Genomic DNA, 56,141 nt, shown 5'->3' with positions numbered 1-56,141 from the left:
CGCGCCGCCGGGCTGGAAGCGAACCAGCATGGTGACCCCGCCCTGCCGTGGTGTGTGGTCGAGCAGCGTGTAGACGCCGCCGATGACCTCGGCCGCGGCCCACTGCCGGATGGCGTCCCGCCCGCGGATCTCGCGGCCGACGTCGACGACCAGGCCGTCGGGGGCGAAGGCGGCGGCGAGAGCGGCGGCGTCCTTGGCCGCCACCGCGTCCAGGTAGCGCTGCGCCGCCGTGTCCAGTGGCCCCCGCGAGGCGGCCGGCGAGGGCAGGGGCTGGACGGCGTCAGTGGCGACGGCGCGCAGGTGGTCGCTGCTGAGCACGGCCACCACCCCGCCGATGACCAGGACGGCGGCTGCCACTCCGACGATGGTGGGTGTTCTCATTGGGTGCCGTCGCTCCAGACCGTGGTCATCACGACGCCGGTGATGCGCCAGCCGTCACCGGTGCGGATCAGGTCGAAGCGGTAGGTGCCGCCGAGCGTCCACAGGGAGTCGTCGCTCTTGCGATGGGTGGCCTGGAAGGAGGCGGTGCAGACCGCGGTGTCGCCGTCGCAGGTGACCAGGTGGTTGCCGAGCAGGTGCTGGGTGGCCGCGTAGGCGCCGAGCGCGCCCTGCCAGCCGTCGATGATCTGGGTGGGGGTCAGGGTGACAGGCTCGCCGCCGTTGAGGCTCGTGTAGTCCAGGGTCACCGTGCCGGCGAACACCTCGGCCAGCTTGCTCCACTCGCGCTGGTCGGCGTGCCAGGCCATGCGGGTGCAGGTGTCGATGACGTCGAATCGATCCATGCGGCCCAGCATGTCCGCACCGGACGCGGGCGTGGGAGACGGAGAAGTTGCACGCCGGGCTGCAGAAACCTGCAGGAGACCTCACAACCAGCCGCGCTCCTTGGCCAGGAGCGCCGCCTGGAAGCGGGTGGCGGCGCCGAGGCGGGCCATCAGGTCGGCGATGTGGGCGCGGAACTTGCGGACCGAGATGTTGAGCGCGCGGGCTGCGGCCTCGTCGGTGTCGTGGTGGGTCAGTGCGTGCAGGACCTGCTGCTCGATCGGGGACAGGGGCAGATCATCCAGGTCTCGGGCGCGGGTCCACATGCCGTCGAAGAAGTCGGCGAGCATGGCCACCAGGCCGGGCTGGCGGATCTGCAGCGCACCGGCCGTCGGGCTGGCGGGGTCGGCCTGGACGAAGACGACCTGCCGGTTGACGACGGCCAGGTGGCGGATCGGCTCGGTGGTGACCCGGTGCAGGTCGCCCAGTACGTGCTGGTTGCGGGCGTGGGGCTCTTGGTCGGGGTCTTGCAGGGCGTGAGCGGAGAAAAGGGTACGGCTGCGCAATCCACGGGCCAGCAGCCGGATGAACGGCGTGTTGTCGTACTCGGTGGTGCTGTCGCGCGCGCGGATCTTCAGGTTGGCGAACTCTTCTGGATGGTCGGCCAGGAGAGCGCGGATGCGACGGGTGACGGTTGACCCGTCCGGCAGGTGCTCGACCAACTGGACGGGCCGGCCGCTGCGGTGTTCCTCGGTCAGTTCGGTGAGCACGTCCCAGGCCAGGCTGAGCTCGGACAGGTGACGCTGGGTCTGTTCGATGCGCCGCCGTACCAGCAGGTCGATCGCGACGGTGGGGGCGGCGGCGTTCAGCGTCTCGTCCACCAGGCCCAGGGCTCGCAATTCCGCGAGGGTCGGCAGCAGGGCGGGGTCGAGGGGCGCGCGCGGGTTGCGCAGCAGGTGGCGGTAGAGGCGTTCCTGCTCGGCAGCCAGCCCCAGGCTTGCCAGGCTTGTCATCGCTTCCTCTCTGTACTAGGTACACTGTATCTCGTACGGCATTGAGAGCCTGAAGGGTGTGTGATGCAGAATCTCCCGACGGTCGTCGCCCGGATGTGGGGACGGGAGCCCGTGTCGCGCCGCGGCCCTCGCCGCGGTCTGACCCTCCAGCGGATCGCCGACGCCGCGATCACGATCGCGGACGCGGAAGGTCTGGCCGGCGTGCGGATGAGCAGCGTGGCCGCCGGTCTCGGCGTCTCCACGATGGCGCTGTACGGCTACGTCACCAGCAAGGACGACCTGCTCACCGCGATGGTGGACGCGGCGGCACCGGAACCGCCGGAGCCGGGCGACCTCTCCTGGCGCGCGTACCTGTCCGCCTGGACCCGTGCCAACCGCGACTTCCTGGCGAGCCGCCCGTGGCTGCTGGAGGTCGCGCCGCTCACCCCGCCCGTCGGCCCGCGCACCTTGCGCTGGCTGGATCGGTCGCTGACCGTGCTGACCGGCGCCGGGCTGGCGGCGGCGGAGGCCGTCAACATCACCACCACCCTGTCCGCCTACGCCGTCAGTGCCGCCACCCTCGTCACCGCCATGAGTGGGACGGTCGACGAGGCGGGACCCGAGGGACTGGCCGGCTACACCGCGATGCTCACCCAGCTGGTCGACCCGAACGGCTACCCGGGGCTGGCGGCGGCGCTCGAGTCCGGCGCGTTCGGCGTGGCGCCGGAGTGGGTGGAGGACGCCGACTTCACCTTCGGCCTCACCCTGCTCCTCGACGGCATCGAGGCACTCGTCGCTCGACGGAAGGAAGCATGATCGAGATCAGGGGTGCCGGTGACCTGGGCGAGAGCTGCCGCAGGGCGATCACCAAGATCTGCCTCCACGGCTCCGGGCCGACCGCCCGCGTGCCGCTGGTGGCCGGATTCGGATATCGGCCGCCAACAAGATCGCCGATGACGACCCTCGGCTCAGCCGGCGGGCCATCCTTACGCGGAGGCGGCACGTCCGCGCGGACGCTTACGGGACTTGGGCTTGCCGGTGTGGTCCGTGCGTTCCAGCCACCATTCCGCGATCAGCAGGTTGACGACCCAGCTGAGCCATACGCCTGCGGAACCGATCGCCTCGATCATCGCCTGCTGGTCGCCACCGTAGGCGCTGTCGAGCCGCGGAAGCTGGACGGCGAGCAGCACCCCGGCCCACAGCCGGCTGGCCACGATGGACGTGGTCAGCGCGAAGCTGCGGATCATCCACCTGCGGTGCTCGGGGAACCGGCGCTGCCGAGCCATCCGCCACCCCGCGAGCCCGGTGATCAGCCACACCACGCCCAGCATGGTGTTCCCAGTGTTCCCTCCGAAACCCGTGTGGCCGAACGGGGCGACCCCGAGAACGGCGATGCCGGCGGGGAACACACCGAGGAAGAAGTACGCCCGCCCCATCCAGCGGTGCGCCCTGGGGTGAGAGCGGCGGAACCACGGCCACACCTGGAAGCACCCTGTCAGGAGGGCCACCGTGCCGAAGATGATGTGCGCCACGAGCAGGGGGTAGAAAAATGGCGGTGAATCGGACAGCTCAACCCGTGATTGCGCCGGGTCGAAGGTGAGGTACGGCGGCACCGAGTACACCGCGAACGCGAGCATCACAATGAACAGTGGAATGATCCAGCCGAGCTGGCGTCGACGCCGTGACCGCGGCGCCGGGTGCGGCGTCCCCGTCCCGTCCTCGCCGGGCACCGGACCCGATCCCATCAACGTCGTGGCCACAACAGGCCTCCTCACAGAAGTCGCGGCAGGCTCGCACCGCCCGCCCGTTGCGGCCAGCCTCGCGGGGGACACGAATCCGGAGCCAGAGTCGAACCGACTGCAGTCACCCGGGACACCTCCGGCGGAGACGCGGAACCCGCCCGCGATGCACGGCCGGCACCGGGAACGAGAGACCATCGCCCGGCTGCTCGCTGACGCGCGAGGCGGACGCAGCGGGGCGCTGGTCCTGCGCGGCGAAGCGGGTATCGGCAAGAGTGCGCTGCTGCGCCATGCCGCCAAGAGCGCGGAGACCTCCGAGCCCATGCATGTGCTCGCGTGCGCCGGCGTCGAGTCCGAGGTCGAACACGCGTTCAGCGGGCTGCTCGGACTGTTGCGGCCGGTGCTCCATCACCTTGGCGCGCTGCCCGGCGCGCAGGCCGAGGCGCTGCGCGGCGCGCTGGGCCTCACTGACTCCGCGGCCCCGGACTTCTCGGTCCCGGACTTCCTGGTCTCGGCGGCGGTGCTCACGCTGCTCGCGGCGGTGGCGGCGGACCGCGCTCTGTTGGTCATCGTCGACGACGTGCAGTGGCTGGACCACGCCTCCGCGGCCGCCCTGCTGTTCGCCGCTCGCCGGCTGGCAGGCGAGCCTCTCGCGATGCTGCTCGCCGTACGTGAACCCGAGCAGCTGCCGGTCAACACGGCCGGACTGACCGAACTCGTGCTGCACGGGCTGCCCCCGGAAGATGCCGCGCTGCTGCTCGAGGAGCACGGCTGGACGCTGCCTGTCCGCCAGCGCGACGCCCTCTTCACGGCCACCGGCGGCAATCCGCTCGCCCTGATCGAACTGGCCCGGCTCGACGAACCCGATCGCGCCATGCCCGACCTCGCCATGACGGGAACCCTGCCCGTGAGCACCAGAGTGCGCGCGGCGTTCCTGCGCCAGGTTGACGCGCTGTCGGCGGACGGTCGTGCGGCACTGCTGGTGGCCGCCGCCGAGGAGACCGGGGACGCCGGCACCGTTCTCGGGGCCGTCGCCCGGCTGGGCCTGCCGGCCGACGCTTTCGGCCCGGCCGAGCGGGCGGGACTGGTGCAACTCAACGGGATCAAGATACGCTTCCGGCACCCGCTGATCCGCTCCGCCGTTTACGCGGACGCGCCTTTCGACCACCGCCGCGCCGCGCATCTGGCCATCGCCGCCCACCTGACCGCGACCGGACGGGACGACCAGGCGATCTGGCACCGCGCCGTGGCCACGACCGCACCGGACGAGAAGATCGCCGCCGCGCTGGAGCGCAGCGCCGACGCCGCCCGGCGGCGCGGCGGCGCGGCGGCGGCGATCTCCGTCCTGCGGCATGCCGCGCGGCTCAGCGAGTCGCCCGCCGACCGCCGCCAGAGGACGGTGACCGCCGCCTTCGTGGCACTGGACGCGGGCCGGCCAGGCCTGGCCAGGACGCTCGTCGATCAAGTCATGGCCGAGCCCGTGCCCGCCGTGACCCTGGCCCAGCTCAACGGGATCATCGAGTTGTACGGCGGGGACCCCGCGATCGCCTACTCACACCTGATGCGGTGCGCCGAGCTCATGGCGTCCACCGAGCCCGAGGAGGCCGCCTGGACCCTCCTGCTCGCGGCCGGAGCGGCGTTGCACGCCGGCGACATGGAAGCGTCGCTGCTGGCGACCCGGCGCATCACCGATCTCGACTGCTCACCGGCGACGCTCCGCGCCGCCGAAGGCATCCTCGGCGGCTTCGAGGGCGTCATCACCGGGGCCGAGCTGTGGGAACTGCCAGGCACCATGCCTCGGGGCCGAGGCGGGGGTGATGAGCGGCAGTGGATGTGGGCGACCGTGATCGGCTGGATGGGGCCGGACGGCCACCAGGCCCTCCGGCTCGTCGAAGCCACTGGCCGCCGGGTCCGCACCGAGGGCTCTGCCGCGCTGCTGACCGAGGTGCTGTTCTATCATGCCGACATCGAGTTCCGGCTCGGGCGCTGGGCAGAGGGGACCGCGCATGCCGAGGAAGGTCTCCGCTTCAGCTACGAGACCGGCCAGCGGGGCTGGACGGCCAACTTCCTCGCCCAGTCGGCGCGGTTCGCCGCCGTGCGCGGCGAGGCCGCGGCCTGCCGCAGGTATGCCCGGCAGGCACTGGAGATCGCCTTCCCGCTGCGCGAGCGCGTCGCCGCTGCGACGGCGACCGGCGCGCTGGGGCTGCTGGCACTGGGGGAAGGGGCGTCGGCGGAGGCGCTCGCAGAGTTGATGCGCCTGTTCGAACGGGGTTCACCTCAATCCAATGACTTCGTCGCTCTCGCGATGCTCCCCGACCTGGTCGAGGCCGCCGTGCACGCCGGGGACCCGGAGCCGGCCCGGCGGATCGTCGAGGCCGTGGAATCTCAGAGTGCCGGTGTCCGCGGACCGGTGGCCCTGAGCAGGATGCATCTCTCCCACGCGATGCTCTCGGACGACGCCCACGCCGAGTGGCACTACCGGAGCGCGCTGGCGAGCAGTGGCCTCGATCAGCGCCTCTTCGACCGAGCCCGGATCGAACTCCTGTACGGCGAGTGGCTGCACCGCAACCACCGCAGGACCGAGGCCCGGACGACGCTCAGGGCTGCGAGCGAGACCTTCGAGGCGCTCGGGGCGGAGCCTTGGGCACGGCGTGCCCTCGCCCGGTTCCGTGCGGCCGGTGGCGCCCGGCCCCGCGCGGGCCGGGCGGTCGCCGCCCTGCTCAGCCCGCAGGAACTGGAAGTGTCCAGGCTCGCCGCGAAAGGGCTGAGCAACCGCGAGATCGGTGACCGGATGCACCTCAGCCCGCGGACGGTGGGCTCGCACCTGTACCGGGCGTTCCCCAAACTCGGGATCTCCACGCGCGCCGAACTCCGCGACCTCGACCTCGATTGACGAAGGCATGCCCACTCGTACGGGATCTGTGAACGCTCGATGGGCGACCACTCCCAGCGGAGAAGGCGTCGACCACCTCGTGCCGCGCACCCGCAGCGGCGCGTCCATCGCCGCCGCGACGGCCCCGGCTCTTCACGGTGTAGGGGGTATCGCCGCCGATGTCGAAGCGGAGCCGAATCCCCCAGGCCAGGCAGTGTGAGCCGGCAATCCCCGCCTTAAGACAGGGGAGCAGTCAACTGGATCGGTCAGCCCGCGCGAGTGACCTGGCTGGATGTGCGGCAACGACCATGACGATGACGGAGGTCAGGGCGATGCCTGCGCCGACGTAGAGCGGCGCGGCATAGCCGAGGCCCGCGGTGATGGCCAGGCCCCCGAGCCAGGCCCCAAGGGCGTTGCCGATGTTGGACGCGGACACGTTGGCGCTGGCGGCCAGCGCCGCCCCATGGGCGAAGTCGGTGACGCGAGTGATCATGCCCGGCACGCTGGCAAACCCGAACAGCCCCATCAGAAACACCAGTATCACCGACGCGGTGGCGTTGCCGGCCAGCAGGCCGAACAAGGCGAGGGTGATGGTGAGTCCGAGCAGGGCGAAGACCAGGGCGCGGTCACGGTCACGGTCGGCCGCTCGCCCGCCGATCAGGTTCCCGACGACCAGACCGACGCCGTACACCATCAGCAACCAGGCGACATCCGCTGAGGAGAAGCCGCTGACCTCGGTGAAGGTGTAGGCGATGTAGCTGAACGCACCGAACATCCCGCCATAGCCGAGCGCGGTGGCCGTCAGAGTCAGCCAGACCTGCCAAGACCGGAACGCACGGAACTGCTCACGCAAGCCGCTGGGCGGTACCGGATCGGAACGGCCCGTCACTGTCGGCGGCCGCGTCTCTCCCGCCCAGCCGGGGACGAGAGCGACGATTCCCACCAGCGCGAGCACGCCGATTCCGGTGACTGCCCAGAAGGCCGCCCTCCAGCCCCAGTGTTCACCGACCAGCGCGCCGAACGGCACGCCCAGCACGTTGGCAACCGTCAGCCCGGCGAACATGATCGCCACCGCGCGGGACTTCTTCTCCGGCGCGACGAGGCTGCGAGCGACCAGCGAGCCGATGCCGAAGAACGAACCGTGACACAACGCCGCGACGATCCGCCCGAGCAGCATCACCGGATAGTTCGGTGCGAGAGCGGACAACAGGTTGCCGATGACGAACAACGCCACCAGGCCGACCAGGATCCCCTTACGGGGCAGCCGCGCCGTCGCCGCGGTCAGCGCGATCGCGCCGATCGCGACGCTCAACGCGTACCCGGAGATCAGCCAGCCCGCTGCCGCCTCGGACACCGCTAAACTCGACGCCACCTGCGGCAGCAGCCCGGCGATCAAAAACTCGGTCAGACCGATGCCGAAACCGCCGAGTGCCAGCGCGACAAGTCCACTCGGCATCCGTCGCTCTCCAATCGAGTCACGGGGTACGGCACTTCCCGCCGCGGCGTGTGGTCGCCCGGATACCGCACCGCACGCGGTGTGGCCCGATGCCGGACCGCGCGGAACCGAGGCCCCACTATGCCACCAAGAGTGCGAGGAGTTCGTACGGGTGTGCGCCGCCTTGTGCTGCCGGCGCGCACCACGTTTCCCGTGCGACCCCGGTGCAGCGGCCCCTGGTGGCGGGCTCCCTCTCAGCGTCGGCCGGCCCACGCCCTGCGGAACTATCGGCCCCAGCCGGAAAGCCGTAAGACGAGCGGCCCCGACATCACCCACTCAGGTTCAGCAGCGGGAGCCTGGCCTCGGGCCCGCACACCAGGTAGAGGCTTCTGGAAGAGACCGTGTCCGGCGTGACCCCGAGGGTTGTTCAGAGCTGTCCACTGCTGTGACGCTTGGACAGCAGGTCTGGGCTTCCTGGGCGATGTCGGCCGGCTGTACGGGTGCCGCGGCCGACTACATCACCGCCGAACTGCCGCTCTGAGCGAAGCCTCCACCGCCCCTTGATCTCGTCACGACCGGTGCCCGGCCGAGCGTCAGTGTCATCGCCCTGCGGGCGCTGCAGCATGTCGTACGTGTGCAGCCGGGCGAAGACCTGTTCGTCGTCGGGGTCAGCGGCGGGGCCGAGCGGTGGTCACGGCAGCCTGGAATCGTTCGGCGGCAGGCCGCAATGGCCAGCCTTCACCCACGACACAGCGGGGCCAGGCACAGACGCCCGAGTTCGGTCAGCGGCGCGTCACGGTGGGGCCGAGGGCCTTTCTGGTTGGCGTGCAGATATCACAATCCACACCGAACCGAAGGCCCTCACCCATTCACAAGATCATCGAGCTTGTCTCGCCCATACCAACAGCTAGACGGGCATGCTGTACGTGACTCTGAAACGGTCACCCGGGATGACGATGTCGCTCGTTTCGACGGGGCGGTCGCCGGCCCAGTGGGTGCGTTCGACGTGCAGCACGTGGACGCCGGCCGCCAGATCAAGGGCATCACTCTCCGCCGGGCGGGGAACGCGGGTGTGCACGCTCTCGACGACCTCGGTGACCTTTACGCCGTGTGCGTACATCCTCGCCACCAGGCTCCGCCGCTCCTCCTCCGAATGGGGGGCGAACTCCAGTGGCTCGTACGAGGTGGCGAGCTGCAGCGGTCTGCCCTCGCCACGAAAGATGAAGTGCGTCTTGGTCAGCGTGGTCGACTCGCTGAGGCGCAGGCGCCTGGCGATGTCGGGTCCTGCTTCCGTCGGCTCGCTATGCCAGTCCCACGTCACGCGTCTGCCCTGAGACTGCAGATCGGCCGCGAACGGGGCAGGATGATCGAGAAAGCGCCATCGGTAGAGCGATGTCAGGTCGGGGCGTTCTCTGACGTAATGACCCGAGCCCACGCGGCCGATGATGAGGCCTTCGCCCGCGAGCACGCGTAGCGCGTGCCGGGCTGCGGTCTCGCCGACCTGGTACTTACGAGTCAGCTGCGCCCGCGATGGGATCGGCGCGCCGGGGGGAAGGGCGCCGTCGGTGATCTGCCGCCGAATGTCTTCGACGACACGCAGGTAGACCGGATCTGAGGTGGCCACTAGTCCATCCCTGGGGGTTCGTGTGAGGCGTTGCCCCATGTTGCCGTATTCGGCAGGTAACCGACCGTCATCGATGGGCGTTGGAGCCCCAACTTTGCGATGGCGGAAAATTATCGGCGAAACCCTGTAACACCGGTGTAAGGGGTGCCGATTCTCCGATAGAGGTCGTCGATGTGTGTACCCCCGAGCACATATCGGCGACCTCTTCCAATGTGGGCGGTTTGGGGCTGCGGTGGTACGCGCGCTGCCTGTGTGGCCTGGTCGGATGGCGGTTCTTGATCGGGTACGGCGAGCCCTGCGAAGCAATCGCCCGGCCTCGACACCTCTGGCTCGCCGAGATGCCGCCGCCCGCCCGGGCCCGCTGTCGGGCCGCGCCCCTCGTCTGCTCTCTGTCCCACTCGCGGGCGGTGGCGCGTGGCGCGTCGCGCCCGCTGACCGCTCGCGCTCGCTGTCGGTCCTCGCTCCTTGTCCGGCCGGGCCCGCTATCCTCTCTGGCCCGCTGCCCGTTCTGGCCGGCTGCCCGTTCTGGCCCGCTGGTGCGTTGTCCGCTTGGGCTCGCTGTCGGGTCGGGCTGCCATTGCCCGACTACCCGACCCGAGTCTGGTCGGCAGAGGGCCGCGCGCCAGTGGTCCCCCGATACGGCCGCAGAGTGGCCGTACTCCGGAGAGCCACTTTCTCCTAAGTTGTGGCATCGACCACACATCGGGACAGCTACCTGAGTCGCCGAGCCACACCACACCCCACCGGTGCTCATTCAGGCGCAACGAGCAAGAGGAAACTTCATTGATCGACATCGGCAAGCTCCTTCCCTCCGACCGAGACGCTTGGGAGGGCTTGTTCCGCGCGTACATCGACTTCTACCAGCGAGTCGAGCCGGACGAGATGTACCACCGCGCATGGCAGGAGTTCCTAGCGGGCACTCGCGTCCACGCCTTCGGCGCGAAGCTGGACGGCAAACTCGTTGGCATCACCCACTTCTTCGCCCACGCGAACACCTCGGCTCCCGACACCGACGTGTGCTACCTCCAGGACCTGTTCACCGCTCCCGAGGCCCGAGGTAGAGGCGTGGCCCGCGCATTGATCGAGGCCGTGACCGACTGGGCCCGTGAACGCGGCTGCTCCCGCGTGTACTGGAACACGCACGAGTCCAACACCACGGCACGCAGCTTGTACGACAAAGTGGCCGAGAATCGAGGCTTCATCCGATACCAGATCGAACTGCCGCAGTAGGAACTTCTCGCCAACGTCCGCGGGATATGCGGCATCTCGTGTGCGTTGGCAGGTCCGCCCTTCGAAGTCCCGCCGAGCGCAGTGGCTACGGCGCCCACATAGGTGTGGCCGGCAGCCGCAGCGGCTTCGATGCCCGCGTCCGGCGTCCACGGCGGCGAGGTGGGATGCGCCGGTTGTGATGCTTTGCACAGTGTCTGCGACGGCAGGCGGAGGGGGCGACCAGACAAAATGCCCACGTCGGCCTGACAGGTGCAGCACAGTGGAGGGCTGCTTCCGATGCTCGCCGGGGTTCCGGCGGTGGAAGCTGGGCGTTGGCGTCCGCTGTGGCTGGCCGGGTGCTGCGGGACGAGCGGCTCTTTTGGCCGGGAATCCGTTGGGTATGGGCTTGATCTGTACGAAACCCTCCGCGGCGTCGGTAGGTTTGTGGGTGAGAGGGGTGCCGTCTTGAGGGAAGTCTCCGAGACGCCCGTGAAATGGGGCAAAAGGTGCCTCCAGGCAGGCAAAGCGGGGTGGCGGCGTCCAAGGAATTTCTGAATCCAGGTAGCGTTCGCACTATGGCATCGCCAACTGGAACCACAGACGCGCCCTTCGGCCGCATGCTGACCGCGATGGTCACGCCGTTCACCCCCGACGGCGGGGTCGATTATGTGGCTGTGCGACGTCTTGCCACCTATCTGGTGGACGAGCAGCACAACGACGGCTTGATCGTCAATGGGACGACTGGTGAGTCGCCTACCACCACGGATGAGGAGAAGCAGCGTATCGTCAGCACCGTCCTCGATACGGTCGGCGATCGGGCGACCGTGGTGGCAGGGGCGGGCACCAACGACACCCGCCACAGTGTCGAGCTCGCCAAGCAGGCGGCACGTGCCGGCGCGCACGGCCTGCTGGTGGTGACGCCTTATTACAACAAGCCTCCGCAAGAGGGGCTGTACCAGCACTTCACCGCTGTTGCCGATGCGACCGGCCTTCCGGTGATGCTGTACGACATTCCGGGGCGCAGTGGCTTGCCGATCAAGACTGAGACTCTGATCCGGCTGGCGCAGCACGAACGCATCGTGGCCGTAAAGGACGCGAAGGGCGATCTGTTCGCCGCCAGCCAGGTGATGGGTGCGACCGATCTCGCCTTCTACTCCGGCGACGACCTGCTCAATCTCGCCTGGCTCTCCCTCGGTGCAGCCGGGTTCGTCAGCGTCGTCGGACACGTGGTAGGCGCCGAGCTGGCGCGCATGATCCATCTGCACAAGAACGGCGACGTCGCCCAGGCCCTGGCCGTTCACAGCCAGGTGGCCCCCGTGGTAGACGGGATCATGCTGCGCGCGGGTGGCGCGATCATGGCGAAGGCGGCGCTGAGCATGGTGGGCGTCCCGGCAGGGCCGGTACGGCTGCCGCTCGTGGACGCGACAGAGAAGCAAATCGCCGAGCTGCGTGCTTGCCTGGTAGCCGGCGGGGTGAAGTTGACAGACGCATAGGAACGGGGAGGAACCGGGAGTTTTGAGAACACGATCTGACCATGGGGGCCAGGCATGAGTCATCCGCATCCTGAGCTTGGCCCCCCGCCGGCGCTGCCCGAGGGCGGCTTGCGCATCGTCGCGCTCGGCGGGTTGGGGGAGATCGGCAGGAACATGGCCGTCTTCGAATACGACGGTCGCCTGCTGGTGGTCGACTGCGGGGTGTTGTTCCCCGAGCCCGATCAGCCAGGCGTCGACCTCATCCTGCCCGACTTCGAATACATCAGGGACCGGCTCGACGACGTCGAAGCCGTGGTGTTGACGCACGCGCACGAAGACCACATCGGGGCGGTGCCGTACCTGCTGCGCGAGCGGCGCGATATCCCGCTCATCGGGTCCAAGCTCACGCTTGCGCTGATTGAGGCCAAGCTCACCGAGCACAGGATCCAGCCAACCAAAATCGAGGTCGTCGAGGGCGAACGGCACACCTTCGGGCCGTTCGACTGCGAGTTCCTCGCGGTCAACCACTCGATTCCCGACGCGCTGGCCGTCGCCATCAGGACGCCTGCGGGCATAGTCCTGCACACCGGCGACTTCCGCATGGACCAGCTGCCGAGCGACGGCCGTCTCACCGACCTGGGCGGCTTCGCCAGGCTCGGCACCGAGGGTGTCGACCTGCTCATGTCCGACTCGACCAACGCCGAGGTGCCAGGATTCGTCACCAGCGAGCGCGAGATCGGGCCGGTCATCGATGAAGTGATCCGCACCTCCGAGCAGCGGGTCATCGTCGCGAGCTTCGCCTCGCACGTACACCGCATCCAGCAGGTGATGGACGCTGCCGCCAAGCACGGTCGCAAGGTCGCGCTGGTCGGCCGTTCGATGGTGCGCAACATGGGCGTGGCCCGCGACCTGGGGTATCTCAAGGTGCCGCCAGAGCTGATCGTCGACTCGCGCGACATCGAGGCGTGGCCACCGGAGGACGTGGTGCTGATCTGCACCGGCTCCCAGGGCGAGCCCATGGCGGCGCTGTCCAGGATGGCCAACCGCGATCACCCGATCCGCATCGCCGAAGGCGACACCGTGCTCCTGGCCTCGTCGCTGGTGCCAGGGAACGAGACTGCGGTCAACAAGGTGATCAACGGGCTGACCAGGTGGGGCGCCCGCGTCGTACACAAGGGCAACGCCAAGGTGCACGTCTCCGGCCACGCTGCCGCCGGCGAGCTCCTGTACGTGCTGAACCTGACCCGCCCGTCGAACTTCATGCCCGTACACGGCGAATGGCGCCACCTGCGCGCACACGCCAAGCTGGCCGCTCTCACCGGCGTGCCCGAGGACCACATCGTGATCGCCGAGGACGGGGTCGTGGTGGACCTGGTCGACGGCCGGGCGAAGATCGTCGGTGCGGTTCACGCCGGGTACGTCTACGTCGACGGCTCGTCCGTCGGCGAGATCACCGACACCTCGTTGAAGGACCGCAGGATCCTCGGCGACGAGGGGTTCATCTCCGTGGTCGTCGTGGTCGACTCCAACACGGGCAAGCTGACCGCGGGCCCCGAGATCCATGCGCGTGGTTCCGGCATTGATCCCCTCCAGTTCGAGGAGTTCATCCCGCAGATCGAGCGTGCCCTCGAGGAGAAGGCCGCGGAGGGGGTGGTTGACATGCAGGAGATCCGCCGGGTGGTCCGCCGCACGGTGGGGCGCTGGGTCAGCGACACCTACCGTCGCCGACCCATGATCATCCCCGTGGTGCTCGAGGTCTGAGTCTCCGGGTGGTACGGCAGGACGACGTCTCGCCTGCCGTACCCCTGGGGGGCGCAGCCGTGCGCCGCCCACCCGACCGGCCAGCTGTTTCTCCGGTCGGGTGCCGGCGGGGTGAGCGATTTGGTGTTCTCGACCTGTGCGCGGGTGTTGGCCAGTGGCTCACTTGTTGTCCTCGGCCTTGTGAGTGGGGGCTGGCATGGGGGCAGTTGGTGTCGTCGGCCTGTTGGGCGGGCGTCAATGGGTCGGGGTGACATGGATCTCTCAGGCGTCCCTTCGGCGTACCAGCCAGCCTGCGGCCGCCAGGGGAAGTGCCGCGTAGGCGATGAGGACCACGATGGCCACTGCGGGCGGCAAGAGGTAGCCAAATACCGACGTGGTGATGATGTCGCCGGTGATTTCGCGGGGAAGTGCGCCAATCATCAGCGAGCCGAGACGATCACTCCATGGCTCCGGGATGTTGCCGATGATCATGGGGATCACGTACACGAGACCGACCATGATGGCGGTCGCTGCGGCGGTGGAGCGCAAGAGCGCCCCCAGACCCAGGCCGAGTAGTGCGAACGTGGGCACGGTGAAGCTGAGGGTGGTCAGGAGCGGCAGCTTGTCCAGGAAGGCACTGGAGTACGCGCCGGAGAAGCGATCTCCGAGAATCCATCGGGTGACGAAGTAGGTGCCGAAAACCGTCACCGAGCCGACGAACAGGCCCAATGTGCCCACGACCGTGGATTTGGCGGCCAGTATGGGCCACCGGCGGGGGACGATGGCCAAGCTCGTCCTGATCAAGCCGGTCACGTATTCGGAGGTGATGGCGAGCGTGCCCAGAATGCCCATGCACAGCTGAGGCACGATCACGACCACTTCCTCCAGGTCCGCGATCCGGGCGCTTGGCCGTTTGGCAGCTGGAGCGCTGTCGTACATGTGAGCGGCCATTACGGCGAGTGCGAGCCCCAGGAGGACCGCGCCGAGGCTGAGGCCGAGGATCAGATATGTCGAGCGGACAGAGCGGACCTTAAGCCATTCCGAGGAGAGAACGCTCATGGTCGCGTCCGTTCGGAGCAGAGATCGCGAATGTGGGTACTCGTTGCGGGGATGGGGATGTTCATGCGGATGTCCGTTCGTGTAGCGGAACGATGCTCGAGGTTCCGCCCGTTCCCATGGGCTGGGCTGCGCTGGCGTTGGCGCGCCGCCGGGGCCGCGCATTCGTTCCTTCGATGAGGGATGGGGACCCTCGCGTGGATGTCCGTTCCAGTGACGCCAGGGTCACGCCGGGGTCAGTGACGCCGGGGCCACTGATGCCGGGGTCAGTGATGCCGAGGTCAGTGACGCCGGGGCCACTGATGCCGGGGTCAGCGACGCTAGGGCCACAGGTGCCGGGTCAGCGGTGCCAGGGTCAGCAGTGCTGGGTCAGCGGCGCCGGGTTCTGTGGCGTTAGGGTCTGTGGCGCCGTCGAATTTCGGCCATCGGTGGCAGGCGGCGAGGCTTGTGAGCGCTCATGCGTCTCTTCGGCTGAGCTGATAGTGGCCGATGGCGAGGGCGATGAGCGGGTAAGCGCCGAGTATGGCGACTGCGGCCCAGGGAGGCAGGAAGCCGTCACCCAGGCGCGAGGAGAGGCGCTGCCCCGCCATTTGGGGGACGAGGTTCGGCAGAAGTAGCGTGGCCACGCGGGTGTTCCAGGGCGGAGGCAGGTAATTGACCACGCCCGGGAGTACGAACAGCAGCGCCACGACCGAGACGATCGCTCCTGCCGTTGAGCGGAGGGCGGTGCCGAGGCCGAGACCCACCAGTGCCAGTGCGGTCACCGAAAGGCCGGAGGCGAGCAGCGTCACGAGGTCGTCGGTGAACGAAGTGTCGTTGAAGCCCAGCTCGTGACCGTTTGCTATCAGGCGGCTCGTCGAATAGGTGACCAGAAGGATCGTGTTGGCGGCTATGAACGTGGTCAGGCCGACGATCCCGGCCTTCGCCAAGAGTAATGTGCCCCGTTTCGGGATGGCGGTCAGGCTGGTGCGGATCGACCCCGTGGCGTACTCCGAAGTGATCGTGAGCACGCCGAGCACCGCCAGGCTGATCTGGATGAGCGGGAGGAAGCCCTGCTCAGGGGCCGCAGCACGTAGTGACCCCCGCTCGTCGGCCAGGCCGCTCACATAGAAGGTCCACGCCACACCGAGAAGCACCGTCAGGGTCGCCGTTCCCAGCGTGTGATAGGTGGAGGTTACAGACCGTAGCTTCAGCCATTCGGAGGAGATGACTGCCTTCATCGGACGGCTCCGTACTGCACGCTGTCAGCGGTCATGGCCATGTAGGCGTCTTCGAGTGAGGGGTAGCGCGCGGTCAGCTCTCTGACGGTGGCTTCGGCGATCAGCTTGCCGCGGCCGACGATGACGATGCGCTCGGCCGTGAGGGCCATCTCGCTCATCAGGTGGCTGGAGAGCAGGACCGTCCGGCCTTCTGCGGCCAGCGAACGCATGAGGTCGCGGATCCAGCGAACGCCGTCGGGGTCCAGGCCGTTCACCGGCTCGTCGAACATCAGCACGCCTGGATCGCCGAGCAGCGCCGAGGCGATGCCCAGCCGCTGTTTCATGCCGAGCGAGAACCCGCCCACCCGCTTGCGCGCCACCCCTGCCAGCCCGACTTGCTCGAGCACCTCCGCCACCCGCATGGGGCCGATGTCGTTGGTGCGGGCCAGGGAGAGCAGGTGGTTGTAGGCGCTGCGGCCGCCGTGGACGGCGCTTGCGTCGAGGAGCGCGCCCACCTCGTGCATCGGCTTGCTGAGCGAGGTGTAGCGGCGGCCGTTGACCAGCGCTTGGCCCGAGGTCGGGGCATCGAGGCCGAGGATCAGGCGCATGGTGGTGGATTTGCCGGCGCCGTTGGGGCCGAGGAAGCCGGTCACGTGGCCCGGCTCGACCTTGAACGACAGATCGTCCACGGCGAGCGTGTCGCCGTAGCGCTTCGTGAGGTGCTGGAGCTCGATCATGGCGTAAAGGATGCTGGACGGCGGGGTGCCGGCGCGTCGGACCACGGTTCGAATCTCAAGGTCAGACCCTGGGTTGACGTGCGGGTGCCGCTGAAGCGGCTACGGTTCGACGCGTGGACGACACGCATCCCTTCTTCGCCCGGCGGCTGAGCCGTCGTCAGCTCGTCATGCTCGATCTGGCGGCGGGGATGTGCTTCGCGTTCATATCATTCACGGCGTCGGTGAACGCCACCGCTCTGCCGCCCTGGATGAGGATCGCCATCCCTCTCGGGCTGGGGCTGCCACTGGCCCTGCGAAGGCTGTGGCCCCTGCCCGTCTTCTGCTTCACGCTGGTGCTCGGTGTCCTTGCCGCACTGGTCGACGCTGTGGCGTTCGCCTACCTCGCGCCCGCGTACGCGCTCTATATCGTCGCCTTCTCGAACAGGCGCGGCGTCGCGGTCCCGACCTCGGCCATCGGAGCGTTGAGTCTGGTCACGGTCTTCGCCCTCGCTGTAGCAGGGGTGCCGAGGGGCAGCGCGCCGGGATGGATGGTACATCTCGACGTTCCGCTCTTGGGCATCGCGGCGCTGGGCGGCGCATGGACAGTAGGCCGAGCGGTGCACGAGCGGAGGCTCTACGCGGCCCGTGACGCCGAGCGGCTGGCGGCGCAGGCGGTAGCGGAGGAGCGGTTACGGATCGCTCGCGAATTGCACGACGTGGTGACGCACAGCGTCGGCTTGATCGCGGTGAAAGCCGGGGTGGCCAATCACGTGCTGGCGACCAGGCCAGACGAGGCGCATGACGCGCTGCGCGTGATCGAGACAGCGAGCAGGAGCACGCTGGTCGAAATGCGCCATCTGCTCGGTGTGCTGAGGTCCACGTCCGAGCCCGACCTCGTACCCGCACCCGGTCTGGCGGGGATCGACGGGTTGGTTGAGCAGGCTCGGCTGGCGGGCGTCGAGGTCGACCTCGAAGTGCGGATCGAGGCCGGCGGAGAAGGCCGAGAGAGGGACGTCGGGGAGCGAGGACGGCTGCCTGAAGGTGTGGAGTTGTCGGTTTATCGCATCGTGCAGGAAGCGCTCACCAACGTGGCCAAACATGCCGCGCCTGCCCGTTGCCGGGTCTCCGTGGTCGCTGATGGCAAGAATGTACGGATCGAGGTGGTGGATGACGGGCCTGGAAGGCGTACGTTGCCGTCCGTGGGCACCGGGAACGGCCTGATTGGGATGCGCGAGCGGGCAGCGATGTACGGCGGGGTGTTCGAAGCCGGGAGGCTTCCTGGGCGAGGGTTTCGGGTGTTCGTCCGGCTGCCTTATGAGGAGGTCTCGTGATCCGAGTGGTTATTGCCGACGATCAGGCGCTGCTCAGGGGGAGCTTCAGAGTGCTGGTCGACTCGGAGCCTGATCTGACTGTGGTGGGGGAGGCGGCCACCGGTGCGGAGGCCGTTTCGGTGGCATTGGAGGAGCGGGCGGATGTGGTGCTTATGGACGTAAGGATGCCGGAAATGGATGGGATTGAGGCTACGCGGAGGATTAAGGATGTTTCGCGGGTTCTTGTTGTGACAATGTTTGATCTTGATGCTTATGTTTATGATGCGCTTCGGGCTGGGGCTAGCGGGTTCTTGTTGAAGGATACGCCGCCGGCGGATTTGCTTGCCGCTATTCGGGTGGTGGCGGGTGGGGAGGCATTGCTGGCTCCTACGGTTACGCGCAGGCTGATTGAGGAGTTTACGCGCACGCCTGTCCTGCCTCGGGTGAAGGGTTTGGAGGGCGTTACGGAGCGGGAGCGAGAGGTGTTGATGCTGATCGCGCGAGGGTTGTCCAATGGGCAGATCGCAGAGCATCTGCAGGTGAGCTTGGCTACAGTGAAGACTCATATCACGCGGTTGTTGGCCAAGTTGGAGGCTCGGGATCGGGCGCAGCTTGTTATTGCGGCTTATGAGAGTGGATTGGTTTCTGCTGCAGGCTGATTAATGCGGAATTGCCGACACCTGCAGTTTAATGGTGTCGGTGTCGGTGTTATCTGAGTTCTGGCGTGGGGCTGGAATTAGGTTTGGGTGTCTAATTTTGTTGAATGGATTTCCGGATTGTCGGGACCGTTGGCAGGTGGTAGCTGTTGATGTGATTTTGCCGCTGTGGTGCTGTGTTTGTGGGTTGCTGAATTGCCATTAGCCGAGCTGTTCAGCTTGTCATTGCTAGCCACTCGAGGTGTGCGCTGCCGAAGGGTTCCTTCCTGTGGCCTACCGCGTCCATCAGCCAATGGGCGGTGGCTTCCGCTTTGGTGATCAGTTCGGGTGTGTAGCCAAGGAGGGCTTGATGTTCGGCGAACTCGTCTTCGTCGTCGAGGATGAGGCGTCCGTCCCGCATTCTGATGACGTCGAGGTCGAGATCCAGCATCGTCACCTCGCCATCTCTCCACTCCGGGACGGTGGTGACGTCGACATAGATTTCGCTTCGGTGTGGTGGTGAGTTGAAGGAAGCTGTCCACCAGGCGTCGCGGGGGAAGAGCATGATCGCGGTGGCCTCCCATGTGATGGGTGGGCCGTCGCCCTTGCGGGCGACTGTTCCGCCGGGCACGTCCACCCAAACTCCGTGCTCGTCCTCACCCAGCAGCCGGCCGGGGTGGTTCCAGTGCAATGCTCCGCCGTACTTTCGGTACACGATTCGCACATCGGTCACATGTGGAAACTTATCCGTGCTTGAGAGCTCTCACGCGAAGCGGGGGCGATGGCGGCTTGGCCGACGGCAGGGTGCTCAGGTCGGCCGCCGGGGCCCGCCGCCGCATCTGTTCTGGTCACCATGGCCGCCACCTGGCCGATGCCGGAGGTGCCGGGCTGTGGCCGCCCACTTGGTGGATGCCGGAGGTGCCTGGGTGTGGCCGCCCACCTGGTGGATGCCGGAGGTGCTGGGCTGTGGCACGCCACCTGGCCGATGCACAGGTGCCGGGCTGTGGCTTCCCACCTGGCCGATGCGGGAGGTGCCGGGCTGTGGTTGGGCCCGGCACCGGGTGGCGCTGGCGTATTGCGTTGGGTTAGGTGTGGTGGCGGAGGGCCTCGGAGAGGGCTGACAGGCGTTGGGGGGAGGCAAGGCCCGCGTGGTACAGGTGGAACTCGGTTGCCCCTGCCTTGGCGTACGTGCTGAGTTGGTCGGCCAGGACCGTGGCGTCGGCGGGGCGAGGCGGCAGGGCGAGGACGTAGGCGCCTATTCGCTGGCCGGCGGTGGACAGGTTCTTGAGCTGGGCGAGGCGGGTGGCGTCTGTGGCAGGGTCGCCCCAGCAGTTGGCCACCAGGACGTCCGCTTCCGGTTCGCCTGAAGGGAGTGCGGCGAAGGCGCCTGCCGCCCAGGGGTCCGGGTTGGCGTGCAGGGTGATGGGGACGTTTGGGGCGGTTCTTCTGGCCACCGCGATCAGGCGTCGGCGTAGGGAGGCGGACAGTTCCACGCGGATGGCTCGCACTTCGTCGGTCAGCTCGCCGAGGGCCTGATCGATGGTGAGGAGGTGGGTGCCCGGCGTGCCGCCTGCCGTGTTTTCGGCCCAAGTGCCGGGCGTGCCGCTTGCCGTGCTGCCGGCCCAAGTACCGGCCGTGCCGCTGGCCGTGGTGTGCGCTGCTGCGCCGGCAGTGGTGTCCGCTGTGGTGCCGGCAGTGGCGTCTGCTGCTGTGCCGGTCGCGGTGTCTGCGGTGGTGCCGGCCGTGGTGTGGGGGTGCGTGGTGCTGGTGTGTGAAGTGGATGTTGTGGTTTGGCCCGAGGGCAGGGCGCGGTCTATGGCGGCGCGGACTCTGTCTCTGGTGGTCGGCGGGTAGCGGTCGGCGCAGGACGAGCAGAAGCACAGTGAGAGCAGGTCGGCGTCGGCGGGCGTCCAGTCCGCGCCGGAGGTCTTCTCGTGCACGCTCTGGTGGCCGAAGCCCATCGGGCCGCAGGCTTCCAGGATGAGGCCGTCCGGCTCGCCTACCGCGAGGATCTCCTGGACCAGGCGCTCGCAGTAGGCGAGCACGTCCTCGTGAGCCGGGCAGAGCGCGTACGGGTACGGGTCGCCGAAGGCGTTGCGTACGACCAGGTCAGGGTTGGCCGTGCCCAGGTGGGAGTTGTGGGTGAGGACGGTCCAGGCGTGCACCTGGAGGCCTACCGCCTTCAGTGCGTCCCTGGCCTGGAGGTAGGCGTCCTCCGCGGTCCAGGTGGGGGCCGCGGGGACCAGGCGGGACCAGGACGACGGGCGGATCGGGAGGTAGAAGGCCGGGTAGGGAACGTCCAGCACACGATGGGACGGGTGATAGGGCGTGGCGGCTCTCGTGGAGTGGTAGCTCGCTGCCAGCGCCACCGCGTCCACGCCCAGCCCGGCCAGGCGGTCCGGGGCCGAAGGGTCGCCGACGATGTCCCAGGGGTAGACATAGGCCACGTTCACCAGCGCGGTCTCCTCGCGGAAAAGGTGGGCTCGAAACGTTGCATGTAGCTCGTGTCGTCGCGGGCGGAGATCCCGCACTTCTCGTACTGCTCGTTCATGACGGCCAGCGCGTCGCGGTCGAGTTCGACGCCGAGGCCGGGGCCGGTGGGCACGGGGACGGCGCCGTGCTCGAAGCGCAGGGCGCCGGGCGCGACCACGTCCTGACCGTCCTGCCAGGGAGTGTGCGTGTCGCAGGCGAACGTGAGGTTCGGGGTGGCGGCGGCGAGATGGGTCATGGCGGCCAGGCTGATCCCGAGGTGGGAGTTGGAGTGCATGGACAGCGCCAGGCCGAACGTGTCGCACAGGGTGGCGACGTGGGCGGAACGTACGAGTCCGCCCCAGTAGTGGTGGTCCAGGAGGAGCACGCCGATCGCGCGGGATGCGATGGCGGGAGGGAGGTGTTCGTGGGTGACCACGCACATGTTCGTGGCGAGGGGCATGGGGACGGCGGCGGCCACCTCCGCCATGCCGGAAATATCGGGAGTGGGGTCCTCCAGGTACTGGAGGGTTCCTTCGAGTTCCTGGCCCACGCGGATCGAGGTCTCGACCGTCCATGCGGCGTTCGGGTCCAGGCGGAGCGGCACTCCGGGGAACGCCTCGTGGAGGGCACGGATCGCGGCTATTTCCCGGTCCGGGGGGAGGACGCCGCCTTTGAGCTTGATGGACTGGAAGCCGTATTCCTTGATGAGGAGGGCCGCTTGCTCGACAATGCCCGCTTCGTCCAGGGCCGCGCCGAACCGGTCGGGCTCCTCGCCGGGGTGACCCGCCCACTTGTAGAAGAGGTAGGCGCTGTACGGCACCGCGTCCCTGACGCGACCGCCCAGGAGGTCCGATACCGGCACTCCGGCCGCCTTGCCGCGAATGTCGAGGCAAGCCACCTCAAAGGGGGAGAAGACCCTGTCGATACTCTTCTCCTTGGTGGCGGCGCCGGTCAATCCGTGCAGGTCGCCCACCGTCTCGCCGATTATCGCGCTGATCCGGGCGTACATCGTGTTCGTGGCGTGCACGTCGAGACCGATCAGGGCCTGCGCGCACTCGCGTACCTTGCCCAGATGATCGAGGTCTCCGTAGGTCTCGCCCAACCCGGTCAGACCCTCGTCCGTGACGACCTCGACAATGGTGCGGAGGGCCCACGGCTCGTGGACTCCGGCGGCGTTCAGGAGGGGCGGATCCCGGAAGGCGACAGGAGTGACGTGGATCTGCCTGATGATCATTTAGCTCGCCGTCCAGATATGTGAACAATAGCCAGATTTGTGGACAAGTTGCCGCAACTGTAAGAATCAGGCTGAAGAAGTGTCAAGCTCGGAAGGGCCTTTCGATGATCTACGGACACGACCCCAGGACCGGCGAGACCGTTGGCGCCGCGCTGCCCGAAACCGACAGTGCCGGGGTCGACACGATCGTTTCCGCTGCGGCCGCCGCAGGCGCGGCCTGGCGGGCGGCCCCGGCCGCTGAGCGGGCGCTCGCGCTCGAGGCCGTGGCCGACGCGCTCGCCGCGCACGTGGACGAGCTGTGGCAGCTCGCCGACCAGGAGACCGCGCTCGGCGAGGTGCGGCTGCGCGGCGAGGTCGCGCGTACGGCGGGGCAGTTCCGGCTCTTCGCCCAGGTCCTCAGGGACGGCGGTTATGTCGAGGCCATCATCGATCACGCAGACGCCTCGCTCACGCCGCCCCGGCCCGACGTACGACGGATGAAGCACCCGCTGCCGGGCGTGGTCGCCGTCTTCGCGGCCAGCAACTTCCCGTTCGCGTTCTCGGTGGCCGGTGGCGACACGGCGTCCGCGCTGGCGGCGGGGTGTCCGGTGGTGGTCAAGGCGCATCCCGGGCATCCGAACACCTCCGAGCGGGTGGCGGAGGTCGTCCGTGCGGCGCTGCCCAACCCCGACCTGCTGGGTCTGGTGCAGGGCATGCAGGCCGGTGCCGACCTGGTGCAGCACCCCGGGGTGGTCGCGGCCGGGTTCACCGGGTCCGTGGCCGGGGGCAAGGCGATCCAGCGGCTGATCGACGAGCGCGAGGTGCCGATCCCGTTCTACGGTGAGCTGGGCAGCGTCAACCCCGTCGTCGTGCTGCCGTCCGCGCCGGCCAAGGAGGTGGCCGCGGGCTTCGCCGGGTCGCTGACGCTGGGAGTCGGGCAGTTCTGCACGAACCCGGGGCTCATGTTCGTGCCCGAGAGCGACGAGCTGAGGGATGCTCTCGTCGATGCGGTCGAGGGCACCAGCGGCGGCCCCATGCTGGCCGAGCGGATCAGGGACGGCTACCTCGGTGGCGTCGAGCGGCTGGGCGAGCTGCGGCTGCTGGCTGAGGGCAAGCCGGGCGAGGGCAGCTATGCGGTCACGCCCAAGGTGTTCACCGCCGATCTCGACACGTTCGAGGAGAAGCTGCCGCGTATCGCCGAGGAGTGCTTCGGGCCGGCGTCGATCGTGGTGACGTATCGGGAAATTTCCGACCTGGGGCCCGTGCTTGAGCGGCTGGAGGGGTCGCTGACCGCGACCGTCCACGGCGCCGATCCGGGTGAGGCCGGCGAGGTCGTCGAGGTGCTGGGGAGGAAGGCCGGCCGGCTCATCTGGAACGGGTGGCCGACCGGGGTGGCTGTGTGCTGGGCGATGCAGCACGGTGGTCCTTGGCCTGCCGCGACCACGACGTCCACGTCCGTCGGTGCCACGGCGATCGAGCGGTGGCTGGCGCCTACGGCGTACCAGGACTGGCCGGAGGCGCTGCTGCCCGACGAGCTGAAGGACGGCAACCCGCTGTCCATTCCGCGGCGGGTTGACGGTCGTCTGGAGGCGTGACCGGGTCCGCCCTGGGTGCCGTTCGGCTTCCCGGGGCGGAACCCTGGGCGCCGTTCGGCTTCCCAGGGCGGAACCGATGATGGTCTTGAGTGCCGAGAAGTGAGGGTCAGGCGCCGGCGATCTCCAGGCCCGTTGTGATGATCCGTTCCAGGGACTCCAGGTGCTCGGGCGCAGGGTCCACCAGCGGCGCCCGCACACCGCCCACCTCCAACCCCCGCAACCGCACCCCCGCCTTCACCAGCGAGACCGCGTACCCGGGCACCAGGTCCCGCAGGTCCACCAGCGGCAGGTAGAACCCGGTCAGCAGCCGTTGGGTCAGCACCTCGTCCCCGCTCGTGACCGCCTTGTAGAAGGCGAGCGCGATCTCGGGCGCGAATGCGAACACGGCGCTCGAGTACAGGCTCACCCCGAGCCCTCGGTAGGCGGGGACGGTCAGCTCGGCGGTGGGCAGGCCGTTGAAGAACGTGAAGTCCTTCCCGGCCGATCGCCGCACTGTGAGGATGATCCGCTGCAGCAGGTCGAAGTCCCCCAGCCCGTCCTTGAAGCCGACGACGTTGGGCAGCTCGGCCAGCTCGGCGACGGCAGCGGGGGAGAAGCGGGCGGTGCCGCGTTGGTAGATGACGACCGGCAGGTCGACGGTCGCGGCCACCTCGCGTACGTACCGCACCAAGCCGGTGGGAGGGCCGCTGACCAGGTAGGGAGGCATCAGCAACAGCCCGTCGGCGCCCTGTGCGGCGGCGGCGCGCGCGATGGCCTTGGCCGCCGGCAGCGGGCCGCCCGCGCCGGCGAAGACGGGGACGCGGCCCGCGGTGGCCGCGACGGCAATGGACACCACGCGGGTGTATTCGCCGGGATCGAGGGCGTTGAACTCACCGGTGCCGCACGCGGTGAACACTCCTCCCGCCCCCGCCGCGACCCCGTCGGCGACGTGCCGGGCCAGAGCGGGTTCGGCGAGGTCGCCATCGGCGTCGAAGGGAGTCACCGGAAAGAAGAGAACACCATCCAGCCGCATCGACAGTCCTTTCTAGCGGATGCCCTCCCTGCGGAGAGTGGCAGCCAGCTTGCGGGTGTGTTTGATCACTGCCTCGGTGATCTGCTCGACCTCGGCGGACCCGAGGCCCGCGGGCATCGCGCAGCTGATCGCGTCCGTGGCCGGAATGCGGTAGTCGACCGCCACGGCCACGCAGGCCAGACCAGGCGTGCCCTGCTCGCGTTCGTACGCCCAGCCCCGGGTGCGGACCTGGTCGAGCTCGCCGGTCAGCTTGTTGAGGTCGGTGATCGAGTGCTCGGTCAGCCCCTCCAGCGGGTCGGGCAGCAGCGCCACCACCTCGTCGTCCGTGAGCTGGGCGAGCAGCACCTGCCCGAGCGCCGTGACGTGGGCGGGCAGCCGCCGGCCCACCCTCGGGATCACGTGGTCCGCCTCGCGCGACTCGCGGGTGGCCAGGTAGAGCACGTGTGCGCCGTCCCGGCGGGCGAAATGGGCGGTCTGCCCGATCTCTGCCCGCAGGTCCTCAAGGGTCTCCTGCGCGAACGGCAGCGCGGGATCCTTGTCGAGGTACGCGGTGCCGGTCAGCAGGGCGTGCGGCCCGATGCCGAACGCCGACCTCGCCGAGTCGGTCTCCACCCAGTTGAGCTCGACCAGCGTCCGCATCAGGGCGTGCAGGCTGCTCCGCGGGAACCCGGTGCGCTGCTGGAGCTCTGACAGCGTCAGGCTGTTGTGCGACTCGGCCAGGGCCTCCAGGATGCGTACCGTTCGCTCCGCGGACTTGACCAGCTGAGGCTCCATACTCATCCCATCTCGACTGCGGCTTTCAACATCCAGAATATGGGATGGCGTCCAGATACATGGACACCTAACCCTTGATGGCGCCGCTTGTCAGGCCCCGCATGAACTGCCGCTGGAAGGCCAGGAACGCGATGATCGACGGCAACAGCGCCAGCAGCGAGGCCGCCAGCAGGACGCCGATCCCCACCTCCTCGTCGGAGCGGAGCGAACGAAGCGCGATGGGCAGCGTCCACATGCTTGACTCCGGCGCGACGATCAGGGGCAGCAGGTACTGGTCCCAGATCATGGTGAAGCCGAAGACCCCGATCACACCGAGCGCGGGACGGCACAGCGGCACGATGATGGTGGCGAAGATGCGCAGCTCGCCCGCGCCGTCGATGCGCGCGGCCTCCTCCAGCTCGACCGGCACTTCCTTCATGAACTCGGTCATGACCAGGATGGAGAAGCCCCAGGCGCCGACCGGCAGGATCATGCCCGCGTACGTGCCGATGAGGTTGACGTGCAGCAGTGGCATGTCGGACAGGACGAGCGAGAGGGGGATCGCGATGATCTCCTCCGGCAGCATCATCGTGGTGAGCATGAGCAGCAGTACGACCGTCATCCCGCGGAACTTCTTGCGTGCCAGCGAGTACGCGGCGAAGACGCTGACGAGCATCTGCAGCAGCAGGCCGAAGCCCACGACGATGAAGGAGTTCAGCAGGTAGAGGTAGACGTTCTTCTCCTTGGCCTGGACGAAGTTCTCCAGGGTGAAGTCGTCCGGCCACAGGGAGAAGGAGGTGGGGTCCAGAGTCTTGCTGAACGCGCTCACCAGCAGCCCGACCAGCGGCCCGGTGAAAACCACCACCATGAAGCCATAAATCAGGACTTTTCCGGCGACGGCCACGGGGCCCTTGCGCGACTCCAACCCCAGAGCGCTGTCGAACCTCATTTCGCCTGCCTCCTGCGCAGCATCTGCGCGATCAGGGTGAGCGCCAGCGTGGCGAGGAACAGCACGATCCCGCCCGCCGAGGCCACGCCCAGATCGTTCTTCTGGAATCCGAGCTTGTAGATCAGGGTCATCAGCACCTCCGACGACCCGTTCGGACCGCCGTTCGTCAGGACGTACACCTCGACGAAGACCCGCAGCCCGCGGATGGCGGCCAGCGTGAACAGGATCCAGAACACCGGACGCAGGGCGGGCAGCGTGATGTGCCGCAGCCGGTGCCAGGTGGAGGCGCCGTCCACCGCCGCCGCCTCGTAGAGCGTGCGGTCGACGCCGACCAGCCCCGCCAGGAAGATCATCATGTCGTACGGGGTGCCGCGCCAGATGCTCATCAGCATGATCGACCAGAGCGAGGAGTGCTCGCTGGCCAGCCAGGGCTGGGGATCGATGCCGGCCCAGCCGATGATCGTGTTGAGCATCCCGTTGTCGGCCGGGTGGAACATGATCCGCCACACCTCGGCCACGGCCGCCATCGTGGTGACGACCGGCAGGAACGCCGCGGTGCGGACGAACCACAGATACCGGGCGGGCCCCTCGATGAGCAGCGCGAACCCCAGGCCCAGCACGAGCGAGCCGAGCGTGGTGCCCAGCGCCAGCACGATGCTGTGCCAGATGGCCGCGGCGAACTCGGAGTCGCTGATGATCGTCTTGTAGTTCTCCAGGCCGAGCCACTCGTCACCGAGGAACGTCTGGACCTTGAAGAAGCTCTTCCACAGGCCCACGAACATCGGGATGAACTTGAAGTACAGGAACAGCAGCAGGGCGGGCGCCAGAAACAGCCAGGCGACCAGCGACCCCCGCCACCGCACCCGCTTGGTGCGGCGATGAGGGGTCGCCGTGCGGTCGGGCGCCGGGGTGAGTGTGGAGGTCATGACGCTTTCTGGCTCTGGAGTTCCTGTGTGAGCTTGGTGTTCAGCTGGTCCATCGCCGTCTTGACGTTCGCGGAGCAGTCGGCCCAGACCGCGTTGATGGAGTCGGCGGAGTCCTGGCGGACCGGCGCCCAGTTCGGGACCGGCGGGGCGTAGACGGCGTTGGCGTAGGACTCCTGGAACACCTTCCAGCGCGGGTCCTGCCGCTCGGCGGCCATGTCGACCTGGGTGTTGACGGGCAGGCGGACGATGGCGCCGTTGGCGTCCTTGTTCATGCCGATCTTCTGGCCGTCAGGGGAGATCGCGAACTCGGCGAACTTCTTCTGCGCGTCCTGCTGGTCGGAGCCGGCCATCAGGTAGACGTTCTCGCCCTCGCCGAGCGTGCCGGGGCCGCCGGACGGGCCCTTGGGCACGGGCAGGACCTCGATCTTGTCGGTGCCGATGCTCTTGACGAACCGGGCGAGCACGTACGGGCCGACCAGGTAGATGCCGCCCTGGCCCTTCTCGAACACCTCGTGCGTGACGGTCGTGTCGTTGCTGACCGCGCCGGGGTTGACGGTCTTGGTCTTGCAGAACTGGTCCTGGAGGTACTGGACGGCCTCGACCGTCTTCGGGTCGTTGACCGTGGCCTGGAAGCGGCCGCCGCCGGCGCTCTTGATGAAGTCGCCGCCGTTGGCGTAGATGAGGGAGGAGGCGTACCAGGAGGCGTAGCCGCGCTTGGTGCCCGCGGGGATGACGAAGCCCGCCGTGTCCTTCTGGCCGTTGCCGTCGGGGTCCTTCTCGGTGAACGCCTGGGCCAGCTTGGTCAGGTCCTCCCAGGTCTTGGGCGGCTCCATGCCGACCTTCTCGCGCCAGTCCTTACGTACGATCAGGGCGAAGGCCTGGGCGGAGAACGGGGCGGCGTAATACTTGCCGTCGGCGCCCGCGGCGGCCTGCCAGGCGCGGTCGGACAGTTTGTCGCCTCCGGCCAGCGCGGCCTTGTCGACCTCGCGCAGCCAGCCCTGCGAGTGCATGTTGCCGAGCTGGGCGGTGTCGTTGATGACGATGTCGGGAAGCTTCTTCTGGGCGGCCTGCTGGTTCAGCTTGGTCTCGAAGTCGTCGAACAGCGCGACGACTTTCGTTTTCACCCCGCTGGCCTTGGTGAATGCGTCGGCGAGTTTCACCGCCGTCTTGGCGGAGTCGGAGTCGGGCGCCTGCCTGATCCAGATCTCCAGCGCGTTGTCTGAACTTGATCCCCCGGAACCGCAGCCTGTCAGCGTTACGGCCAGGGTCGCCGTGACCGCGACCCCCAGCAGATGGCGTGACATCAGACCGCCTCCCGTTCACATACGTGGACTTGAGTCGTGGACTTGAACTCGTGCCTGTGAACGTAACTATCTGCATGGTTCACGGTCAATATTCAAGTATGTGAATTTCGGTCAGAATCGTGTACACCATGGAGACATGCGCATTCTCATGACCGGAGCCGCTGGAAAAGTCGGCACGCTGCTCCGCCCACGGCTCGCCCGCGAGGGCCGCACGCTGCGGCTTTCCGACATCCACCCGGTCGAGCCCGGCCCCAGTGAGGAGTGGGTGACGGCCGACCTCGCCGACCCTGCCCAGATGGCGGAGGCGTTGAAGGGCGTGGACGCGGTGATCCACCTCGGCGGCGAGAGCCGGGAGGCTCCCTGGGCCGACATAGTGCAGGCCAACATCAATGGGATGCAAGTGCTGATGGAGGCTGCCCGCCAGGAGGGCGTCCGGCATCTGGTGCTCATGGGCAGCCACCACGCGGCCGGCTTCCACACCCGCCCCGCCGACGGCTCCGACTTGCCCGACTACGCCTTTCCCCGGCCCGACACCTTTTATGGAGTGAGCAAGGTCGTCATGGAGGCGCTCGGGAGCCTGTACCACGACCGGTTCGGCATGAACGTCACCGTGGTCCGCCTGGGCACCTGCAACGAGGCCTCCGGTGACACGCGTGGGCTGGCCACCTGGATCTCGCCTGACGACCTGACCCGCCTGATCGAGGCGGCGCTGACCGCGCCCGGCTACCACGTGGTGTGGGGCGTCTCGGACAACGCGCGGCGGTGGTGGTCGCTGGAGGAGGCCAAGGCCATCGGGTACGTCTCCCGCGACTCCTCCGAACCCCAGGCCGCAGCGCTGATCGCCGAGCAGGGGGAGCCGGACCTTTCCGAGGAGCTCCACAATCGCGCCGGAGGCGTGTTCACCCTGAACGAGCTGGGCGAGCGCTGGTAGCGCCGCACCGCCCCTTGGAGGGGGAACGGGCGGGCGGTGCTTCAACCTGGCCGCTGAAGCAACCGGTTGCAGAAACCTTGACGGCCGTAGGTGTAAAGGTCAAGGTTTAGTCTGGCAACCGTTTGCAAGGGAGGACGGCGATGGCGGCGACAATCAAGGACGTGGCGCGTGCCTGCGGCGTGCACGTGTCCACCGTGTCCCGCACCTTCTCCGCGCCGCATCTGGTCAATCCTGCCACCAGGAGCCGCGTGCTGGCCGCCGCCGACGACCTCGGCTACCGTCCCAACCGCGCGGCCAGGGCACTCACCACCGGCCGCACGTTCAACATGGGCCTGATCGTGGCGGACATCTCCAACCCGTTCTTCCCGCCGCTCATCAAGGCGGCCCAGGCGCAGGCCAGGGGCCGCGACTACCACGTGTTCGTGGCCGACACCGACGAGGATCCGCGGGTGGAGGAGGAGCTGATCAGGACGTTCACCAAGCAGGTGGACGGCGTCCTGCTGTGCAGCCCCCGCCTGTCGAACAAGATGATCGAGCGCCTGGCGGAGGACGTACCGTTCGTGGTGATCAACCGGCGGATCAAGGGCATGCCCGCCGTGCTGATGAACGTCGCACAGGGCGCCAAGCTCGCGCTGGAGCACCTGGCCGGGCTCGGCCACCGCAGGATCGCGCTCGTGTCGGGCCCGATCGGCTCGTGGACCAGCAACGAGATGCAGGGCGCCGCCGCCGAGACCCCGGGGCTCGACCTCGTCTTCTTCGGACCCAACCAGCCCACGGAGTCGGGCGGCCTGGCCGTGGCCGCGGACGTGGCGGCCTGCGGGGCGACCGCGGTGCTCGCGTACAACGATCTCGTGGCGCTCGGCCTCATCGAGGGGCTGGCGGCGATGGAAATAGGGGTACCAGAGAAGATAAGCGTGATCGGGTTCGACGACATCCTCCCGGGGCGGCTCAACCGGCCCAAGCTGACCACTGTGGCCATGCCGGCCGTGGCCGCCGGGAGGATGGCCGTCGACCTGCTCCTCCAGTCGGGGGGTGAGGGCGCGACAGTGACCCTCGACACCGCCCTCATAGTCCGCGAGTCCACGGGAAGGGCCCAAACATGATCTTCGGAACGCTGCCGTCGGGGGAGAGCGTCGAGCAGGTGGAGCTGTCGTCGGGACGGCTGCGCGCCGAGGTGCTCACGTACGGCGCCATCGTGCGCTCGCTGGAGGTGTCGGGCCGCAACGTCGTGCTCGGGCTTGACACGCTGGAGGACTACCAGACCCGCAGCCGCTACTTCGGCGCGGTCGTCGGCCGGTACGGCAACCGCATCGCGAACGGCCGCTTCACCCTGGACGGCGTCGAGCATGAGCTCCCGCTCAACAACGGCGCCGCCAGCCTGCACGGCGGCATCGAGGGCTTCGACAAGAAGGTGTGGACCGTCGAGGAGCGCACCGGCGGCTCGCTGACGCTGAAGCTGATCAGCCCCGACGGCGACCAGGGCTACCCGGGCACCCTCACGGCATGGGTCACGTACACGCTCGAGGACGACGCGCTCCGCATCGACTACGCGATGGAGACCGACGCCCCGACCGTGATCAACCTGACCAACCACTCCTACTTCAACCTCAAGGGCGAAGGCGACGTACGGGACCACGTCGTGCAGTTGGACGCCGAGCACTACCTGCCGGTGGACGAGCACAAGATCCCCACGGGGGAGCTCGCGCCGGTCAAGGGCACGCCGTTCGACTTCACCGAGCCGCACGCCGTGGCGGATCGGTACGACGGTCAATATGACCACTGCTTCGTGCTCAACGGCGAACACTGCAAGGTGACGGCAGGCGGTCTGACCATGGAGGTCACCACGACCGAGCCGGGCGTGCAGTTCTACACGGGGAGCATGCTGGACGGGCAGACGACGCCGTACGGACCCTTCGCCGGGCTGTGCCTGGAGACGCAGCACTTCCCCGACTCGCCCAACAAGCCGCACTTCCCCTCCACCGTGCTGCGGCCGGGCGAGCGCCGCACCTCGACGACGACCTACAAGTTCACGTCTTGATTGGTCGTATGGCGGCGGCCTTGATCACCATCAGGGCCACGTCGTCCTGCGACGGCTCCTCGGCGAACGTGTCGACCGCGTGCCGCACGCGTTCCGCCACCGCGTGGGCGCTGAGCCCCACGCAGCCGGACAGCAGCGCCGCCAGCCCGTCGCCGTCGTCGAGCAGCCGGTCGCCGTCGCGCCGCTCGGTCACCCCGTCAGTGACGCACAGCAGCACCTCCTCCGGCGCCAGCTCGAACGTCTCGACGTAGAACCTGGCGCCGGCCTCGATGCCCAGCAGCAGCTGCGGGGTCGCCATCGCCTCGACCCTGCCGTCCGTCCGCAGCAGAAGAGGAGGGGGATGGCCGGCCGAGGCGATCGTGCACAACGCGCCGCCCTGGGGAAGCGGGGTCAGCTCGCCGCACAGCAGGCTGAGAAACCTGCCCTCCTCGCCCTCCTCCAGCAGCGCGTGGTTGAGCCGGTCGAAGATGTCGGCCACCGTGTAGTGCTCCTTGGCCAGCAGGCGTACGGCGTGGCGGGCCAGCCCGGTGACCGCGGCCGCCTCCGGGCCGCAGCCGCACACGTCGCCCAGCGCGAAGCACCAGTGGTCGGCCACCGTGAACAGGTCGTAGAAGTCGCCCCCGACGTCCGCGCCCTCCCCGGCGGGCTCATAGACGACGGCGGACTCAAGGCCCGGCATGGGCGCCACGCGCATGGGCAGCAGGCTGCGCTGCAGGACCCGGGAGGTGGTGGCCTGCCTGGCGTACAGCATGGCGGTGTGCAGGTTGAGCGCCACCAGGCGGCACAGGTCCGCCAGCAGGTCGGCCACCTCCAGCGGCAGCGTCGGCTCGGCGCGGCCGATCACCAGCGCGCCGTACGACCTGCCCTGGGTGAGCAGCGGGAACGACAGCACGGTCTCGGGTCCCACCGGCCAGCTCAACTCGTCCAGCGCGGTGCGCGGAATGGCGGGCAGCGACTTGCGCAGGTCGGAGTTGTGGCGCTCCTCGCTGTGCCAGACGTGTGCGAGCCTGGTCATGCCCGCGAGATCGGTCAGGTAGACGGCCGCCCAGGTGGCGATCTTGGGCACGACGAGCTGCGCGGTCAGCGCCGCGATCAGCTCCTCGTCGTGCACACCCGCCAGCAGCTCGCCCGCCTCGGCCAGGAACGACAGCCGCCCCCGGTGCGCGCGGTCCTGCTCGGCCAGCCGCTCGCGCTGCACCGGGACGGCCACCTGGCCGGCGATGTGCTGGAGGCTGACCGTGAGCTCCTCGTCGAAGCGGTCCGGCTGCACGGCCGTCACCACGATGTAGCCGGCCAGCTCGCCGTTCACGAGCAGTGGCGCGCACGCCAGCGACCGGGCATGCAGCTGCTGGGCCAGCTCGACGTCCACGGCGAGCAGGTCCTCGATCATCATGGGCGTCCTGCGCTCCGCGCCGAAGACGCCGGGGGCCAGCACCCCCACCAGCCCCGCCGTCGCGCCGGCGCCCGCCGCCACCCCGAACCTGTTGCCGCCGTCCGCGGCGAGCAGCACGTACGCCGCGTCACCGCCGCTGGACATCTGCACGATCTGGGCGATCGTGTCGAGCAGCTCCGCGAACGGCATGTCCTGGTCGAGCAGGTCCATGATGCGCCGACCGGCCTCCCGGCGCAGCGGCGGCGTCAGCAGATAGCCGTGCTCGCGCGCCACCACCATCCAGATCGAGCATCGCTGTCCCCTGGTGCGCAGGTGAGAGACGTAGACAGGGAGCAGACCGCCGTCCCTGTGCCGCATGCGCGCCTCGCCCCGCCAGCGGCCCAGGTTGAGCGTGTCGGCCAGCGACAGCGCGTACGGTCCGTGGCCCGGCCAGTCCACCAGCTTCTCCAGCGGCCGGCCGATCGCCTGGTCGGCCCGCCAGCCGAGCAGCTGCTCCGCCTCCGGGTTCCACGACTGCACCAGCCCGTCGCGGTCGGCGACGATGACGCCGACATGCAGCGTCTCGACGGGGGCGGTGCTGGGCAGCGCCGGCGCGGCCTCTCGCACGTCGTGGGGGTCGGCGAGCTCCATGCGCACCCAGACGCGCTTGGCGGTCCTGGTGTAGGTGACGCCCCAGGCGTCGGCCAGCATGCCCGCGAGCGCGAGGCCACGTCCCGAGGTGCGCGTCGCCTCGGGAGCGGGCTCGGCCGCCAGGATCGTCCGCGTCGGGTGGTGGTCGTCGACCTCGATCTCCAGCTTGGCGGGGTCGGCGTCCACGTCCAGGCGGCAGGTCAGCTCGATGCCGGTGCCCGCGTGTACGACGGCGTTCGTGACGAGTTCGCTGGTCAGCAGCACGGCGTCCTCAGCCAGATGGCTCAGGTGCCATTCGCCGAGCACCTGGCGGACGAACCTGCGCGCGTGTGCCGGGGCATGCGGGGTCCCGTCGAAGGCCGTGCTCGACACCCTGGTCGTGTCCACTCTGCGTCCTAGAACATCACTCGTTGTGGCAGTACGGTCACTCTCAGAGTGGCAGACTGGTGCCGTCTTTACCGCCGGTTGGCAAAAGGGCCCCTGGAGGGCATTTCTTCGGGCCGGCCTGGCGGGAGCCTCGGCGAGCCTACGCGCCTTCCGCGGCGTCTCCGACGTACCTTTGGCATCATGGCCACCCGTACGCCGAAAAGCGCATCGAAGGGGCCGGCGAAGCGGTCGACCTCGTCTCGCTCGACCCCCGCAAAGCGCGGGGCCTCGTCGACGGGGCGTGCAAGGGCGGGCTCCGGCCGTAAACCTTCGATGACTCACCAGGACCCGATCAGCTGGGTCTTCACGATGATCGGCAAGCTGATCGTCGGGCTGTGGATGCTGCTCGCCAACGGCATCGGCAGCACGGCTCGCGCGCTGGGCAAGAACGCCCGGGAGCTGGATCCCGCGCACAGGCGCGACGGGGTGGGCCTGACCGTGCTCGCGGGCGCGATCGTGCTGGCGGCCATGACCTGGCGCAACGCCGACGGGGCGGTCTCCGGCGTGGTGAACGCGACCGTGCGCGGCGTGTTCGGCTCGCTGGCGTGGGCGCTGCCGCTGCTGCTGGGCCTGCTGGCCTGGCGCTATCTGCGCCACCCCGACCAGAACGCCGACACCGGGCGCATGGTGATCGGGTGGGCCGCGCTGCTGGTCGGCGTGCTGGGCGTCATCCATGTGGCCAACGGCACTCCCTACCCGGCCGGTGAGGGCCAGGGCATGGACAAGATCTCGGCGGCCGGGGGCATGATCGGGTTCATCGTGTCGGCGCCGCCGATGAGCATCCTGCCGCCGTGGATCACGATCCCGCTGCTGCTGCTCCTGTCGGGGTTCGGCGTGCTGGTGATCACCGCCACCCCCGTGCACCGGATCCCGGAGCGGCTCGCCGAGCTCAAGCACATGCTGTTCGAGCGGCATGCCGAGCCCGAGCAGCGGGAGCCGGGCAAGAAGCGGGTCAGGGCCGCCAAGAAGCCCCCGGAGGAGGGGGGCGACTCGGTCAAGCCGTACGACACGCCGGTTCTGGCGGACAAGGCCGGCAAGCAGTCCGACCACTCGCCCGAGATCGTGCCGGGGCTGACGGACGAGGAGGAGGCGCCCGCCCTCGAGGCTGACAGGAGGCCGGAGCCGCCGCAGCCGACGCCCGCGCCGCGCAAGGTGGAGCAGCTCGTGCTGTCGCCGCAGGCGGGGCCGTACAGCCTGCCCGACCTGCAGTTCCTCAAGCCGGGCACGGCGCCGAAGCCGCAGACCAAGGCCAACACCACCGTGGTCAACGCGCTGACCAGCGTGCTCGAGCAGTTCACCATCGACGCGCAGGTGATCGGGTTCACCCGGGGGCCGACCGTGACCCGGTACGAGATCGAGCTGGGGCCCGCGGTCAAGGTGGAGAAGGTCACGGCGCTCACCAAGAACATCGCGTACGCCGTCAAGTCCGCCGATGTCCGGATTTTGTCGCCCATCCCCGGCAAGTCGGCGATCGGGGTCGAGATCCCGAACGCCGACAAGGACCTGGTGGCCCTGGGCGACGTGCTGCGTGCCCAGGTGGCGCAGGCCGACCACCACCCGATGATCGTCGGCCTGGGCAAAGACGTCGAGGGCCGCACCATCGTCGCGAACCTCGCCAAGATGCCCCACCTGCTCATCGCGGGCGCCACCGGCGCCGGTAAGTCGGTCTGCGTGAACGGGCTGATCACCAGCATCCTGATGCGGGCCACGCCCGACGAGGTGCGGATGGTGCTGGTGGACCCCAAGCGGGTCGAGCTCAGCGTGTACGAGGGCATCCCCCACCTGATCACGCCGATCATCACCAACCCGAAGAAGGCCGCAGAGGCCCTCGAATGGGTCGTGGGCGAGATGGACCGGCGCTACGACGACCTGGCCGCGTCGGGGTTCAGGCACGTCGACGAGTTCAACAAGGCCGTGCGGGCGGGCAAGCTGCAGCCGCCGCCCGGCAGCGAGCGGGTCTACCAGCCGTACCCGTACCTGCTGGTGATCGTGGACGAGCTGGCCGACCTGATGATGGTGGCGCCGCGCGACGTCGAGGACTCGATCGTCCGCATCACGCAGCTCGCCCGGGCGGCGGGCATCCACCTCGTGATCGCCACCCAGCGGCCGTCGGTCGACGTGGTCACGGGCCTGATCAAGGCCAACGTGCCGTCCAGGCTGGCGTTCGCCGTGTCGAGCCTCACCGACTCCCGGGTCATCCTCGACCAGCCGGGCGCCGACAAGCTGGTCGGCCAGGGTGACGCGCTGTTCCTGCCGATGGGCGCGAGCAAGCCCATCCGCATCCAGAACGCGTTCGTCTCCGAGAAGGAGATCGCCGAGATCGTCACGCACTGCAAGGCGCAGATGCAGGTCGAATACCGCGAGGACGTCGCCGCCGCGCCGGTCAAGCGGGAGATCGACGAGGACATCGGCGACGACCTCGACCTGCTCATCCAGGCCGCGGAGCTGATCGTGACCACCCAGTTCGGCTCGACCTCGATGCTGCAGCGCAAGCTGCGGGTCGGGTTCGCCAAGGCGGGGCGGCTGATGGACCTGCTGGAGAGCCGGAACGTGGTCGGCCCGAGCGAGGGTTCGAAGGCGAGGGAGGTGCTGGTCAAACCGGACGATCTGCCTGGTTTGCTGGCCGATCTGCGTGGCGAATGACCCCAATGCATCCCTGCGGGGTAGTAACTGGTTGAATGTAAACCACTACGAAAAGTGGTGGGTGCCGTGGGGGAGGCGTTCGCTGTGCAGGAGCAGAGCATCGGGGCCATGCTGGCGGCGGCCAGGCAGTCGGCAGGGCTGACGGTCGAGGAGGTCAGCGCGGCCACCAGGATTCGTGAGGCGATCATCCATGGCCTGGAGCAGGATGACGACAGCCAGTGCGGCGGCGACTTCTATACCAGGGGGCACGTCAAGGCCGTGGCCAAGGCCGTGGGCCTCGATCCGGAGGCCACGGTCCACCTTTACGACCAGCAGCACGGCGGTGCGCCCAGGCCGGTGGCGGCCTCGGCGGTGTTCCAGGCCGACCGCAAGATCAACCTGCCGGAGCGGCGGGGCCCCAACTGGACGATGGCCCTGGGGGTCGCGCTGGCGATCGTGGTGGTCTTCGGCCTGATGCGGGTGCTGGGCGGCGCGAGTGACCAGGTGCGTACGGCCGACGTGCAGGCGGCCTCGGCCAGGCCGAGCGTCCCGCCGAACATGCCGGTCGTCGAGAAGCCGAAGCCCGCGGCGGGCAAGGCGCACAAGGGCCTTGTGACGATCACGGTCAGGGCGAAGCGGGCGTCGTACGTCCAGGCTCATGACGCCAAGGGGCACAAGCTGTTCGCGGGGACGATGAAGGCCGGCGAGACTTCAACGTGGCAGGCCGAAGATCGGGTCAACCTGCTGCTGGCCGACGCCTCAGCCTTTTCGGTGCAGGTCAACGGCAAGAAGGTGGGCCGGCTGGGCGGCAGGGGAGAGATCGTGCGGCGCTCGTTCGGACCGGCCAAGCCGCCGTCCCGGTAGGCGCATGGTGGGAGCCCGTGCATCGGGTGGTGGCCAACTCCCGATACCGTAGTGTTCACCATGTCATCCCGCCGAACCGCATCGCTGATCACCCTGGGCTGCGCGCGCAACGAGGTCGACTCCGAGGAGTTGGCCGCGCGACTCGAGGCTGCCGGCTGGCAGCTGGGCGACGACGACCCCGACGTCGTCGTCGTCAACACGTGTGGCTTCATCGACTCGGCCAAGAAGGACTCCATCGACACGCTGCTGGCCGCCGCCGACTCCGGCGCGAAGGTGGTCGCCGCGGGCTGCATGGCCGAGCGCTACGGCAACGAGCTGGCCGAGTCGCTGCCCGAAGCCAGCGCCGTCATCTCCTTCGACGACTACGCCGACATCGGTGGCCGCCTCGACGACGTGCTCGCCGGACGGCCGCTCAAGCCCCACACACCACGCGACCGCCGCACCTTGCTGCCCATCTCGCCGGTGGACCGTGCCAGCGCGCCCAAGGCCAACATCCCCGGCCATGGCGACCTGCCCGAGGGCCTCGCGCCCGCGAGCGGCCCCCGCGTGCTGCGCAAACGGCTCGACGAGAGCCCGGTGGCCTCGCTCAAGCTGGCCTCCGGCTGCGACCGGCGCTGCACGTTCTGCGCCATCCCGGCCTTCCGCGGCTCCTACGTCTCCCGCAGGCCCGACGAGCTGCTGGCGGAGGCCGACTGGCTGGCCCACAGAGGCGTGCGCGAGCTCGTCCTGGTCAGCGAAAATTCCACGTCCTACGGCAAGGACCTGGGCGACCTACGGGCGCTGGAGAAGCTGCTGCCCGAGCTCGCCGCCGTCGAGGGAATCGACAGGGTGCGGGTCAGCTACCTGCAGCCCGCCGAGCTGCGCCCGGGGCTGATCGACGTGCTCACCGGCACCAAGGGCGTCGCCCCCTACTTCGACCTGTCCTTCCAGCACGCCAGCGGCACCGTGCTGCGCCGGATGCGCCGCTTCGGCGATCCTGAGCGCTTCCTGGGGCTGCTGGAGACCATCCGCGAGCGCGCCCCAGAGGCCGGCGTGCGCTCCAACTTCATCGTGGGCTTCCCCGGAGAGACCGAGGAGGAGTTCGGCGAGCTGGTCGGCTTCCTGGAGGCGGCCAGGCTCGACGTGATCGGCGTGTTCGGCTATTCCGACGAGGACGGCACGGAGGCGGCCGGGCTGCCGGGCAAGCTGGACCAGGAGGTCATCGACGAGCGCGTGCGCGTGCTCACCGAGCTGGCCGAGGAGCTGACCGCCCAGCGCGCGGAGGAGCGCATAGGCACCGAGGTCGACGTGCTGATCGACGACGACCTGGGCGACGGCGGCTACGAAGGCCGGGCCGCGCATCAGGGCCCGGAGGTCGACGGCTCCGTCACGGTGCAGGGCATCGGCCTGGTCAAGGGGCAGATCGTGCGTGCGGTCGTGGTCGACGCCGAGGGCGTCGATCTGATCGCGCGCATCAAGGCCAGTCCATGAAAAGGGACGAGCGCCGGGTGGTGAGCCCGTGGAACATCGCCAACGTCCTCACGGTCCTCCGGTTGGCGCTCGTCCCCTTCTTCGTCGTCTGTCTTTTCCTGCCGGGCACGGGGTGGCGGGTGACCGCGCTCGGGGTCTTCGCGGTGGCCTCGATCACCGACCACCTCGACGGGGAGCTGGCCAGGCGTTACGGCCTCATCACCGACTTCGGCAAGATCGCCGACCCGATCGCCGACAAGGCGCTCACCGGGGCGGCGCTGGTGTGCCTGTCGATACTCAACGAGCTGCCCTGGTGGGTGACGATCCCGATTCTCGGCAGGGAGCTCGGCATCACCGCCCTCAGGTTCGTGCTGCTGCGGCACGCGGTCATCCCGGCCAGCTACGGCGGCAAGGTCAAGACCGTGCTGCAGATCGCCGCGATCGTGCTCTATCTCCTGCCGGGGGTGCCGGAGTCCGTCCGCTGGGTGGTGATGGGGGCGGCGCTGGTCGTCACCGTGGGCACGGGCGTCGACTATGTCATCAGGGCCGTCAGGCTGCGCAAGGTCGCGAAGCAGGCGCGCGGGGAGTGATCGATGGCGGATGTGGCCGAGGTTCTGAGCATGCTGGTGGGCCGGTCCGCCACGGTGGCCGTGGCCGAGTCGCTGACCGGGGGGCTCATCGGGGCCGCGATCACGTCGGTCTCGGGGTCGTCGAAGGCGTTCAGGGGCGGGGTGATCTCGTACGCCACCGATCTCAAGCACGAGCTGCTGGGCGTGCCGGGCGAGCTGCTGCGGCGTGAGGGTGCCGTGCATCCCGACGTGGCCGCGGCCATGGCGGCAGGGGTCGCGCGGCTGTGCGGGGCCACCTACGGGCTGGCCGTGACGGGGGTGGCCGGTCCTGAGCCGCAGGATGGCAAGCCGGTCGGCACCGTGTACGCGGCCGTCTGCGGGCCCGGCGAGACAATTTGGGGCCGGGAATTGCAACTTTCGGGATCACGCGAACGTATCCGGGTAAGGACGGTGGACGAGGCAGTAGATCTACTGTCAGGTGTGCTTAAGGCGAACATAGGGGAACATTCCGGGTGATTACCGTGTTACGTCCCGAGCGAACATGCGATGCACGGTCTGACGCGGTGTCGGTGGATACGGGTACGGTGGAGCTGTGAGTGAGGTCCGTGAGCCAACTGCAAGCACCGAGCGCCCGGCAGGCGGGCCTGATGAGTCGCGACTGGCGGTTCAGGGTCGGCGACGCCCGATGATGACGGCGAGGAGTATGTACGAAGCTAAGAAGACCAATGTGCGGCACGATCCGATCGCGCGGGGCGTGGTGAAGTCCGCGCCGGGGAGGGAGCGACAGATGATTCTGCTGCGTCAGCTGCTCGGCGACGTGCTGAGGCGGTTGAGGGTGCGGCAGGGACGCACGCTACGCGAGGTGTCCACCCAGGCCCGTGTCTCGCTCGGCTACTTGTCCGAGGTGGAGCGCGGCCAGAAGGAGGCCTCGTCCGAGTTGCTGGCGTCCATTTGCGGCGCACTCGAGGTGCCCCTTTCGCAGGTGTTGCGTGAGGTTTCCGACCAGTTCGCGCTGGCGGAGCTCCAGGCTGCCCCTGTGCTTGCCGACGTGCCCGAGCACGAGCGGCTCGGCCTTACCGAGACGGTTCCCGGGTCGATTTCCGACTCCGTGTTCCCCGAAGCCAAGGCAATGGTGGCTGCCTAGCTCGGCTGGCAGCCCGCACACCACAGGATCAGCCGCTCCTGTGGCTGCGCTCCCATCTCCCCGCGGCTGATGCGGGTGCCGCATCGGCGACAGGGCCTCCCCGCCCTGCCGTAGACCCACGTCTGGTTCGCCGGGCGGCGATCACCTGTGGTCACCGTGCCCGCATAACTCTTGTTGGCGTCCAGCAGCCGCTGGGCCAGTGACACGAGCCCGTTGAGATCCTCGATCTCCCCGACCTTCTTCCACGGCCAGATGCCGCGCAGGAACAGGGTCTCGGCGCGATAGATCGTGCCGATCCCCGCCAGGTTGCGCTGATCGAGCAGCGCCTCCCCGATGGTCCTGCCGGGCGCCCCTCGCAGTCTTCGCACGGCCTCATCCGGGTCCCAGTCCGGGCCGAGCAGATCCGGCCCCAGATGGCCGACCAGACGCTCCTCCTCGCCTGTCCTGACGAGATCCACCATGCCCAGCCTGAGGCCCACTGCCTGCCACTGTTGGTTGGCCAGGATCAGCCTGATCTGATCGCCCGGCGCGGTGCGGCGTCCCGCCTGCATGACCTGCCAGCTCCCGTCCATGCGCAGGTGGGTGTGCACGGTCAGGTCACCTTCGACGCGGGTGAGCAGGTGCTTGCCCCGGGAGAGCGTGGTGATGACCGCGCGGCCCGTGAGGTCGGCGGTGGCGTGCCTGGGCACGCGGAAGTCCGACCTGGTGAGCACGCGCCCGTCCAGCGCGCCTCGCAGGCGGGTGGCCGTGCGGTAGACGGCGTCTCCTTCGGGCATCTCTCCAGTCTAGGAACGCGGTCGCGGGGTTGCCCCATACGCGGCGACCCAGCCGTCCACCAGCGCGCACAGCTGGTCCAGCGCCTCCTCCACCCGCTCGCGCTCGCCGGTCGTGAGGAAGTCGATCTGCAACCCCGTGTACGCCGAGTTGACCAGCGTGGAGATCCGCAGCGCGTCGGCCTCCGGGACGCCCCGTTCGCGCAGCAGGCCTGCCACGAACTCCGACCGGTCCGCCAGCAGCCGGGGCACATGCCCCTGGAGTCTGCCGCCGGCGGCCAGGCCCTCGATCTCGTGGATCAGGCGGGCGACCGGCAGGTTCTCCTCCTGCGCCTGCCAGTCCCAGGTGCGGCGGACGATCGTGCCCACGCTGTCGGAGCCCGGCCAGCCCGGCAGGGCGCGCAGCCACTCGCGGTGCCGCTCGTCCAGGCGCTCCATGGTGGCCGAGAGCAGCGCCTCCTTGTCGGCGAAGTGGTGGGTCAGCACGCGCGTCGTCTTGCCCAGGTGCTCGGCCAGCGGGCGCATGGACAGCGTCGAGAGGCCGTGTCCGGCCAGGTAGTCGACGATCTGGTCGAGCAGTTCGTCCCGGCGGTGCGGGTCGGCGGTCCTGGGCATCTGCGAAATCCCTTGGCGGTCATTGGGGTGACAACTGTTACCTTATATGGGAAACGATTGTTACCTTATTGAGGGGATACCCATGTCCGTCGACGTACGGCAGCGTGCCCGCCTGCCCGCGTGGCTGCTCGCCCTGGTCTTCACCACGTTCACCTTCGCCACCGACGACTACGTCATCGCGGGAGTGCTGCCCGCGGTCTCCGCGGATCTCGGGGTCAGCGAGGCGGCGGGCGGGCAGCTCGTCACCGTCTTCTCGCTGACGTTCGCGCTGGGGGCGCCCGTCGCCTCTGTGCTGTGTGCCGCCTGGCCGCGGCGCGGGCTGCTCACCTGGGCCCTGGCGCTGTTCACGGTGGCGAACGGGGCGGCGGCGGTCACGACGTCGTACGCCGTCCTCATGGGGCTGCGCGTGCTGGCGGCGCTGGCCGCCGCGGCCGTCGTGCCCGCCGTGTTCGCCATCGCGACCTCGCTCGCCCCCGAAGATCGTCAGGGGCGCTATCTGGCCCTGGTGATGGGCGGGATGACCGGGTCGCTCATGCTCGGCGTGCCCATCGGGACATGGGTGGGCGGCGCGTTCGGCTGGCAGGCCGCGTTCGGCCTCGGCGGGCTGCTGGGGCTCGCCGCGCTGGTCGCGATCAGGGTGACGCTGCCGGAGCCGCCTCCGGCGGCCGCCATGCCGGTCGGGGCGCGGCTGGCGTCACTGGCCCGGCCTCAGGTGCTGCTCGGGCTGCTCGGGATCGTGGCGATCGTGCTGGGCAGCATGATGGTGCTGACCTATCTCGCGCCGTTCCTGCGGGACCTGGCCGGGGCCGGGCCGGCGGAGCTGGGGTGGGTGTTCGCGCTGGCCGGTCTCGCCGGGCTGGCAGGCGGGCAGCTCGGTGGGCGGGCCGCCGACCGGTGGGGTGCGGATCGGGCGCTGATCACGGGCATCGCCGGGTTCACGGCGGTGATGGGCCTGTTCGCCGCCTGCTGGCTGCTGCGGCCGCTGCCGTTGCCCGCGCTGCTGCCGCTGCTGGTGGCGTGGGCGGCCGTGTCGTGGTGGATCCCGCCGCCCGCGCAGACCCGGCTGCTCGCCCTGGCCGGGCCGGCGGGGCCGCAGGCGCTGGCGCTCAACAGCAGTGCCGTCTACGTCGGAGTCTCGGGCGGTGGCGCGGTGGGCGGGCTGGTGCTGGAGAGTTACGGAAGCGGCTGGCTGCCCCCGGCGGCGGCCGTCGTGGAGCTGGCCGCCCTCGCGCTGTTCTGGGCGGCGAGCAGGCAGCGCACTCCGTCCTGAAGGTCAGTCCCAGGCGGCGAGCCGGCGGACGTGCTGCGTCCTGAAGGTCAGTCCCAGGCGGCGGGGTCGGCGGCGAGCTGGCGGACGCGCTCGGGCAGTGCCCCCGTGGCGACGTGGTCGAGCGTGACCTCCTCCAGAATGGCGCGCTCGGTGGCGCGCAGCGCGATCCACACCTGCTGCAACGACTCGGCGGGCCCCCGGTAGCCGACGTGCTCCGGGCGCTCGCCGCGCACGTTGGCCAGCGGGCCGTCCACGGCCCTGATCACATCGGCCAGCGAGATGTCGCCGGCGGGCCTGGCCAGCACGTAACCGCCCTCAGGCCCACGCTGCCCGCGCACGAGCCCGGCCCGGCGCATCTGCAGCAGGATGTTCTCCAGGTATTTGGGCGGCATGTCCTGTTCCTTGGCGAGCTCACCCACTGTAGTCGGACCTGCACCGGCTGCGGCGAGTTCGGCGGCGGCACGGAGGGCGTAGTCGACACGAGCGGAAAGGCGCATGTTCTCGATTATCCCCCCTGGTCAACACTGGTTAGGCGCAAGCTCGTCAGAACGGGCAGCTGATCCGAATCCACGCCCAGGCAAGAGCGCTAAACTTCCAGCAACCTTTTCGCATTAGACGGTGGGATTCAGCGTGGAGCGACGCCCTGGTGTGCCCAGATTGCTCAGGGAGATCAATGACCGGGCCGCGCTGGAGCTGCTGCTGGCCACCGGCCCCATGACACGCGGTCAGATCGGTGATCTGACCGGCCTGTCCAAGGTGACGGCCTCGCAGACGCTGTCCAGGCTGGAGGAGCGCGGCCTGGTCGAGGTGGTCGGCACGCAGGGGGGCGGTCGCGGGCCCAACGCGGCCCTCTACTCGGTGATCCCCTCCAGCGCGTACGTGGCCGGCCTGGAAGTCGGGCCCGAGCTGATCTCTACCGCGGTCGCCGACATTAACGGCCACACGGTCGCCGAGGTCACGGTCGATCCTGGCGGCCACGACGACCCGGTCTCCGTGGTCCACGGCGCGATCGTCAAGGCCTGCCGCAGCGCCAAGATCAGCCTGTCCAAGCTGCGCGGCGTCGTGATCGGCACGCCGGGCGTGGTCGATCCGCGCAGCGGCGACGTGCGCTTCTCGTTCGACCTGCCCGGCTGGCACGAGGGCATCCACGAGGCTCTGGCCGGCGACCTGCGGCGCGAGGTGACCATCGAGAACGACGTCAACCTCGCCGCCATCGCCGAGCGCGCCGACGGGGCGGCCAAGGGGCTCGACGACTTCGTGCTGCTGTGGTCGAGCCGCGGCCTGGGCCTGGCGATCATGCTCGGCGGCAAGCTGCATCGGGGGCGGACCGGCAGCGCGGGGGAGATCGGCTACCTGCCGGTGCCCGGCGTGCCGCTGCCCGAGGACATCCGTACCGAGCCCGGGCGGTTGCCGTCGCTGGCGGGCGGCCTGCAGTCGCTGGTCAGCGCCGAGGCGGTGGCCGAGCTGGCCCAGACGTACGGCTTCGCGGCCGGCAGCGCGGGCGAATGCGTCAAGGTCGCGATGGCCGCGGGCGCCGAGGGCGAGCCGCTGCTCGACGAGATCGCCAACCGGCTCGCCCTGGGCGTCGCCGCGGTGTGCGTGATCCTCGACCCCGGGCTGGTGGTGCTGGCCGGCGAGGTGGGCCACGCGGGCGGCCCCGCGCTCACTTCCCGAGTGGAGGAGGCCGTGGCGCGGATCTGCCCGGTGCGGCCCCAGGTCGTCACCACGAAGGTGACCGACGGCAACCCGGTGCTGCGCGGCGCCGTACTGGCCGCGCTCGACGAGGCCCGCGAGGAGCTGCTCGCCTCCTAGGCACGCACTCGGCCCGTCACCACGGCCGGTCCGCGTTCCGCCACCAGGCGGCACGCTGATGGCGCGCCCCGCTACCGGCCGCCATGGGGGCGGCGCACCCCGCCACGCACGCGGATGCCCGCGCTGAGGGGCCGGGCGCCGCACACGTTGCGCCGGGCTTCACCGCCCACCACCTCGCCGACGCGGCGCCACCAAGCAACGGAGGCGTGTAAGGCGTCGAGGCCCCGGCGCAGGTGTCCGGGCGGCCTGTGGACCGATGTGCGGCCCGACGGTCGTCCGGGAGGAACGGCGTCCGGCACGTGGGTGAGGCGTCAGGCGGTGAGGAGCTCGACGGCGGCCTGGGCGTTGGCCCTGGCCGCCCCGTACGTGGCGATGTAGGCCGCGCTGCCGGGCCGCCACACCGGCAGCCCCATCTCGATCACCGTCGCGTCGGGGCGGGCCGCCACCAGCGCGGAGACCAGATCCCGGCTCGCCTGGTGGCGGTGCGCGTCCTTGACCACGACGACCAGCGACCGGTTCACGGCCTTGGCCAGCAGGGCAGGGGCGTCGGCGGCCGCGGGCTCGATCCGCACGATCTCGGCGTCCGGCAGCCACGGGCCCACGCCCCACGGCACGTCACCCACGGCGATCGTCGGCGGAGTGTCCACCTCGATCACCAGGGGCTCGACCAGGGGCTCCGTCTCTCCGGTGAGCCGCACGGCGCGGCGCGCGGCGTGCAGGCCGACCCCGTTCTGCTCGGCGGTGCCGGGCGCGGGCGTCCCGCACCAGGCCCGCAGCGCCGCCACCCGCGCCGCCGCCTCCTCCAGGCGCTCCGGCGACAGGCGGCCCTCGCGGACCGCGGAGACGATCTCCGCGATGATGGCCTGGACGTCGTCGTACGTGGGCACCGGCCCCAGGCACAGCAGGTCGGCCCCGGCCGCCAGCGTCAGCACGGCGCCGCCGGCCAGCCCCACGCTCCTGACGATCGCGTGCATGTCCAGCGCGTCGGTGACGACCACGCCGTCGTAGCCGAGCTCGCCCCTGAGGAGCCCGGTCAGCGCGGCGCCGGACAGCGTGGCGGGCGTCTCGCCCGTCACCGCCGGCACCGCGACGTGCGCGGTCATCACCGACCTGGCCCCCGCGCCGATCGCCGCGCGGAAGGGGGCCAGCTCCCGCTCGCGAAGCACGTCGATGCTCACGTCCACGACCGGGATCGCCAGGTGCGAGTCCACCCGGGTCGCGCCGTGGCCGGGGAAGTGCTTGACGCAGGCGGCCACGTTCACCGACTGCAGGCCCTGCACGGCCGCCACCGTGTGCCTGGCGACCAGCTCCGCGTCGGCGCCGAACGAGCGGGTGCCGATCACCGGGTTGTCGGCCTCCGTGTTGACGTCGGCGCTGGGCGCCATGTCCAGGGTGATGCCGCAGGCGGCCAGCTCCGAGCCGATCGCGCGGTAGACGCGGCGGGTCAGCTCGACGTCGTCCACCGCGCCGAGCGCCGCGTTCCCCGGGTACGGGCTGCCGACGTGGTACGCCAGCCGCGTCACGTCGCCGCCCTCCTCGTCCAGCGAGATGACGGGCTCACCGGCTCCCCGCAGCGCGGTGGTCAGCTCGCGTACCTGGCCGGGGTCGGCCACGTTGAAGCCGAAGAGCGTGACGCCGCCCAGGCCGTGCTCCAGCTCGCGCAGCACCCATTCGGGCGCCGTGGTGCCCTGGAAGGCGACGAGCAGTGTGCCGGCCGCGAGACGGCGCAGCCCCCGATCACTCTGACTCATGGGCTCCTCATCGGATTTCAGGCATGGTCGAACAAGGCGTCCGACCGGTGGACGTCAGCCCTTCACGGCCCCGGCGACCAGGCCGGAGACCATGCGGCGTTGTACGAGAAGGAAGAAGATGACGACCGGGATGGTCATCATCGTGGAGCTGGCCATGATGGCGCCCCAGTCCGTGCCCTTCTGCCCGAAGAAGTACTGCAGGGCGACGGGCATGGTGTATTTCGTCGGGTCGCCGATCAGGTACAGCGCCATGATCAGCTCGTTCCACGCGGTGATGAACGAGAAGATGCTGGTCGCGACCAGGCCGGGGGCCACCAGCGGGAAGAGCACCTTCCAGAAGGTGGTGAACCGGCTCGCGCCGTCGATCCAGGCCGCCTCCTCCAGCGACTTGGGCACGGCGGCGACGAACGTGCGCAGCATCCAGATCCCGAACGGCAGCGTCAGCGCGACCTGCGTCACGATCAGCCCGATCAGCTGGTCGTACAGGCCGAGCCGGCGGACCATCAGGTACAGCGGGATGAGCAGCGCCTCGCAGGGGATCATCTGCACCACCAGCAGCAGCGCCAGGAACGCGGTGCGGCCCTTGAACCGGAACCTGGCCACCGCGGTCGCCGACAGGAGCGCGAAGACCGCGCCGATCAGGACCGTGCCGAGCGCCACGACGGCGCTGTTGCGCAGGTAGAGCCAGATCGAGTGGCCGGCCACACCGTCGCTGAGCACCCGGGTGACGTGGTCGAGGGTGAAATGGGTGGGGAACGGGATGAAGTCGGTGGTGAAGATCTGGTCGTTCGCCTTGAAGGCGGTGGAGGCCATCCAGTAGACGGGGAAGGTCGCCACCACGAAGACCAGCACGCCTGCCGCGTTGAGCGCGATCTTGCCCAGGCGCTTGCGGGCCAGCGGGTTCATCACACCTCCTCCTGCTTGAACATCTGGCGGATGTAGGCGGCGGTGACGATGAGCAGGATGACCGTCAGCACCATCGCGATGGCCGCTCCTGAGCCCATCTTCTGCGGGGCCTTGAACGCCTCGGTCACCGCGTACATCGACAGGTTGTAGGCCTCCCGGTTGGAGGTGCCGGAGAGCACGTACAGCTGGGCGAAGACCTTGAAGTCCCAGATGATCGAGAGCACGGTCAGCACCGCGAACACGGGCTTCAGCAGCGGGAAGGTGATCTTCCTGAACGTGCGCCACGGCCCGGAGCCGTCCACCTTGGCGGCTTCGTAGAGCTCGGCGGGGATGCCCTTGAGCCCGGCCAGCACCGAGACCGCGATGAACGGGAAACCCGCCCAGACCACGCAGATGACCAGCACCAGATAGATGGACCAGGCGTCGTTGAGCCACGGCTCGCCGGTCCAGTCGGCCCGGCCGGTCAGCCATTGGGGCAGCAGGTTGAGCGCCCAGTTGATGATGCCCGCCTCGGCGTCGAACAGCCAGCGCCAGATCACGCCCTGCGCCACCGGCGGCACGGCCCAGGCGAACATGATGCCGATGATCACCAACAGCGACATCTTCTTGCCGAGCCGGTGCAGCAGCACGCCCACCGCGGTGCCGGCGATCAGCGTGAGCGGCACGGCGACCGCGGCGAAGACCACCGTGTTACGCAGCGAGGACCAGAAGATCTCGCTGTCGAGGATCCTGGTGAAGTTGTCCAGGCCGACCCAGTCGGCCGGCTTCCTGCCGGAGATCTGCGGGATGCCCACCTTCTGGAAGGCCGTGATCACCATCTGGATCATCGGGTACAGCAGCAGCGCGGCGATGACCAGCAGGCCGGGGACCAGCAGGAGGTAGGGGAGCGACCAGTCGGGGAGCCCGGAGCGCCGCGGCTGCCGGTGTGCGCGGCGCTGTCCCGGGGCGGAGGCGGGGCCTCCGCCCCGGGGGAGCGTTGACGTGTTCGTCATGGGTCTCAGGAGGCGTTGAGGATGTCTTCGAGTTCCTTGTTGGCCGCGGCCAGCGCGTCATCCGCGCTCGCCTTGCCCTCGATGACCTTGCGGGCCGCGTTCTGCAGCACCGCCTTGGTCTCGTTGGCCTCCGTCCACTGCGGGTCGGCCGGGAATGCCTTGGCCTTGGCGAAGGCGGCGGCGAACGGCGCCTGGGCCGGGTCGCTGGACAGGGCGGCCAGAGCCTCGGGGTAGACGGGGAGCAGGCCGCCGTCGGTGGCGTACTTCACGCCCCACTGCTTGCCCGAGGCCAGCTTCACGAACTCCTTGGCCGCGTCCTTCTCCTTCGCGGTGCCCCACACGGCGATGTCGTTGCCGCCGAGGAAGGACTGCGCCTCGCCGCCCGACTTGGAGGGGAGGGGGAAGAAGGCCAGCTTGTCGCCCTTGAGTTTGCCCTTGCTCTCCTCGGCGATGGTGGCCAGGTCCCACGACGCGGTGAGGTACATGCCGACCTTGTTGTTGGAGAAGCGGGTGCGGATCTCGGTGGTGTTCTGGTTGAGCCGCGACTTGCTGGACAGGCCGTCGGTCACCAGGCCGGTGTACTGGGCGAAGCCCTCCTTGAAGCCCGGGTCGGTGAGCTTGCCGACCCACTTGTCGCCCTCCTTGACGGCGTACTCGCCGCCGGCGGTCCAGGCGAGGGAGCCCAGCAGGTGGTTGGCGTCGGAGCCGCCGTTGAAGGCGAAGCCGTCGACGTCCGAGCCCTTCTTGGCCTGGATCTTCTTGGCCGCGGCTACGAGCTCGTCCCAGGTCTTGGGGATCTCGATCTTGAGCTCCTTGAACCAGTCCGCGCGGTAGAGCACCGCCCGGCTGCCGCCGCCCCACGGCACGGCGTACGTCTCGCCGTCGATGGTCTCGAGGCCCATCAGGTTCTTGGGGATCTGGGCCTGGTCGCCGGCGGCCACGATGTCGGTGATCGGCTCCAGGGCCTCCTGGCTCTGCCACAGCGGGACCTGGTCGTTGCCGATCTCGGTCACGTCAGGGCCGGTGCCGCCGGCTGCCGCGGCCGTGAACTTGTCGTTGACCTGCGGCCACGGGATCCACTCCACGTTCACCTTGGCGCCGGTCTCCTTCTCGAACTCGGCGACCAACTCGTCGGTGTACTTCTGGGCGGCGGGGTTGCTGTCGCCCAGGCGCCAGAACGTCAGCGTCTTGCCCGCGTACTTGGGGCCGCTGCTCGCGGGCGCGGCGGCGCTGGGTGAGGACGAGGGCGCCTCGCTGGAGCCACAGGCGGCCAGGCCCAGGGCCAGCGCGGCCGTGGTGACCGTAGCGGCTGTGATCTTCGCGATCCTCACAGGGTCTCCCTTCCCGGGTGCCGGCCTAGGGTCCGCACCAGGCTGATCGTCAAATGTCGAACGACGTCTGCTAAACTAACAAGAAACTTTCTTAAAAGAAATGCTCGTTAGCCATTCGTGACGAGAGGGGTGCGGTAATGAGTCGAAGCCCGGGGGTCCCCCGGCTGCTGCGCAGGCTGAACGATCGTGCGGCACTCGAACTGCTCCTCGTGGACGGCCCGCTCACCCGGGCCGAACTGGGGGAACGAACCGGGCTCTCCAAGGTAACCGCAGGTCAGCTGCTTGCTCGCCTGGAGGAGCGGGGACTGGTGGAGGTCGCCGGCGAGCGCGCGGGCGGGAGGGGACCGCACGCGGCCGTGTACGCCGTCGTCCCCTCCAGCGCGTACGTCGCCGGGCTCGAGGTCCTGCCCGACAGCCTCAAGGTCGCTGTGGCGGACATCACAGGCAAGGTGGTCGTCGAGATCACCCTCAACCCCTCCGACAGCCGCGACCCGGTCAAGGCGGTCCACGAGGCCGTGCAGCGGGCCTGCGACACGGCGAACGTCAGCCTGTCGCGGCTGCGCGCGTTCGTCATCGGCACGCGGGGCGTGGTCGATCCGGCGACCGGCGACGTGCGCTGGTCGTACGACCTGCCGGAATGGCACGTCGGCGTGCTGGCCAGCCTGCGCCAGACGCTCGGCACCTCGGTCACGATCGAGAACGACGTCAACCTGGTCGCGCTCGCCGAGCACAAGTACGGCGCGGCCGTCGGCCACGATGACTTCGTGGTGATCTGGGCCGGTGTCGGCCAGGGCCTCGGCGTGATGCTGGGCGGCAGGCTGCACCGGGGCATCAGCGGGGGAGCGGGCGAGATCGGCTGGCTGCCGGTCCCGGGGGAGCCGCTGCCGTCCGACGTCTCGGAGCCGCAGTCCGGCTCGTTCCAGCGCCTGGTGGGCCACGCCGCGCTGCGCGGGCTGGCCGAGCGGCACGGCGTGACCGGCAACACCGTGCCCGACCTGGTGCGCGGCGGCGACGAGGGCTACCTGGACGAGGTGGCCGGACGGCTGGCCGTGGGCGCGGCGGCGGTGACCGTCGTGCTCGATCCCGGCCTGATCGTGCTCAGCGGCGACATCGGCAGGGCGGGCGGCGCCCGGCTGGCCGCCAAGGTGCAGGAGGCGGTGGCCCGCGTGTGCCCGAGCCGGCCCACCGTGGTCACGACCGGGGTCGCGGGAAACCCGGTGCTGCGCGGCGCTCTGGTGGCCGCCTTGGAGCAAGCCCGGGAGCAGGTCTTCTCCGACACTGTGTGAGAATTTCTGCTCATGTGGTCCCCCAATGATGTCGTGCTCATCTCCGATCCCCGGGTGACCGCGATCCCCGTGCGGGAGTGCGGTGAGCCGCTGGCCGACGTACGCGGGCGGCTACGCGTGGACGAGCGCATGGCGGACGAGGCAGGCGCGTACGCGCACCTGCGCTCGGGCCTGCTCGACCGCCTGGAGCAGGCCGAGCGCCTGTTGCCCGACGGTTTCCACCTGGTGGTCGTCGAGGGCTACCGCCCCATCGAGACACAGCGGCGGATCTTCGACGGATATCGGGCGGAGCTCCAGCGCAAGTTCCCCCAGCTCTCGCCCGACGAGTCGTATATCGCGGCAAGTCGGTACGTGTCCCCGGTCGAGGTCGCCCCCCACACCGCCGGCGCCGCCGTGGACCTGACGTTGTGCGACCCCGACGGCGTCGAGTACGACATGGGCACCCAGGTCAACGACAACCCGGAGCAGAGCTACGGCGCCTGCTACATGGACGCCCCCAACATCTCCGCCGACGCCCATAACCACCGCAAGCTCCTCGCCGCCGCTCTGGAGCCGTCCGGCCTGGTCAACTACCCGACGGAGTGGTGGCACTGGTCGTACGGCGACCGCTACTGGGCCATGTCCACGGGTTTTCCCCACGCCCTTTACGGCCCCGTCTGACAACCGTTTGCCGGGTGGGTTTTCCACAGGCTGGGGGACGGGCACAACCTCATTCCGGAGGGTTCTGGACTCCCCAGCGAGGTGTGGGCATGGTTCCGTTGATCGGGATCGAAGAGGAATACCTCATCGTCGATCCCCGCACCCGCCACGTGGCTCCCCGAGCGGCCGACGTCCTGGCCGCGGCGACGGATGTGCTCGACGTGGTGCAAGAGATCACCAGATTTCAGGTGGAGGCACGTACGCCGCCCTCCGCCGACCTCAGCGAGCTGGGCTCGCAGCTGCGTACGGTGCGCAAGGAAGTGGCCGCCGCGGCCCGCTCGTGCGGGCTCGCCGTGGTCGCCAGCGGCATCCCCGTGCTGGGGAACGTCATGTCGCCGCCGCTCACCGACGACGACCGCTACCTGCAGGGCAGGGTGCTCTACCGGGCGCTGCAGGACGAGATCTGCATCTGCGCCCTGCACGTGCACGTGGACGTGCCCGACCCGGAGCAGGCCGTCTACGTCGGCAACCACCTGCGTCCCTGGTTGCCTACGCTGATCGCGCTGGCCGCCAACTCGCCGTTCTTCGCGGGCCGCGACACTGGCTACGCGTCCTGGCGGGTGATCAGCTGGGGCCGCTGGCCGGTGTCCGGCGCGCCGCCGTACTTCCCGTCGTTCGGCGACTACGAGGTGGCCCTGCGCGCGCTCACGGAGTCGGGCGCGCTGCTCGACCCCAAGACGGTCTACTGGGACACCCGGCCGTCGCCCAGGCTGCCCACGGTCGAGATCAGGGTGGCCGACGTGCCGCTCGACGTGAGCGACAGCCTCACCCTGATCGGGCTCATCCGCGCGCTGGTCGTGACCGCGCTGGCCGCGGTGAGGCGGGGCGACCGCGGGTTACCCGTCCCGTCGGAGGTGCTGCGCGCCGCCTACTGGCGCGCCGCCCGCGACGGGCTGATGGGCGACAGCATGGACGTGCGGCACGGCACGCTCGTGCCCGCGCCGGTCATGGCGCGCCGCCTCCTGGAGCATGTACGGCCGGCGCTGGCGGAGGCCGGCGACCTGACGTTCACCCAGGAGGGGCTGGACCGGCTGCTGGCGAAGGGCTCGGGAGCCATGCGCCAGCGCCGGGTGCACGCCAGGGGCAACGACCTGGCCGACGTGGTGGACGACCTCATCGAGGCCACCGTCGCATGACGCGGGCGCCCCTTCTCGTCTGGCTCAGTGCAGGGCCAGTGCCACGGCCACGCCCAGGCCGAACGCGACGACGACGCCGCGCAGGACCTTGGCGGACATGAGCCTGGCCACCCGCGTGCCCAGGAACCCGCCCGCCAGGCTGGCCGGCGCGACCACCGCCACGGCCTGCCACTGGACGGGCCCGAACAGCGAGAACGCCACGACCGACACCGTGCTGATCACCAGCGACAGCGTGGCCCGCACGGCGTTGACACGATGCAGGTTGTCGTGCAGGAACATGCCGAGCACGGTCAGCAGCAGCACGCCCATGCCGCCGTTGAAGTAGGCGCCGTAGCAGCCGCCGAGGAAGACGCCCGCGTACACCAGCTTGCTCGGCGGCCCGCCGGCCTCGCCGCCGAAGCGCTTGCGCAGCCACGGCTGGGCCAGCAGCGCCAGGCTGGCGAAGGCCACCAGCCACGGCACCAGCGACTCGAACAGCCGGCCCGGCGTGAGCAGGAGCAGCGCGCTGCCCGCGACCGCGCCCAGCACGGTCGTGATCGACAGAGCCGTGGCCCTGCGCCGCTGGCCGCGCAGCTCAGCGCGGTAGCCGAGCACGCCGCCGAGGTAGCCGGGCCACAGCGCCACCGCGTTGGTCACGGACGCGGTCAGGCTCGGGTAGCCGAGCGCCAGCAGCGCGGGGAACGAGATGAGCGTCCCGCCGCCGGCCAGCGCGTTCACCACACCGGCCAGCAGACCGGCGCCCAGCAGGAAGAGCAGATCCGTCATCGGCCGGCTGCGTAGCCCTGGGCGCCGCGCGGGTTGGCGGCGGCCTTGAGGAACGCGCCCTCACGGGCGACCGCGCTGAGCCTGCCCAGCGTCCACGGGCCCTGCGCCTCGACCTCGTGCCCGCGCCGCCGCAGCTCCGCTATCACACCTGCGTCCAGGCGGTCCTCGACGTGCAGCACGCCGGGTCGGGAGCCGCGCGGGAAGAACGAGCTGGGGAAGTGCTCGGAGTGGAACATGGGCGCGTCGATGGCCTCCTGCAGGTTCAGGCGGCCGTGTACGACGGCGAGGAAGAAGTTCAGGCTCCACTGGTCCTGCTGGTCGCCGCCGGGTGTGCCGAACGCCAGCCACGGCTTGCCGTCCTTGAGCGCGAACGACGGCGACAGCGTGGTGCGCGGGCGCGTCCCCGGGCGCAGCGAGGCCGGAAGCCCGTCCTGCAGCCAGAACATCTGCGACCTGGTGCCCAGGCAGAAGCCCAGCTCCGGGATCGTCGGGGAGCTCTGCAGCCAGCCGCCGCTGGGGGTGGCGGAGACCATGTTGCCGTGCCGGTCCACGACGTCGAGGTGGCAGGTGTCGCCCTTCACCGAGCCGTCGCGGGCCACGGTCGGCTCGCCGACGCCCTGCGGGGAGCGGGCGCCCGAGATGCCGGGCGCGGCGCTCGCCGTGCCAGGCGCGGGGAAGTCGGGCAGCCTGGGCGCGCGGCCGCCGGGCGCGCCGGGCCGCAGCTCGAAGCTGGCCTCGGCGCCGACGAGCGCGCGCCGTTCGGCGTTGTACGCCTCGCTGAGCAGGTCGGACACCGGCACGTCGGTGTTGTCGCCGTACCAGGCCTCGCGGTCGGCGAAGGCGAGCTTGGCGGCCTCCGTCACCGTGTGCACGTAGTCGGCGCTGAGGTGCCCCATCGCGTCCAGGTCGAAGCCCCGCAGCAGGGCGAGCTGCTGCAGGAAGACCGGCCCCTGCCCCCACGGCCCCGTCTTGTAGACGGTGTGCCCGTGGTAGTCGAAGGCGAGGGGCTCTTCGACGGTGGCGGTCCAGCGGGCCAGGTCGTCGCCGGTGAGCAGCCCGCCGTGCACGTCGCCTGAGCTGTCCAGCCAGGCCGTCTTGGCGCTGAACTCGGCGATCGCCTCGGCGACGAACCCCTCGTACCAGGCCCTCCTGGCGGCGGCGAGCTGGCCCTCGCGGGTGCTCGACGCGGACTCGGCCTCGGCGACCAGCCGCCGGTAGGTGGCGGCCAGCACCGGGTTGGCCAGCTTCGACCCGGGCGGGGGCACGTTCCCGCCGGGCAGCCAGGTCGCCGCCGACGTCGGCCAGTCATTGTTGAACAATCCTTGGACCGACTCGATCGTGGCCGCGATGCGCTCCAGCACCGGCACGCCGTGCTCGGCGTAGTGGATCGCCGGCGCCAGCACGTCGGCCAGCGACCAGGTGCCCCAGCGCTCCAGCATGAGCATCCAGCCGCCGAACGCCCCCGGCACGGTGGCCGCCAGCAGCCCCGTGCCGGGCACGATGTCCAGACCCAGCTCGGTGAAGCGCTCGATGGTGGCCGCGGCGGGCGCCACGCCCTGCCCGCACACCGCGGACACCTTCTGCTCGGCCTCGCTCCACAGCAGGATCGGCACCTCGCCGCCGGGGCCGTTCAGGTGCGGCTCGGCGACCTGGAGCACGAACCCGGCGGCCACCGCCGCGTCGAAGGCGTTCCCGCCGCGTTCCAGCACGCCCATGCCGGTGGCCGAGGCCAGCCAGTGCGTGCTGGCGACCATGCC

General features: G+C 69.5%; 48 protein-coding genes and 1 pseudogene (1 of these 49 cut by a window edge). 22 read left to right on the top strand and 27 right to left on the bottom strand.

Annotated features, from left to right (window positions below; translation table 11 throughout):
* From ACIBVN_RS09905 to ACIBVN_RS09895, 3 genes are all read right to left on the bottom strand, one after another.
* A protein-coding gene (locus ACIBVN_RS09905) for a nuclear transport factor 2 family protein (protein ID WP_397134581.1) crosses the window boundary here: on the bottom strand, positions 1-381 show its 5' portion. 75 nt of this gene lie to the left of the window's left edge; the window shows 381 of its 456 coding nt (coding positions 1-381); the start codon lies at positions 379-381; its stop codon lies off the left edge, out of view.
* On the bottom strand, positions 378-782 hold the full coding sequence (locus ACIBVN_RS09900; RefSeq protein WP_397134579.1) for a nuclear transport factor 2 family protein: 405 nt from the start codon (positions 780-782) through the stop codon (positions 378-380). The genes ACIBVN_RS09905 and ACIBVN_RS09900 overlap by 4 nt, the downstream gene beginning before the upstream one ends.
* An 81-nt stretch (positions 783-863) precedes the next feature.
* On the bottom strand, positions 864-1,772 hold the full coding sequence (locus ACIBVN_RS09895) for a LuxR C-terminal-related transcriptional regulator (protein WP_397134578.1): 909 nt from the start codon (positions 1,770-1,772) through the stop codon (positions 864-866).
* Positions 1,773-1,835: 63 nt separating this feature from the next.
* On the opposite strand from ACIBVN_RS09895, the gene ACIBVN_RS09890 reads away from it, so the two are divergent.
* Entirely contained in the window at positions 1,836-2,567 is a 732-nt protein-coding gene (locus ACIBVN_RS09890; protein WP_397134576.1) for a TetR/AcrR family transcriptional regulator C-terminal domain-containing protein, read from the top strand.
* A 170-nt stretch (positions 2,568-2,737) separates the two neighbouring features.
* Here ACIBVN_RS09890 and ACIBVN_RS09885 read toward each other — a convergent pair whose 3' ends face one another.
* Positions 2,738-3,511: a DUF2306 domain-containing protein gene (locus ACIBVN_RS09885; protein WP_397134575.1), complete on the bottom strand. Its 774-nt coding sequence runs from the start codon at positions 3,509-3,511 to the stop codon at positions 2,738-2,740.
* Between the two features lie 145 nt (positions 3,512-3,656).
* Between ACIBVN_RS09885 and ACIBVN_RS09880 the strand changes: the two genes are divergently transcribed.
* Complete coding sequence (locus tag ACIBVN_RS09880) at positions 3,657-6,383, top strand: AAA family ATPase (protein WP_397134573.1); 2,727 nt, start codon at positions 3,657-3,659, stop codon at positions 6,381-6,383.
* 232 nt (positions 6,384-6,615) lie between these two features.
* Here the strand turns inward: ACIBVN_RS09880 and ACIBVN_RS09875 are convergent, their stop codons facing one another.
* Both ACIBVN_RS09875 and ACIBVN_RS09870 read right to left on the bottom strand, forming a co-directional pair.
* Entirely contained in the window at positions 6,616-7,818 is a 1,203-nt protein-coding gene (locus ACIBVN_RS09875; protein WP_397134572.1) for an MFS transporter, read from the bottom strand.
* An 886-nt stretch (positions 7,819-8,704) separates the two neighbouring features.
* Positions 8,705-9,421, bottom strand: a complete 717-nt coding sequence (locus tag ACIBVN_RS09870) for a GntR family transcriptional regulator (RefSeq protein ID WP_397134570.1) — start codon at positions 9,419-9,421, stop codon at positions 8,705-8,707.
* A 783-nt stretch (positions 9,422-10,204) separates the two neighbouring features.
* Here ACIBVN_RS09870 and ACIBVN_RS09865 point away from each other — a divergent pair.
* The 3 genes from ACIBVN_RS09865 (at position 10,205) to ACIBVN_RS09855 (ending at position 13,863) form a co-directional block, all read left to right on the top strand.
* The gene (locus ACIBVN_RS09865) at positions 10,205-10,651 is read left to right on the top strand and encodes a GNAT family N-acetyltransferase (protein ID WP_397134568.1); all 447 of its coding nucleotides are present in this window, start codon (positions 10,205-10,207) and stop codon (positions 10,649-10,651) included.
* Between the two features lie 554 nt (positions 10,652-11,205).
* On the top strand, positions 11,206-12,123 hold the full coding sequence (gene dapA, locus ACIBVN_RS09860; protein ID WP_397134566.1) for a 4-hydroxy-tetrahydrodipicolinate synthase: 918 nt from the start codon (positions 11,206-11,208) through the stop codon (positions 12,121-12,123).
* A gap of 54 nt (positions 12,124-12,177) precedes the next feature.
* A complete protein-coding gene (locus tag ACIBVN_RS09855; RefSeq protein WP_397134564.1) occupies positions 12,178-13,863 on the top strand; it encodes a ribonuclease J in 1,686 nt (561 codons plus the stop codon).
* Between the two features lie 261 nt (positions 13,864-14,124).
* On the opposite strand, the gene ACIBVN_RS09850 is transcribed toward ACIBVN_RS09855, so the two are convergent.
* From ACIBVN_RS09850 to ACIBVN_RS09840, 3 genes and pseudogenes are all read right to left on the bottom strand, one after another.
* Entirely contained in the window at positions 14,125-14,901 is a 777-nt protein-coding gene (locus ACIBVN_RS09850; protein WP_397134562.1) for an ABC transporter permease subunit, read from the bottom strand.
* Positions 14,902-15,353: 452 nt separating this feature from the next.
* The gene (locus ACIBVN_RS09845) at positions 15,354-16,118 is read right to left on the bottom strand and encodes an ABC transporter permease subunit (RefSeq protein ID WP_397134560.1); all 765 of its coding nucleotides are present in this window, start codon (positions 16,116-16,118) and stop codon (positions 15,354-15,356) included.
* 62 nt (positions 16,119-16,180) lie between these two features.
* Positions 16,181-16,834 (bottom strand): annotated as a pseudogene (locus ACIBVN_RS09840) (ABC transporter ATP-binding protein); the annotation flags it as partial.
* A gap of 113 nt (positions 16,835-16,947) precedes the next feature.
* On the opposite strand from ACIBVN_RS09840, the gene ACIBVN_RS09835 reads away from it, so the two are divergent.
* Positions 16,948-18,144, top strand: a complete 1,197-nt coding sequence (locus ACIBVN_RS09835) for a sensor histidine kinase (RefSeq protein ID WP_397134558.1) — start codon at positions 16,948-16,950, stop codon at positions 18,142-18,144.
* On the top strand, positions 18,141-18,782 hold the full coding sequence (locus ACIBVN_RS09830; RefSeq protein ID WP_397134556.1) for a response regulator: 642 nt from the start codon (positions 18,141-18,143) through the stop codon (positions 18,780-18,782). The genes ACIBVN_RS09835 and ACIBVN_RS09830 overlap by 4 nt, the downstream gene beginning before the upstream one ends.
* A gap of 211 nt (positions 18,783-18,993) precedes the next feature.
* Here ACIBVN_RS09830 and ACIBVN_RS09825 read toward each other — a convergent pair whose 3' ends face one another.
* The 3 genes from ACIBVN_RS09825 to ACIBVN_RS09815 all read right to left on the bottom strand — a co-directional run bounded on the left by ACIBVN_RS09825 (position 18,994) and on the right by ACIBVN_RS09815 (position 22,464).
* A complete protein-coding gene (locus ACIBVN_RS09825; RefSeq protein ID WP_397134554.1) occupies positions 18,994-19,491 on the bottom strand; it encodes a DUF402 domain-containing protein in 498 nt (165 codons plus the stop codon).
* Between the two features lie 352 nt (positions 19,492-19,843).
* Entirely contained in the window at positions 19,844-21,211 is a 1,368-nt protein-coding gene (locus ACIBVN_RS09820) for a hypothetical protein (protein ID WP_397134552.1), read from the bottom strand.
* Entirely contained in the window at positions 21,208-22,464 is a 1,257-nt protein-coding gene (locus tag ACIBVN_RS09815; RefSeq protein ID WP_397134550.1) for a glucarate dehydratase family protein, read from the bottom strand. The genes ACIBVN_RS09820 and ACIBVN_RS09815 overlap by 4 nt, the downstream gene beginning before the upstream one ends.
* A gap of 104 nt (positions 22,465-22,568) precedes the next feature.
* Between ACIBVN_RS09815 and ACIBVN_RS09810 the strand changes: the two genes are divergently transcribed.
* Positions 22,569-24,038 carry an aldehyde dehydrogenase (NADP(+)) gene (locus ACIBVN_RS09810; protein WP_397134548.1) on the top strand — a complete coding sequence of 490 codons (1,470 nt, stop codon included), beginning with the start codon at positions 22,569-22,571 and terminating at the stop codon, positions 24,036-24,038.
* Positions 24,039-24,144: 106 nt separating this feature from the next.
* On the opposite strand, the gene ACIBVN_RS09805 is transcribed toward ACIBVN_RS09810, so the two are convergent.
* The 5 genes from ACIBVN_RS09805 to ACIBVN_RS09785 all read right to left on the bottom strand — a co-directional run bounded on the left by ACIBVN_RS09805 (position 24,145) and on the right by ACIBVN_RS09785 (position 28,982).
* Positions 24,145-25,050, bottom strand: a complete 906-nt coding sequence (locus ACIBVN_RS09805; RefSeq protein ID WP_397134546.1) for a 5-dehydro-4-deoxyglucarate dehydratase — start codon at positions 25,048-25,050, stop codon at positions 24,145-24,147.
* Between the two features lie 12 nt (positions 25,051-25,062).
* A complete protein-coding gene (locus tag ACIBVN_RS09800; protein ID WP_397134544.1) occupies positions 25,063-25,830 on the bottom strand; it encodes an IclR family transcriptional regulator in 768 nt (255 codons plus the stop codon).
* A 61-nt stretch (positions 25,831-25,891) separates the two neighbouring features.
* On the bottom strand, positions 25,892-26,752 hold the full coding sequence (locus tag ACIBVN_RS09795) for a carbohydrate ABC transporter permease (protein ID WP_397134542.1): 861 nt from the start codon (positions 26,750-26,752) through the stop codon (positions 25,892-25,894).
* Positions 26,749-27,678, bottom strand: a complete 930-nt coding sequence (locus ACIBVN_RS09790) for a carbohydrate ABC transporter permease (RefSeq protein ID WP_397134540.1) — start codon at positions 27,676-27,678, stop codon at positions 26,749-26,751. The genes ACIBVN_RS09795 and ACIBVN_RS09790 overlap by 4 nt, the downstream gene beginning before the upstream one ends.
* On the bottom strand, positions 27,675-28,982 hold the full coding sequence (locus ACIBVN_RS09785; protein ID WP_397134538.1) for an extracellular solute-binding protein: 1,308 nt from the start codon (positions 28,980-28,982) through the stop codon (positions 27,675-27,677). Before ACIBVN_RS09785 ends, ACIBVN_RS09790 begins: the two co-directional genes overlap by 4 nt.
* Positions 28,983-29,118: 136 nt before the next feature.
* Here ACIBVN_RS09785 and ACIBVN_RS09780 point away from each other — a divergent pair, with 136 nt between their 5' ends.
* The 3 genes from ACIBVN_RS09780 (at position 29,119) to ACIBVN_RS09770 (ending at position 31,951) form a co-directional block, all read left to right on the top strand.
* Positions 29,119-29,913: an NAD-dependent epimerase/dehydratase family protein gene (locus tag ACIBVN_RS09780; protein WP_397134536.1), complete on the top strand. Its 795-nt coding sequence runs from the start codon at positions 29,119-29,121 to the stop codon at positions 29,911-29,913.
* A 140-nt stretch (positions 29,914-30,053) separates the two neighbouring features.
* Positions 30,054-31,016, top strand: a complete 963-nt coding sequence (locus ACIBVN_RS09775; RefSeq protein WP_397134534.1) for a LacI family DNA-binding transcriptional regulator — start codon at positions 30,054-30,056, stop codon at positions 31,014-31,016.
* A complete protein-coding gene (locus ACIBVN_RS09770; RefSeq protein WP_397134532.1) occupies positions 31,013-31,951 on the top strand; it encodes an aldose epimerase family protein in 939 nt (312 codons plus the stop codon). Before ACIBVN_RS09775 ends, ACIBVN_RS09770 begins: the two co-directional genes overlap by 4 nt.
* On the opposite strand, the gene ACIBVN_RS09765 is transcribed toward ACIBVN_RS09770, so the two are convergent.
* Positions 31,941-34,361, bottom strand: coding sequence for a SpoIIE family protein phosphatase (locus ACIBVN_RS09765; protein ID WP_397134530.1), 2,421 nt, complete (start codon positions 34,359-34,361; stop codon positions 31,941-31,943). The genes ACIBVN_RS09770 and ACIBVN_RS09765 overlap by 11 nt on opposite strands.
* A gap of 180 nt (positions 34,362-34,541) precedes the next feature.
* Here ACIBVN_RS09765 and ACIBVN_RS09760 point away from each other — a divergent pair, with 180 nt between their 5' ends.
* From ACIBVN_RS09760 to ACIBVN_RS09735, 6 genes are all read left to right on the top strand, one after another.
* Complete coding sequence (locus ACIBVN_RS09760) at positions 34,542-37,043, top strand: DNA translocase FtsK (RefSeq protein WP_397134528.1); 2,502 nt, start codon at positions 34,542-34,544, stop codon at positions 37,041-37,043.
* Between the two features lie 66 nt (positions 37,044-37,109).
* Positions 37,110-37,886: a helix-turn-helix domain-containing protein gene (locus tag ACIBVN_RS09755; protein ID WP_397134526.1), complete on the top strand. Its 777-nt coding sequence runs from the start codon at positions 37,110-37,112 to the stop codon at positions 37,884-37,886.
* A gap of 60 nt (positions 37,887-37,946) precedes the next feature.
* On the top strand, positions 37,947-39,356 hold the full coding sequence (rimO, locus tag ACIBVN_RS09750; RefSeq protein ID WP_397134524.1) for a 30S ribosomal protein S12 methylthiotransferase RimO: 1,410 nt from the start codon (positions 37,947-37,949) through the stop codon (positions 39,354-39,356).
* Positions 39,353-39,925, top strand: a complete 573-nt coding sequence (pgsA, locus tag ACIBVN_RS09745; RefSeq protein ID WP_397134522.1) for a CDP-diacylglycerol--glycerol-3-phosphate 3-phosphatidyltransferase — start codon at positions 39,353-39,355, stop codon at positions 39,923-39,925. The genes rimO and pgsA overlap by 4 nt, the downstream gene beginning before the upstream one ends.
* Before the next feature lie 3 nt (positions 39,926-39,928).
* Positions 39,929-40,420, top strand: coding sequence for a CinA family protein (locus tag ACIBVN_RS09740; protein ID WP_397134521.1), 492 nt, complete (start codon positions 39,929-39,931; stop codon positions 40,418-40,420).
* Between the two features lie 271 nt (positions 40,421-40,691).
* The gene (locus ACIBVN_RS09735) at positions 40,692-41,048 is read left to right on the top strand and encodes a helix-turn-helix transcriptional regulator (RefSeq protein ID WP_349450118.1); all 357 of its coding nucleotides are present in this window, start codon (positions 40,692-40,694) and stop codon (positions 41,046-41,048) included.
* On the opposite strand, the gene ACIBVN_RS09730 is transcribed toward ACIBVN_RS09735, so the two are convergent.
* Complete coding sequence (locus ACIBVN_RS09730) at positions 41,045-41,824, bottom strand: DNA-formamidopyrimidine glycosylase family protein (protein ID WP_397134519.1); 780 nt, start codon at positions 41,822-41,824, stop codon at positions 41,045-41,047. The genes ACIBVN_RS09735 and ACIBVN_RS09730 overlap by 4 nt on opposite strands.
* A gap of 9 nt (positions 41,825-41,833) precedes the next feature.
* Positions 41,834-42,436, bottom strand: coding sequence for a TetR/AcrR family transcriptional regulator (locus ACIBVN_RS09725; RefSeq protein ID WP_397134517.1), 603 nt, complete (start codon positions 42,434-42,436; stop codon positions 41,834-41,836).
* 82 nt (positions 42,437-42,518) lie between these two features.
* Here ACIBVN_RS09725 and ACIBVN_RS09720 point away from each other — a divergent pair, with 82 nt between their 5' ends.
* Positions 42,519-43,706 (top strand): MFS transporter, encoded by a 1,188-nt coding sequence (locus tag ACIBVN_RS09720; protein WP_397134515.1) that lies wholly within the window; start codon positions 42,519-42,521, stop codon positions 43,704-43,706.
* Positions 43,707-43,753: 47 nt separating this feature from the next.
* Here the strand turns inward: ACIBVN_RS09720 and ACIBVN_RS09715 are convergent, their stop codons facing one another.
* Complete coding sequence (locus ACIBVN_RS09715) at positions 43,754-44,203, bottom strand: RrF2 family transcriptional regulator (RefSeq protein WP_397134513.1); 450 nt, start codon at positions 44,201-44,203, stop codon at positions 43,754-43,756.
* A gap of 133 nt (positions 44,204-44,336) precedes the next feature.
* On the opposite strand from ACIBVN_RS09715, the gene ACIBVN_RS09710 reads away from it, so the two are divergent.
* On the top strand, positions 44,337-45,518 hold the full coding sequence (locus ACIBVN_RS09710; RefSeq protein WP_397134511.1) for an ROK family protein: 1,182 nt from the start codon (positions 44,337-44,339) through the stop codon (positions 45,516-45,518).
* Positions 45,519-45,829: 311 nt separating this feature from the next.
* Here the strand turns inward: ACIBVN_RS09710 and ACIBVN_RS09705 are convergent, their stop codons facing one another.
* From ACIBVN_RS09705 to ACIBVN_RS09690, 4 genes are read right to left on the bottom strand one after another with little or no spacing between them, the layout of a single operon-like run.
* Positions 45,830-47,269 (bottom strand): glycoside hydrolase family 3 protein, encoded by a 1,440-nt coding sequence (locus ACIBVN_RS09705; RefSeq protein WP_397134509.1) that lies wholly within the window; start codon positions 47,267-47,269, stop codon positions 45,830-45,832.
* A gap of 54 nt (positions 47,270-47,323) precedes the next feature.
* The gene (locus ACIBVN_RS09700) at positions 47,324-48,175 is read right to left on the bottom strand and encodes a carbohydrate ABC transporter permease (RefSeq protein ID WP_397134507.1); all 852 of its coding nucleotides are present in this window, start codon (positions 48,173-48,175) and stop codon (positions 47,324-47,326) included.
* The gene (locus ACIBVN_RS09695; RefSeq protein WP_397134505.1) at positions 48,175-49,167 is read right to left on the bottom strand and encodes a carbohydrate ABC transporter permease; all 993 of its coding nucleotides are present in this window, start codon (positions 49,165-49,167) and stop codon (positions 48,175-48,177) included. The genes ACIBVN_RS09700 and ACIBVN_RS09695 overlap by 1 nt, the downstream gene beginning before the upstream one ends.
* Before the next feature lie 5 nt (positions 49,168-49,172).
* Complete coding sequence (locus ACIBVN_RS09690) at positions 49,173-50,498, bottom strand: extracellular solute-binding protein (protein WP_397134503.1); 1,326 nt, start codon at positions 50,496-50,498, stop codon at positions 49,173-49,175.
* 137 nt (positions 50,499-50,635) lie between these two features.
* Here ACIBVN_RS09690 and ACIBVN_RS09685 point away from each other — a divergent pair, with 137 nt between their 5' ends.
* From ACIBVN_RS09685 to ACIBVN_RS09675, 3 genes are all read left to right on the top strand, one after another.
* A complete protein-coding gene (locus ACIBVN_RS09685; protein ID WP_397134501.1) occupies positions 50,636-51,784 on the top strand; it encodes an ROK family protein in 1,149 nt (382 codons plus the stop codon).
* 12 nt (positions 51,785-51,796) lie between these two features.
* Positions 51,797-52,444, top strand: a complete 648-nt coding sequence (locus ACIBVN_RS09680; protein ID WP_397134500.1) for a M15 family metallopeptidase — start codon at positions 51,797-51,799, stop codon at positions 52,442-52,444.
* 89 nt (positions 52,445-52,533) lie between these two features.
* Positions 52,534-53,619 (top strand): glutamate--cysteine ligase, encoded by a 1,086-nt coding sequence (locus ACIBVN_RS09675; protein ID WP_397134498.1) that lies wholly within the window; start codon positions 52,534-52,536, stop codon positions 53,617-53,619.
* Between the two features lie 24 nt (positions 53,620-53,643).
* On the opposite strand, the gene ACIBVN_RS09670 is transcribed toward ACIBVN_RS09675, so the two are convergent.
* Both ACIBVN_RS09670 and ACIBVN_RS09665 read right to left on the bottom strand, forming a co-directional pair.
* A complete protein-coding gene (locus ACIBVN_RS09670; RefSeq protein WP_397134496.1) occupies positions 53,644-54,384 on the bottom strand; it encodes a sulfite exporter TauE/SafE family protein in 741 nt (246 codons plus the stop codon).
* The gene (locus tag ACIBVN_RS09665) at positions 54,381-56,138 is read right to left on the bottom strand and encodes a gamma-glutamyltransferase family protein (RefSeq protein WP_397134629.1); all 1,758 of its coding nucleotides are present in this window, start codon (positions 56,136-56,138) and stop codon (positions 54,381-54,383) included. The genes ACIBVN_RS09670 and ACIBVN_RS09665 overlap by 4 nt, the downstream gene beginning before the upstream one ends.
* Positions 56,139-56,141 lie beyond the last annotated feature (3 nt).

The sequence above is a fragment of the Nonomuraea sp. NPDC049400 genome (assembly GCF_044466425.1).
GTDB lineage: Bacteria > Actinomycetota > Actinomycetes > Streptosporangiales > Streptosporangiaceae > Nonomuraea.
This window is presented reverse-complemented; position numbering and strand designations above follow the sequence as displayed.

Bases quoted from the DNA above. Each gene is read 5' to 3' on its own strand.
- ACIBVN_RS09900 (WP_397134579.1), bottom strand. From the start codon at position 782: ATGGATCGATTCGACGTCATCGACACCTGCACCCGCATGGCCTGGCAC.
- ACIBVN_RS09895 (WP_397134578.1), bottom strand. From the start codon at position 1,772: ATGACAAGCCTGGCAAGCCTGGGGCTGGCTGCCGAGCAGGAACGCCTC.
- ACIBVN_RS09890 (WP_397134576.1), top strand. From the start codon at position 1,836: ATGCAGAATCTCCCGACGGTCGTCGCCCGGATGTGGGGACGGGAGCCC.
- ACIBVN_RS09880 (WP_397134573.1), top strand. From the start codon at position 3,657: ATGCACGGCCGGCACCGGGAACGAGAGACCATCGCCCGGCTGCTCGCT.
- ACIBVN_RS09875 (WP_397134572.1), bottom strand. From the start codon at position 7,818: ATGCCGAGTGGACTTGTCGCGCTGGCACTCGGCGGTTTCGGCATCGGT.
- dapA (WP_397134566.1), top strand. From the start codon at position 11,206: ATGGCATCGCCAACTGGAACCACAGACGCGCCCTTCGGCCGCATGCTG.
- ACIBVN_RS09855 (WP_397134564.1), top strand. From the start codon at position 12,178: ATGAGTCATCCGCATCCTGAGCTTGGCCCCCCGCCGGCGCTGCCCGAG.
- ACIBVN_RS09850 (WP_397134562.1), bottom strand. From the start codon at position 14,901: ATGAGCGTTCTCTCCTCGGAATGGCTTAAGGTCCGCTCTGTCCGCTCG.
- ACIBVN_RS09845 (WP_397134560.1), bottom strand. From the start codon at position 16,118: ATGAAGGCAGTCATCTCCTCCGAATGGCTGAAGCTACGGTCTGTAACC.
- ACIBVN_RS09815 (WP_397134550.1), bottom strand. From the start codon at position 22,464: ATGATCATCAGGCAGATCCACGTCACTCCTGTCGCCTTCCGGGATCCG.
- ACIBVN_RS09810 (WP_397134548.1), top strand. From the start codon at position 22,569: ATGATCTACGGACACGACCCCAGGACCGGCGAGACCGTTGGCGCCGCG.
- ACIBVN_RS09805 (WP_397134546.1), bottom strand. From the start codon at position 25,050: ATGCGGCTGGATGGTGTTCTCTTCTTTCCGGTGACTCCCTTCGACGCC.
- ACIBVN_RS09800 (WP_397134544.1), bottom strand. From the start codon at position 25,830: ATGAGTATGGAGCCTCAGCTGGTCAAGTCCGCGGAGCGAACGGTACGC.
- ACIBVN_RS09795 (WP_397134542.1), bottom strand. From the start codon at position 26,752: ATGAGGTTCGACAGCGCTCTGGGGTTGGAGTCGCGCAAGGGCCCCGTG.
- ACIBVN_RS09790 (WP_397134540.1), bottom strand. From the start codon at position 27,678: ATGACCTCCACACTCACCCCGGCGCCCGACCGCACGGCGACCCCTCAT.
- ACIBVN_RS09785 (WP_397134538.1), bottom strand. From the start codon at position 28,982: ATGTCACGCCATCTGCTGGGGGTCGCGGTCACGGCGACCCTGGCCGTA.
- ACIBVN_RS09780 (WP_397134536.1), top strand. From the start codon at position 29,119: ATGCGCATTCTCATGACCGGAGCCGCTGGAAAAGTCGGCACGCTGCTC.
- ACIBVN_RS09775 (WP_397134534.1), top strand. From the start codon at position 30,054: ATGGCGGCGACAATCAAGGACGTGGCGCGTGCCTGCGGCGTGCACGTG.
- ACIBVN_RS09770 (WP_397134532.1), top strand. From the start codon at position 31,013: ATGATCTTCGGAACGCTGCCGTCGGGGGAGAGCGTCGAGCAGGTGGAG.
- ACIBVN_RS09760 (WP_397134528.1), top strand. From the start codon at position 34,542: ATGGCCACCCGTACGCCGAAAAGCGCATCGAAGGGGCCGGCGAAGCGG.
- rimO (WP_397134524.1), top strand. From the start codon at position 37,947: ATGTCATCCCGCCGAACCGCATCGCTGATCACCCTGGGCTGCGCGCGC.
- pgsA (WP_397134522.1), top strand. From the start codon at position 39,353: ATGAAAAGGGACGAGCGCCGGGTGGTGAGCCCGTGGAACATCGCCAAC.
- ACIBVN_RS09740 (WP_397134521.1), top strand. From the start codon at position 39,929: ATGGCGGATGTGGCCGAGGTTCTGAGCATGCTGGTGGGCCGGTCCGCC.
- ACIBVN_RS09735 (WP_349450118.1), top strand. From the start codon at position 40,692: ATGATTCTGCTGCGTCAGCTGCTCGGCGACGTGCTGAGGCGGTTGAGG.
- ACIBVN_RS09730 (WP_397134519.1), bottom strand. From the start codon at position 41,824: ATGCCCGAAGGAGACGCCGTCTACCGCACGGCCACCCGCCTGCGAGGC.
- ACIBVN_RS09725 (WP_397134517.1), bottom strand. From the start codon at position 42,436: ATGCCCAGGACCGCCGACCCGCACCGCCGGGACGAACTGCTCGACCAG.
- ACIBVN_RS09720 (WP_397134515.1), top strand. From the start codon at position 42,519: ATGTCCGTCGACGTACGGCAGCGTGCCCGCCTGCCCGCGTGGCTGCTC.
- ACIBVN_RS09715 (WP_397134513.1), bottom strand. From the start codon at position 44,203: ATGCGCCTTTCCGCTCGTGTCGACTACGCCCTCCGTGCCGCCGCCGAA.
- ACIBVN_RS09705 (WP_397134509.1), bottom strand. From the start codon at position 47,269: ATGAGTCAGAGTGATCGGGGGCTGCGCCGTCTCGCGGCCGGCACACTG.
- ACIBVN_RS09700 (WP_397134507.1), bottom strand. From the start codon at position 48,175: ATGAACCCGCTGGCCCGCAAGCGCCTGGGCAAGATCGCGCTCAACGCG.
- ACIBVN_RS09695 (WP_397134505.1), bottom strand. From the start codon at position 49,167: ATGACGAACACGTCAACGCTCCCCCGGGGCGGAGGCCCCGCCTCCGCC.
- ACIBVN_RS09685 (WP_397134501.1), top strand. From the start codon at position 50,636: ATGAGTCGAAGCCCGGGGGTCCCCCGGCTGCTGCGCAGGCTGAACGAT.
- ACIBVN_RS09680 (WP_397134500.1), top strand. From the start codon at position 51,797: ATGTGGTCCCCCAATGATGTCGTGCTCATCTCCGATCCCCGGGTGACC.
- ACIBVN_RS09675 (WP_397134498.1), top strand. From the start codon at position 52,534: ATGGTTCCGTTGATCGGGATCGAAGAGGAATACCTCATCGTCGATCCC.
- ACIBVN_RS09670 (WP_397134496.1), bottom strand. From the start codon at position 54,384: ATGACGGATCTGCTCTTCCTGCTGGGCGCCGGTCTGCTGGCCGGTGTG.
- ACIBVN_RS09665 (WP_397134629.1), bottom strand. From the start codon at position 56,138: ATGGTCGCCAGCACGCACTGGCTGGCCTCGGCCACCGGCATGGGCGTG.